The sequence below is a fragment of the Halorubrum shenae genome (assembly GCF_051194165.1).
Taxonomy (GTDB): Archaea; Halobacteriota; Halobacteria; order Halobacteriales; family Haloferacaceae; genus Halorubrum.
The window spans coordinates 1-53,734 of record NZ_JBLZNI010000002.1; the positions used below are offsets into that span (position 1 = coordinate 1).

61 protein-coding genes and 2 tRNA genes (1 of these 63 cut by a window edge) are annotated in these 53,734 nt (G+C 66.6%); 34 read left to right on the forward strand and 29 right to left on the reverse strand.

The genetic code is table 11. The annotated features are described in order from the left end of the window. Positions 1–204 precede the first annotated feature (204 nt). Positions 205–486 (forward strand): Sec-independent protein translocase subunit TatA/TatB, encoded by a 282-nt coding sequence (locus ACNS88_RS02690; protein ID WP_435093654.1) that lies wholly within the window; start codon positions 205–207, stop codon positions 484–486. A 60-nt stretch (positions 487–546) separates the two neighbouring features. Next, positions 547–619 (forward strand) — tRNA-Arg (locus ACNS88_RS02695). A gap of 205 nt (positions 620–824) precedes the next feature. Here the strand turns inward: ACNS88_RS02695 and ACNS88_RS02700 are convergent. Beyond that, on the reverse strand, positions 825–1,526 hold the full coding sequence (locus tag ACNS88_RS02700; RefSeq protein ID WP_435093656.1) for a DUF1405 domain-containing protein: 702 nt from the start codon (positions 1,524–1,526) through the stop codon (positions 825–827). A gap of 108 nt (positions 1,527–1,634) precedes the next feature. Between ACNS88_RS02700 and ACNS88_RS02705 the strand changes: the two genes are divergently transcribed. From ACNS88_RS02705 to ACNS88_RS02735, 7 genes are read left to right on the forward strand one after another with little or no spacing between them, the layout of a single operon-like run. After that, positions 1,635–5,294, forward strand: coding sequence for an ATPase, T2SS/T4P/T4SS family (locus ACNS88_RS02705; protein WP_435093658.1), 3,660 nt, complete (start codon positions 1,635–1,637; stop codon positions 5,292–5,294). Positions 5,295–5,321: 27 nt separating this feature from the next. Continuing rightward, positions 5,322–7,364, forward strand: coding sequence for a type II secretion system F family protein (locus tag ACNS88_RS02710; RefSeq protein ID WP_435093660.1), 2,043 nt, complete (start codon positions 5,322–5,324; stop codon positions 7,362–7,364). Next, positions 7,354–7,935, forward strand: coding sequence for a DUF7287 family protein (locus tag ACNS88_RS02715; protein ID WP_435093662.1), 582 nt, complete (start codon positions 7,354–7,356; stop codon positions 7,933–7,935). Before ACNS88_RS02710 ends, ACNS88_RS02715 begins: the two co-directional genes overlap by 11 nt. Positions 7,936–7,937: 2 nt before the next feature. After that, a complete protein-coding gene (locus ACNS88_RS02720) occupies positions 7,938–8,543 on the forward strand; it encodes a DUF7288 family protein (protein WP_435093664.1) in 606 nt (201 codons plus the stop codon). After that, the gene (locus ACNS88_RS02725; protein WP_435093666.1) at positions 8,531–9,556 is read left to right on the forward strand and encodes a DUF7261 family protein; all 1,026 of its coding nucleotides are present in this window, start codon (positions 8,531–8,533) and stop codon (positions 9,554–9,556) included. The genes ACNS88_RS02720 and ACNS88_RS02725 overlap by 13 nt, the downstream gene beginning before the upstream one ends. After that, the gene (locus ACNS88_RS02730) at positions 9,549–10,043 is read left to right on the forward strand and encodes a DUF7266 family protein (protein ID WP_435093668.1); all 495 of its coding nucleotides are present in this window, start codon (positions 9,549–9,551) and stop codon (positions 10,041–10,043) included. The genes ACNS88_RS02725 and ACNS88_RS02730 overlap by 8 nt, the downstream gene beginning before the upstream one ends. Continuing rightward, entirely contained in the window at positions 10,040–10,858 is an 819-nt protein-coding gene (locus ACNS88_RS02735; protein ID WP_435093670.1) for a DUF7289 family protein, read from the forward strand. Before ACNS88_RS02730 ends, ACNS88_RS02735 begins: the two co-directional genes overlap by 4 nt. A gap of 45 nt (positions 10,859–10,903) precedes the next feature. On the opposite strand, the gene ACNS88_RS02740 is transcribed toward ACNS88_RS02735, so the two are convergent. After that, on the reverse strand, positions 10,904–12,709 hold the full coding sequence (locus ACNS88_RS02740) for a DUF7289 family protein (protein WP_435093672.1): 1,806 nt from the start codon (positions 12,707–12,709) through the stop codon (positions 10,904–10,906). Positions 12,710–12,854: 145 nt separating this feature from the next. On the opposite strand from ACNS88_RS02740, the gene ACNS88_RS02745 reads away from it, so the two are divergent. Together ACNS88_RS02745 and ACNS88_RS02750 are read left to right on the forward strand one after the other, a co-directional pair. Beyond that, positions 12,855–13,175 (forward strand): transcription factor S, encoded by a 321-nt coding sequence (locus tag ACNS88_RS02745; RefSeq protein WP_435093674.1) that lies wholly within the window; start codon positions 12,855–12,857, stop codon positions 13,173–13,175. Positions 13,176–13,246: 71 nt separating this feature from the next. Then, positions 13,247–13,810, forward strand: a complete 564-nt coding sequence (locus ACNS88_RS02750; RefSeq protein ID WP_435093676.1) for a DUF6517 family protein — start codon at positions 13,247–13,249, stop codon at positions 13,808–13,810. A 14-nt stretch (positions 13,811–13,824) separates the two neighbouring features. Here ACNS88_RS02750 and ACNS88_RS02755 read toward each other — a convergent pair whose 3' ends face one another. The 3 genes from ACNS88_RS02755 to ACNS88_RS02765 all read right to left on the reverse strand — a co-directional run bounded on the left by ACNS88_RS02755 (position 13,825) and on the right by ACNS88_RS02765 (position 16,873). Continuing rightward, a complete protein-coding gene (locus tag ACNS88_RS02755; protein WP_435093678.1) occupies positions 13,825–14,352 on the reverse strand; it encodes a DUF7332 family protein in 528 nt (175 codons plus the stop codon). Positions 14,353–14,473: 121 nt separating this feature from the next. Then, positions 14,474–14,845, reverse strand: coding sequence for a methylglyoxal synthase (locus tag ACNS88_RS02760; RefSeq protein WP_435093680.1), 372 nt, complete (start codon positions 14,843–14,845; stop codon positions 14,474–14,476). A 102-nt stretch (positions 14,846–14,947) separates the two neighbouring features. After that, entirely contained in the window at positions 14,948–16,873 is a 1,926-nt protein-coding gene (locus ACNS88_RS02765) for a beta-CASP ribonuclease aCPSF1 (RefSeq protein ID WP_435093682.1), read from the reverse strand. Between the two features lie 227 nt (positions 16,874–17,100). On the opposite strand from ACNS88_RS02765, the gene ACNS88_RS02770 reads away from it, so the two are divergent. Continuing rightward, positions 17,101–17,610, forward strand: a complete 510-nt coding sequence (locus ACNS88_RS02770; protein WP_435093684.1) for a DUF7984 family protein — start codon at positions 17,101–17,103, stop codon at positions 17,608–17,610. A gap of 3 nt (positions 17,611–17,613) precedes the next feature. On the opposite strand, the gene ACNS88_RS02775 is transcribed toward ACNS88_RS02770, so the two are convergent. After that, positions 17,614–18,498 carry an SDR family oxidoreductase gene (locus ACNS88_RS02775; RefSeq protein WP_435093686.1) on the reverse strand — a complete coding sequence of 295 codons (885 nt, stop codon included), beginning with the start codon at positions 18,496–18,498 and terminating at the stop codon, positions 17,614–17,616. A 298-nt stretch (positions 18,499–18,796) separates the two neighbouring features. Between ACNS88_RS02775 and ACNS88_RS02780 the strand changes: the two genes are divergently transcribed. Continuing rightward, the gene (locus tag ACNS88_RS02780; protein ID WP_435093688.1) at positions 18,797–19,825 is read left to right on the forward strand and encodes a DUF7504 family protein; all 1,029 of its coding nucleotides are present in this window, start codon (positions 18,797–18,799) and stop codon (positions 19,823–19,825) included. 303 nt (positions 19,826–20,128) lie between these two features. On the opposite strand, the gene psmA is transcribed toward ACNS88_RS02780, so the two are convergent. From psmA to ACNS88_RS02800, 4 genes are read right to left on the reverse strand one after another with little or no spacing between them, the layout of a single operon-like run. Further along, complete coding sequence (gene psmA, locus ACNS88_RS02785) at positions 20,129–20,914, reverse strand: archaeal proteasome endopeptidase complex subunit alpha (protein WP_435093690.1); 786 nt, start codon at positions 20,912–20,914, stop codon at positions 20,129–20,131. Between the two features lie 4 nt (positions 20,915–20,918). Further along, positions 20,919–21,398, reverse strand: a complete 480-nt coding sequence (locus ACNS88_RS02790; protein WP_435093692.1) for an Rpp14/Pop5 family protein — start codon at positions 21,396–21,398, stop codon at positions 20,919–20,921. A 7-nt stretch (positions 21,399–21,405) separates the two neighbouring features. Next, entirely contained in the window at positions 21,406–22,044 is a 639-nt protein-coding gene (locus ACNS88_RS02795) for a class I SAM-dependent methyltransferase (RefSeq protein ID WP_435093694.1), read from the reverse strand. Then, complete coding sequence (locus tag ACNS88_RS02800) at positions 22,028–22,753, reverse strand: RNase P subunit p30 family protein (protein ID WP_435093696.1); 726 nt, start codon at positions 22,751–22,753, stop codon at positions 22,028–22,030. The genes ACNS88_RS02795 and ACNS88_RS02800 overlap by 17 nt, the downstream gene beginning before the upstream one ends. A gap of 79 nt (positions 22,754–22,832) precedes the next feature. On the opposite strand from ACNS88_RS02800, the gene ACNS88_RS02805 reads away from it, so the two are divergent. Together ACNS88_RS02805 and ACNS88_RS02810 are read left to right on the forward strand one after the other, a co-directional pair. Next, on the forward strand, positions 22,833–23,117 hold the full coding sequence (locus ACNS88_RS02805; RefSeq protein ID WP_435093698.1) for a DUF357 domain-containing protein: 285 nt from the start codon (positions 22,833–22,835) through the stop codon (positions 23,115–23,117). A gap of 101 nt (positions 23,118–23,218) precedes the next feature. Further along, entirely contained in the window at positions 23,219–23,896 is a 678-nt protein-coding gene (locus ACNS88_RS02810; protein ID WP_435093700.1) for a type 1 glutamine amidotransferase domain-containing protein, read from the forward strand. Between the two features lie 89 nt (positions 23,897–23,985). Here the strand turns inward: ACNS88_RS02810 and ACNS88_RS02815 are convergent, their stop codons facing one another. The 3 genes from ACNS88_RS02815 to ACNS88_RS02825 all read right to left on the reverse strand — a co-directional run bounded on the left by ACNS88_RS02815 (position 23,986) and on the right by ACNS88_RS02825 (position 25,303). Further along, positions 23,986–24,261, reverse strand: a complete 276-nt coding sequence (locus ACNS88_RS02815) for a transcriptional regulator (protein WP_435093702.1) — start codon at positions 24,259–24,261, stop codon at positions 23,986–23,988. 61 nt (positions 24,262–24,322) lie between these two features. Next, a complete protein-coding gene (locus ACNS88_RS02820; RefSeq protein ID WP_435093704.1) occupies positions 24,323–24,865 on the reverse strand; it encodes a DUF2249 domain-containing protein in 543 nt (180 codons plus the stop codon). 72 nt (positions 24,866–24,937) lie between these two features. Then, a complete protein-coding gene (locus tag ACNS88_RS02825) occupies positions 24,938–25,303 on the reverse strand; it encodes a DUF5658 family protein (RefSeq protein WP_435093706.1) in 366 nt (121 codons plus the stop codon). A gap of 111 nt (positions 25,304–25,414) precedes the next feature. Here ACNS88_RS02825 and nth point away from each other — a divergent pair, with 111 nt between their 5' ends. The 5 genes from nth (at position 25,415) to ACNS88_RS02850 (ending at position 29,139) form a co-directional block, all read left to right on the forward strand. Then, positions 25,415–26,098, forward strand: a complete 684-nt coding sequence (gene nth / locus ACNS88_RS02830; RefSeq protein ID WP_435093708.1) for an endonuclease III — start codon at positions 25,415–25,417, stop codon at positions 26,096–26,098. A 125-nt stretch (positions 26,099–26,223) separates the two neighbouring features. Beyond that, complete coding sequence (locus tag ACNS88_RS02835; RefSeq protein WP_435093710.1) at positions 26,224–27,303, forward strand: glutamate--cysteine ligase; 1,080 nt, start codon at positions 26,224–26,226, stop codon at positions 27,301–27,303. An 82-nt stretch (positions 27,304–27,385) separates the two neighbouring features. Then, positions 27,386–28,057: a helix-turn-helix domain-containing protein gene (locus ACNS88_RS02840; protein ID WP_435093712.1), complete on the forward strand. Its 672-nt coding sequence runs from the start codon at positions 27,386–27,388 to the stop codon at positions 28,055–28,057. Positions 28,058–28,117: 60 nt separating this feature from the next. After that, a complete protein-coding gene (locus ACNS88_RS02845; RefSeq protein WP_435093714.1) occupies positions 28,118–28,612 on the forward strand; it encodes a phosphopantetheine adenylyltransferase in 495 nt (164 codons plus the stop codon). Continuing rightward, positions 28,609–29,139 (forward strand): hypothetical protein, encoded by a 531-nt coding sequence (locus ACNS88_RS02850; protein ID WP_435093716.1) that lies wholly within the window; start codon positions 28,609–28,611, stop codon positions 29,137–29,139. The genes ACNS88_RS02845 and ACNS88_RS02850 overlap by 4 nt, the downstream gene beginning before the upstream one ends. A gap of 9 nt (positions 29,140–29,148) precedes the next feature. Here ACNS88_RS02850 and ACNS88_RS02855 read toward each other — a convergent pair whose 3' ends face one another. The 5 genes from ACNS88_RS02855 to ACNS88_RS02875 all read right to left on the reverse strand — a co-directional run bounded on the left by ACNS88_RS02855 (position 29,149) and on the right by ACNS88_RS02875 (position 32,289). Beyond that, the gene (locus tag ACNS88_RS02855; RefSeq protein ID WP_435093718.1) at positions 29,149–30,579 is read right to left on the reverse strand and encodes an FAD-dependent oxidoreductase; all 1,431 of its coding nucleotides are present in this window, start codon (positions 30,577–30,579) and stop codon (positions 29,149–29,151) included. Between the two features lie 81 nt (positions 30,580–30,660). Further along, a complete protein-coding gene (locus ACNS88_RS02860) occupies positions 30,661–31,119 on the reverse strand; it encodes an RNA-binding protein (protein ID WP_435093720.1) in 459 nt (152 codons plus the stop codon). A 21-nt stretch (positions 31,120–31,140) separates the two neighbouring features. Next, positions 31,141–31,329 carry a DUF1918 domain-containing protein gene (locus ACNS88_RS02865; protein ID WP_435093722.1) on the reverse strand — a complete coding sequence of 63 codons (189 nt, stop codon included), beginning with the start codon at positions 31,327–31,329 and terminating at the stop codon, positions 31,141–31,143. A gap of 100 nt (positions 31,330–31,429) precedes the next feature. Further along, a complete protein-coding gene (locus ACNS88_RS02870) occupies positions 31,430–32,011 on the reverse strand; it encodes a DUF7524 family protein (protein ID WP_435093724.1) in 582 nt (193 codons plus the stop codon). Between the two features lie 83 nt (positions 32,012–32,094). Further along, positions 32,095–32,289 (reverse strand): methytransferase partner Trm112, encoded by a 195-nt coding sequence (locus ACNS88_RS02875; protein WP_435093726.1) that lies wholly within the window; start codon positions 32,287–32,289, stop codon positions 32,095–32,097. Between the two features lie 136 nt (positions 32,290–32,425). Between ACNS88_RS02875 and ACNS88_RS02880 the strand changes: the two genes are divergently transcribed. The 7 genes from ACNS88_RS02880 (at position 32,426) to ACNS88_RS02910 (ending at position 36,563) form a co-directional block, all read left to right on the forward strand. Continuing rightward, positions 32,426–32,704 (forward strand): ribonuclease P protein component 4, encoded by a 279-nt coding sequence (locus ACNS88_RS02880; RefSeq protein WP_095636638.1) that lies wholly within the window; start codon positions 32,426–32,428, stop codon positions 32,702–32,704. A 48-nt stretch (positions 32,705–32,752) separates the two neighbouring features. Beyond that, a complete protein-coding gene (locus tag ACNS88_RS02885) occupies positions 32,753–33,742 on the forward strand; it encodes a class I SAM-dependent methyltransferase (RefSeq protein WP_435093728.1) in 990 nt (329 codons plus the stop codon). 138 nt (positions 33,743–33,880) lie between these two features. After that, complete coding sequence (locus ACNS88_RS02890) at positions 33,881–34,102, forward strand: hypothetical protein (protein WP_435093731.1); 222 nt, start codon at positions 33,881–33,883, stop codon at positions 34,100–34,102. Continuing rightward, positions 34,089–34,478, forward strand: coding sequence for a peptide ABC transporter ATP-binding protein (locus tag ACNS88_RS02895; RefSeq protein WP_435093733.1), 390 nt, complete (start codon positions 34,089–34,091; stop codon positions 34,476–34,478). The genes ACNS88_RS02890 and ACNS88_RS02895 overlap by 14 nt, the downstream gene beginning before the upstream one ends. A 605-nt stretch (positions 34,479–35,083) precedes the next feature. Continuing rightward, positions 35,084–35,156, forward strand: a tRNA-Thr gene (locus tag ACNS88_RS02900). Between the two features lie 302 nt (positions 35,157–35,458). Then, a complete protein-coding gene (locus tag ACNS88_RS02905; RefSeq protein ID WP_435093735.1) occupies positions 35,459–36,094 on the forward strand; it encodes an SDR family oxidoreductase in 636 nt (211 codons plus the stop codon). A 334-nt stretch (positions 36,095–36,428) separates the two neighbouring features. Then, positions 36,429–36,563, forward strand: a complete 135-nt coding sequence (locus ACNS88_RS02910; protein WP_435093737.1) for a rubrerythrin-like domain-containing protein — start codon at positions 36,429–36,431, stop codon at positions 36,561–36,563. 15 nt (positions 36,564–36,578) lie between these two features. Here the strand turns inward: ACNS88_RS02910 and ACNS88_RS02915 are convergent, their stop codons facing one another. The 3 genes from ACNS88_RS02915 to proS all read right to left on the reverse strand — a co-directional run bounded on the left by ACNS88_RS02915 (position 36,579) and on the right by proS (position 40,641). After that, complete coding sequence (locus ACNS88_RS02915; RefSeq protein WP_435093739.1) at positions 36,579–37,796, reverse strand: helix-turn-helix transcriptional regulator; 1,218 nt, start codon at positions 37,794–37,796, stop codon at positions 36,579–36,581. Between the two features lie 140 nt (positions 37,797–37,936). Next, positions 37,937–39,046, reverse strand: a complete 1,110-nt coding sequence (locus ACNS88_RS02920; protein WP_435093741.1) for a hypothetical protein — start codon at positions 39,044–39,046, stop codon at positions 37,937–37,939. 119 nt (positions 39,047–39,165) lie between these two features. After that, complete coding sequence (gene proS / locus ACNS88_RS02925) at positions 39,166–40,641, reverse strand: proline--tRNA ligase (protein ID WP_435093743.1); 1,476 nt, start codon at positions 40,639–40,641, stop codon at positions 39,166–39,168. A gap of 161 nt (positions 40,642–40,802) precedes the next feature. On the opposite strand from proS, the gene ACNS88_RS02930 reads away from it, so the two are divergent. Further along, positions 40,803–41,405: an NUDIX hydrolase gene (locus tag ACNS88_RS02930; RefSeq protein ID WP_435093745.1), complete on the forward strand. Its 603-nt coding sequence runs from the start codon at positions 40,803–40,805 to the stop codon at positions 41,403–41,405. Positions 41,406–41,469: 64 nt separating this feature from the next. Here ACNS88_RS02930 and ACNS88_RS02935 read toward each other — a convergent pair whose 3' ends face one another. The 4 genes from ACNS88_RS02935 to ACNS88_RS02950 form a co-directional block, all read right to left on the reverse strand. After that, positions 41,470–41,976 (reverse strand): DUF371 domain-containing protein, encoded by a 507-nt coding sequence (locus ACNS88_RS02935; RefSeq protein WP_435093747.1) that lies wholly within the window; start codon positions 41,974–41,976, stop codon positions 41,470–41,472. 40 nt (positions 41,977–42,016) lie between these two features. After that, positions 42,017–42,847: an amidohydrolase family protein gene (locus tag ACNS88_RS02940; protein ID WP_435094435.1), complete on the reverse strand. Its 831-nt coding sequence runs from the start codon at positions 42,845–42,847 to the stop codon at positions 42,017–42,019. Positions 42,848–42,938: 91 nt separating this feature from the next. Beyond that, positions 42,939–44,126 carry a redox-regulated ATPase YchF gene (locus ACNS88_RS02945; RefSeq protein WP_435093749.1) on the reverse strand — a complete coding sequence of 396 codons (1,188 nt, stop codon included), beginning with the start codon at positions 44,124–44,126 and terminating at the stop codon, positions 42,939–42,941. A gap of 520 nt (positions 44,127–44,646) precedes the next feature. Further along, positions 44,647–45,756, reverse strand: a complete 1,110-nt coding sequence (locus ACNS88_RS02950; RefSeq protein WP_435093751.1) for an OBG GTPase family GTP-binding protein — start codon at positions 45,754–45,756, stop codon at positions 44,647–44,649. Positions 45,757–45,957: 201 nt separating this feature from the next. On the opposite strand from ACNS88_RS02950, the gene ACNS88_RS02955 reads away from it, so the two are divergent. Further along, a complete protein-coding gene (locus ACNS88_RS02955) occupies positions 45,958–46,158 on the forward strand; it encodes a VNG_1110C family protein (protein WP_435093753.1) in 201 nt (66 codons plus the stop codon). A 164-nt stretch (positions 46,159–46,322) separates the two neighbouring features. Here ACNS88_RS02955 and ACNS88_RS02960 read toward each other — a convergent pair whose 3' ends face one another. Beyond that, positions 46,323–46,742: a hypothetical protein gene (locus ACNS88_RS02960; protein WP_435093755.1), complete on the reverse strand. Its 420-nt coding sequence runs from the start codon at positions 46,740–46,742 to the stop codon at positions 46,323–46,325. A gap of 317 nt (positions 46,743–47,059) precedes the next feature. Here ACNS88_RS02960 and coxB point away from each other — a divergent pair, with 317 nt between their 5' ends. Together coxB and ACNS88_RS02970 are read left to right on the forward strand one after the other, a co-directional pair. Then, positions 47,060–47,833, forward strand: coding sequence for a cytochrome c oxidase subunit II (gene coxB / locus ACNS88_RS02965; RefSeq protein ID WP_435093757.1), 774 nt, complete (start codon positions 47,060–47,062; stop codon positions 47,831–47,833). After that, a complete protein-coding gene (locus ACNS88_RS02970; protein ID WP_435093759.1) occupies positions 47,830–50,328 on the forward strand; it encodes a cbb3-type cytochrome c oxidase subunit I in 2,499 nt (832 codons plus the stop codon). The genes coxB and ACNS88_RS02970 overlap by 4 nt, the downstream gene beginning before the upstream one ends. A 45-nt stretch (positions 50,329–50,373) precedes the next feature. Here ACNS88_RS02970 and ACNS88_RS02975 read toward each other — a convergent pair whose 3' ends face one another. Further along, positions 50,374–50,901: a DUF7575 domain-containing protein gene (locus ACNS88_RS02975; RefSeq protein WP_435093760.1), complete on the reverse strand. Its 528-nt coding sequence runs from the start codon at positions 50,899–50,901 to the stop codon at positions 50,374–50,376. A gap of 79 nt (positions 50,902–50,980) precedes the next feature. On the opposite strand from ACNS88_RS02975, the gene ACNS88_RS02980 reads away from it, so the two are divergent. After that, the gene (locus ACNS88_RS02980; protein WP_435093762.1) at positions 50,981–51,169 is read left to right on the forward strand and encodes a hypothetical protein; all 189 of its coding nucleotides are present in this window, start codon (positions 50,981–50,983) and stop codon (positions 51,167–51,169) included. A 52-nt stretch (positions 51,170–51,221) separates the two neighbouring features. Continuing rightward, positions 51,222–52,214 carry an NAD-dependent epimerase/dehydratase family protein gene (locus tag ACNS88_RS02985; RefSeq protein WP_435093764.1) on the forward strand — a complete coding sequence of 331 codons (993 nt, stop codon included), beginning with the start codon at positions 51,222–51,224 and terminating at the stop codon, positions 52,212–52,214. 15 nt (positions 52,215–52,229) lie between these two features. Here the strand turns inward: ACNS88_RS02985 and ACNS88_RS02990 are convergent, their stop codons facing one another. Both ACNS88_RS02990 and ACNS88_RS02995 read right to left on the reverse strand, forming a co-directional pair. Next, entirely contained in the window at positions 52,230–52,979 is a 750-nt protein-coding gene (locus tag ACNS88_RS02990) for a GNAT family N-acetyltransferase (protein ID WP_435093766.1), read from the reverse strand. 115 nt (positions 52,980–53,094) lie between these two features. Further along, entirely contained in the window at positions 53,095–53,370 is a 276-nt protein-coding gene (locus ACNS88_RS02995) for a cytochrome C oxidase subunit IV family protein (RefSeq protein ID WP_435093768.1), read from the reverse strand. A 167-nt stretch (positions 53,371–53,537) separates the two neighbouring features. Here ACNS88_RS02995 and ACNS88_RS03000 point away from each other — a divergent pair, with 167 nt between their 5' ends. After that, positions 53,538–53,734, forward strand: partial view of a hypothetical protein gene (locus ACNS88_RS03000; RefSeq protein ID WP_435093770.1) — the start only. 322 nt of this gene lie beyond the right edge of the window; only the first 197 of its 519 coding nucleotides appear in the window; the start codon lies at positions 53,538–53,540; its stop codon lies off the right edge, out of view.

The window sequence follows — 53,734 nt, forward strand, 5'->3', positions numbered from 1 at the left end:
TTAATGGTTTGTATCACGATTTGTCGGCTTCATCCCCGAGGTCAAGCCTCGGGGTATTCGCCTTGTCCGCTGATAAATCCGATGCAATCTCCGTCAATGCGAAACCGGCACAACCGGAGGGGTCGGAAGCGCTCAGGCGCCACCTGTGGGTGTCTCAACGAGGCAAAAAGACTATAGTCGCCAGAGAGCTACGGTCGTGTAGAGATGGCAAGTGCGATACCACTGATCGGCGGCATTCCGGCGGGCCCGGAGCTCCTCATCATCCTGCTCGTGTTAGTCCTGTTGTTCGGGGCGAACAAGATTCCGAAGCTCGCTCGGTCCACCGGTCAGGCAATGGGCGAGTTCAAGAAGGGACGCGAAGAGGTCGAGGACGAACTACAGCAGATGCAGGGCGACGAGGACGAGGCGCCAATCGAGGCCGACTCGACGATCGACGACGAGGACGACGAGTTCGAAACCGAGACTGAAAAAGAAACCAGCGTATAGTCGACCCCGCGGCGCCGACCGATCCCCGTAGCGGCGTTTTCTTCGCTCTCTACCCGCCGTGGGCGCGTGGCCTAGCGGACAGGGCGAGAGGTTCCTAACCTCTCGATCGCGGGTTCGAATCCCGCCGTGCCCGCTATCTGCGAACGAAGTGAGCAGTAGCGGCACAAGCGGGATTCGAAGCAGGGAACGAAGCGAGCGCAGCGAGCGAAGTGACTGAGGTTCGAATCCCGTCGCGCCCGTTCCTTCGCTACTGCTCAGTCACCGGCGCGACTGGCTCCACGCTCGCTCACTCCGTTCGCTCGCGAGGATCCCGCCGTGCCTGCTTTCGCCTCTGCCCTTTATAGATCCTCATCGAGCCGCCGGAACGATCGGTTCGCGAGCCACACCGACCCGACGCCGATCGCGAGCGTCGCGCCCGCCAGCAAGAGGGTCGGCTCGTACAGGAGGGGCGGGTGGTAGCCGACGCCGTAGTCGACGGCGACGTTGACGACGACGAGCGTCAGCGCCAGCACGAGCGCCCCCCGCGTCGTCCGGCCGAACGCCGGGAACAGCAGCGCGAGTCCGACGAACAGCAGGTGCGTTCCGAGGACGCCCCAGTAGTAGATCCACGCGTCGGGAGCCGCGACGTAGGCGCCGAACGCGAGGTTCAGCGAGACGAGCGGCCAGAGCCCGAACTGGACCAGCCAGACGAACGCGACGGTCTGGAGGTAGGCGAGCCCGCGCGAGGTCGAGGCGTCGGTCACAGACTCCCCACGGCGGACCGTCGGAACGAGGCTTAAAAGGGCGATCCCGCCGAGCGCGACCGCGACGGCCGAGTCCGCGTACAGGGGCCACAGCGGGACCGGTACCTCGTCGGCGGTCGGCGCGTAGTACCCGGCGCCGACCGCGAGCATGAAGGCGGTGAAGCCGAACACGACGGCGAGGCTCTGCGGGGTGCCGAGCAGTTCCTCGGCGATCGCGTCGCGGACGCGTCGCCGGACCGGCGCGCGCCGGAGCCGACCGAGCGACCGGAGCCCGCCGGAGGCGTCGGAGCGAGTCACACGGTCTGTTTCGACCGCGATAACCTAAAAGCCGCCCTCTCCCCGGGGATTATCAGTCGCGGGTTTTTGCGAGACACCTTTTTCAACGACCGAACTGTTGCTGTAATCATGGCAACCGAGGACGCCGAGCGTTCGCCCCTCTCGCCCGACGAGACGGTGGGATCGCCGGCGTCCGATCCCCCGGTGTCGATGGGGCGGTACTCGTGGCGCTCGTTCCTCCGCGACCGCGGCCGTGATGACGCCGCGGGAGAGCTGTACGCCGACATCGGCGAGGAGCCGATCATCCCAGCAACCGCCGTCGATGCGCACTTCCAAGGGGGCGTCGATCGGGTCGTCCGAGCCTCCGGCGTCGACGACCCGTATGAGGCCGACGGCGACACCAACGTTCCGGGACACGGGACCCCCGAGGCGGGTACCGTCGTCATCGGCCCCGACCACGTCGTCCTCAGCGGCGCGGCCGTCGTCCCCGCCGGGACGTCGACCGCGGAGGGGGACGAGAGCGACGAGGAGGAGAACGGCGACGATGAAGATGGGGGCGAAGGCGACGAGGATGAAAGCGCTGGGGTCACCGGAGACGACAACCCGGTAGAAACGACCGACGAAGCAGCCGACGAACCGGCCGAAAGCGATCGCGAGGTACCGGACGAGCCGGAGGATCACCCCGGCATCGCGGTCGACGGCGCGGGCGTCACCGGCATCGTGGTCGCCGCGAGCGCCGACGTGGAGTTGGTACCGCGCCGCGCACCGACTGACGAGGAATGGTCGCAGGTCGACGTCGACCCGAGCGAGTTCCTCGGGTTCGATCCCTCGGAGACCGGGTTCCGAGTCGGCGCGGCCGCGGCGGTGGGAGACGTTCTCTGGGACCTGTGTTCGGCCCGGTACAACCTCTACGAGGTGCCGGTGCTCAAGGGGTACTACACGTGGGACGACTACCGCGACGAGTACTTCCTCGACGAGGAAGGGAACCCCCCGACCGAGGAGAACGAGGAGGGGGAAGCGAAGCCGCTGGAGTTCACGCACGACGACAAGGTCGAGGCGCTGGGGTTCGATCCCGATCGGACCGAGGAACTGCTCGGGGCGGGCGGAAGCGCCGCGGCCGACCTCGCCGAGCTGGTCGACGAGCGCACGGTCGACGTGAACCCGGAGGTCGACGAGGACGCGTTCTTCTCGACGGACGAAGGCGACACCACGCTCGCGAACCGGTACGACTTGGAGAAGGCGGTACCGATGCCGAAGAAGCGCCACTTCCGCGAGATCGAGCGGTACTGGGTGAACAAGCCGTACGCGTTCGTGATCGTCTTCCGGTCGACGAAGGAAAATGAGGTGAAGTACTACGCGGTCCAGCCGTACCGGACGGAGATCGAGACCGATCTCGTCGAGTTCCTCACCGGGAAGCTCCGGACTTCGATCAAGTACGCCGACGAGTCGATCGCGGGCGGCGACGAGGCGTTCCGCGAGGGCGTGATCGTCGACGAGACGCTGACGCTGCTCGATCGATACGACCTCTACAAGCGCGACGACGGGGACGACAGAAGCGCCGTCGACGACGTCGTGGACGATCTCGTCGACCGCTTCGGCTTCGATCTCACGGAGGGGATCGCCGGTCGGATCAGCGAATCGCTCGGGTACGAGCCGCCGACGGAGTCGGACGCAGAGTCGGCGCCGGCGAAGATACTCGCCCGCCCCGAGCCCGCGGTGCTCGCGGAGGACTCGGAGACGCTCTCGGAACATCAAGTCGAGAAGCTGCTGTACTACCTCAAGCGCGACTTCATCGGCTACGAGCGCATCGACCCGATCAAGTACGACATCAACGTCGAGGATATCTCCTGTGACGGGTACAACTCCCCCGTCTTCGTCTACCACTCCGACTACGAGCAGATCATCAGCAACGTCTACCACGAGACCGACGAGCTCGACGACTTCGTCGTGAAACTCGCCCAGCGCTCCGGAAAGGGGATCTCGAAGCGGCGCCCGCAGGTGGACGCGACCCTCCCGGACGGCTCCCGCGCCCAGCTCACGCTCGGTCGCGAGGTGTCGGATCACGGGACCAACTACACGATCCGGCAGTTCAACGAAATCCCGTTCACGCCGATCGATCTGATCAACTGGAAGACGTTCTCGCTCGACGAGATGGCCTTCCTCTGGCTCTCGATCGAGAACCACAAGAGCCTGATCTTCGCGGGCGGCACCGCCTCCGGAAAGACGACGAGCCTGAACGCCGTCTCCCTCTTTATCCCCTCGAACGCGAAAATCGTCTCGATCGAGGACACCCGCGAGGTCGAACTTCCCCAGCGCAACTGGATCGCCTCGGTCACGCGCCCCTCTTTCACCGACGACGACAAGGGCGATATCGACGAGTTCGACCTGCTGGAGGCCGCGCTCCGGCAGCGTCCCGACTACATCGTGATGGGCGAGATCCGCGGCGAGGAGGGCCGCACGGCTTTCCAGGTGATGTCGACCGGGCACACCACCTACACCACGTTCCACGCCGACACCGTCGGCGAGGTGCTCAAGCGGTTCACCACCGATCCGATCAACGTCTCGAAGACGATGTTCACCGCGCTCGATCTGGTCTCCGTCCAGACCTCGACGCGGGTGCAAGGCAAGAAGGTGCGCCGGAACAAGTCGCTGACCGAGATCAACCACTACGACGCCGAGAACGACGAAATCAACGTTCAAGACGTGTTCCAGTGGCAGGCGGAGACCGACGAGTTCCTCCAGATGGGTGACTCGAACACGTTAGAAGACATCATGTTCGACCGCGGCTGGGGCCGTGAGACCCTCGACGACGAGCTCCAGAAGCGTCGCGTCGTGTTGGCGTATCTCATCGACCGGGGCCTCAACAGCTACGCGCAGGTGGCGGCGACGTTCCAGGCGTTCATCAACGACCCGGAGACGGTACTCGCGCTGATGGCGAACGAGGAACTGGAGCGGTCGCTGGAGGACCTCCGCGAGATGGAATCGGTGCTGATCAACGTCGACCGCGACAAAGAGGAGATGGTACCGCGCCCCGACCCCGACGAGGCGGGCCGCGAGGAGGTGGAGCAAATCTTGGCGGAGGCCGATGACCTGTTCGCGGAGTACCGCGGTCGGATGCCCGACTCCGTCGCCGACGCCCTCCTCGACGTTGCGCCTGTCGCTGACGTGGAAGCGGAGTCCGGCACCGGCCGCGAGGCGCTCTCGCAGGTGGCCGACGAGGCGATCGAGATCGGCGAGATGAGAGAGAACGGAGACGGTCCCGACGACGAGAGACGCGATGATGAGACGACCGAGGCGCCGGACACGCCCGACACCACTGACAGAACCGAGACGCAGACACCGGTTTCCCACGACGCCTTCGAGGGCGTCGCCGACGCGACGCCGCCGAATCAAGGGTTCGGAGTGTCCCCGACTGACCCGCTTGACGGGGCCGAAGCTGACGACGGCTCCGAGTCCGGTCCCGATTCGGGAGCGACCGGGGACGGAGGCGACGCAACCGATGAGCGGGACGCAACCGATGGGATCGACTTCGACGAGCCGTTCGACGAGGGGATCGACGTACTGCAGTCGGACGCGGGCGCGTCCGACTCCGAAAACGGGGCCGAAGCGGCGGATATCGAGGCTCAGATCGGAGACGGAAAAGCCGATGACGGCAACGATCCCGGCGACACCGAAGCCGACGACGACAACGATCCCGGCGACAGTGATGAGGAATCGGACGCCAAGGAGGGCGTCGACGATATCGATGACTGGGGATTCGGGACCGTCGAGTCCCCGGAGGAGCGGTAGCCGCATGGTCCGAACGGGGTGGAGCGCGTGAGCCTCGACACGGGCGTCGGCGGCGGCTCCGTCGACGAGAACCTCCTCGCGGAGCTGTTCTACCCGGTGTTCGAGCTGCTCTTCGATCCGGACGGCGACTTCGTGGGCGACGTGGAGCGCAAGCTCGCGGAGGCGCGGATGCCGGATCAGGTGGAGATGTACGTCTCCAAGGCACTGGGCGTCGGCCTGCTCGTGGGCGGAACCCTCTGGGCGCTTGGGACGCTGATCGGCTACGGCGTGTTCTCGATCGGGCTGATCGATCCAGCCGCGCTCTCGCTCGGTGTGCCCGCTCCCACGCCGGCGGTTCAAGAGGTACTGCGGTCGCTCGTCGTGCCGGCTGCGGTCCTCGTCAGCGGCCTCGTGTTCGGATCCATCGGATTTGCGATCGGCTTCGGCGGCGTAGTGGCGATCCCCTACTCACAGGCGTCCTCGCGGAAACGCGAGATCAACCTCCTGCTCGCGGACTCCGTCTCGTTCATGTACGCGCTGTCGGTCGGCGGCCTCAACCAGCTCGAGATCCTACGCGCGATGGCGAAGGCAGAGGACACCTACGGCGAGGTGTCCCGAGAGTTCCAGAGCATCGTCAACGAGACCGAGTACTTCGGCACCGACTACCGGAATGCGATCCGCCAACAGTCGATCGAGACGCCCTCCGACGAGCTCTCGCAGTTCCTCGCGGATATGCTCTCGATCGTCAACTCCGGCGGCGATATGGAAAGCTTTCTGAAGGATAAAAAAGAGAAACACCTCCGCACCTCGAAACAGGAGCGCGAGATGACCTTGGAGACGCTGGAGCTGTTCGGCGAGATGTACATGACGCTCTCGCTTTTCCCCCTCCTTCTCATCATCATCCTCGTCATCATGGGGATGATGGGCGAGTCCGACGAGCGCCTGCTGTACGCGACCGTGTACGCCCTCATCCCGCTGACCGGTGTGGGCTTTCTCGTCCTCGTCTCCACCGTCAAGCAGGACGAGCCCGGCGACGGCTACCTCCACCCGGACGGGGGAAGCGAGCGGCTTCGACAGACCAGCCAAGAGGGACTGCTCCACTTCGGGCTGATCGAGGGGTTCGTCGGCCAATTCGGCGTCTTCGACCGAATCCGGAACCGCGAGGGGACGTACAAGACCAAACAGATCGTCTCCGCGCCGCACCTGTTCCTGCGTGACAACCCGCTGTACACGCTCGCGTTGACCGTCCCGACTGCGATGGTCATCGTCGGCGTCACGGTCGCCTCGGGGAGCGCGCCGACGACATTCGAGGGGTGGGTGGACCGCCCGGTGTGGTCGACGTTCGTCTGGGTGTACGTCCCCGCGTACCTCGTGATGGCGCCGCTCGCCGTGTTCCACGAGTGGAGCCAGCGGTCCAAGCGGGCGATCACGGGGAAGCTTTCGGAGAGCCTGCGGAAGCTCTCGTCGGCGAACGACACCGGACAGACGCTGCTCGAATCGGTGGAGACCGTCTCCGAGACGTCGACCGGGAAGCTCGCCGAGGAGTTCGAGGTGGTCCACGCGAAGGTGAACTACGGGATGAGCCTGCGGGACGCTCTGGTGGAGTTCAACAACAAGTATGCGGTTCCGCGGCTCTCCCGGACGGTGAAGCTCATCTCGGAGGCCCAGGAGGCCTCCTCACAGATCACGGACGTGCTGACCACGGCTGCACAGGCCTCCGAGAACCAGGACGACATCGAGCGCGACCGGATCTCCCAGACCCGGATGCAGGTGGCGATCATCGTGATGACGTACGTCACCCTGCTGGGCGTGATGGCGATCCTCCAGACGCAGTTCATCGACGTGATGGGCGGGCTCTCGTCGCAGGCGGACGGCGGGGCGGCCGGGGGCGCAGGCGGCGCCGGCTTCGGGGGCGGCGGCGGCGTCGATCCCGACGTGCTCTCGCTCCTGTTCTTTCACGCCGTGACGCTGCAGGCGATTCTCTCCGGGTTTATCAGCGGGTACATCCGCAACGCGGACATCATCTCCGGCGTCAAGTTCGCCGTGGTCCTGATGACGCTCGCGCTGGGAGTGTGGATCTATGTGGGGTAGACGCACCGCGTCGAGCGGCGGCCCGCCCTCGACGGGCGTCCGCGCCCAGACCCCGATCGACTTCGCGGTCGGCGCGGGCGTGTTCCTGTTGGCGCTCGCCTTTGTGATCGCCTTCGTCCCGACGCTGTTCGACCCCTTTTCAGCGGCGTCGACCGCCTCGCCGGTGGTGAGCGATCGGGTCGCCGCAGGGCTCGCCGGCGACCTGCTCGCGGCGTCGCCGACGGAGCCGGGCGTGTTGTCCCCGGCGTGTACGGTCGCCTACTTCGAGGGCGAGGAAGGGAACGCCACCCTCGCCGAGACGGCCAACTGTCCGGCCGGAACCGCAAACGACACGGCCGCGGAGTTCGGGCTCGACGACGACGTGCTCGTCGTCGTCCACGCGATAGGCGAGGCGGCCCCGGTCGGCAACGCGTCGACCGTCTCGGTAGACACGGAGTACGGTTCCCAGACCGTCGAACTGCGCCGCAGTACGACTGACCCGGTCCGCGTCGATCGCGGCGGCGTCAGCGTCTCGCAGCGACTCGTCTCGATCGAGGGGACGCAGTATCGGCTCACGGTGTGGGTGTGGTGACGATGTTCCGCGACGAGGACCGCGCGCAGGCGCACACGCTGGAGGCGTTCGCGGCGGCGATCCTGATCGTCGCCGGGCTCACCTTCGCACTGCAGGCGACGGCGGTGACCCCGCTGTCGGCCAGCACGTCGAACCAGCACCTAGAGAACCAGCAGCGGGCGGTCGCAAACGACTTGTTGGAGACGAGCGCGGCGAACGGCGACCTCGAGGCCGCCCTGCTCCGCTGGGATCCGGTGAACGAGACGTTCACCGACAGCCGGAGTCCGAGCTACTTTACGGGTGGTGGTCCGCCAAACGCGTTCGGCGAGACGCTGAACGCGACCTTCGGCGAGCGACGGACCGCGTTCAACGTTTATATCCGACACGGACCGGGCAACGAGGACCAGACGCTGCTGGTGAACATGGGTTCGCCGAGCGACAACGCCGTGACGGCGACGCGCACGATCGTCCTGACCGACGACGCGAACCTGACCGCGCCGGGACACGAGAACACGACGCTGCGGGCGCTCTCCGACGGATCAGCTTCCGGCGAGTTCTACGCGGTCGACGCCGGCAGCGGCGCGATTTACGACCGAATGGAGGTGCGCATCGTCGTATGGCAGCTATGATCCCCGGGGCGTCCGACGGCTCCCGCGACGAGCCCCGTCACGGCGGCGGTCCGTCCGGCGACGACGACTCCCGTGGCAGTCACCGGTTTCGCGACGCGGACCGCGGGCAGCTCCTGTTGGTTTCCGGGCTCGTCGTGGCCGTCTCGCTTGTGGCGCTCGTGGTGTTGTTGAACGCGAGCATCTACAGCGAGAACGTCGCGACTCGCGGGATCGAGGCGGCAGACGGGGAGGTGCTGGAGGTCCGCGCGGCCGCGGTCGAAGAGACCGGAAAGCTGATCGACGGGACGAATCGGAACCGGCCTGCGGACCACGACGCGGCGGTCACGGCGGTCGCCGACGGTATCGCCGAGCTCGACGCGCACGTTGCCCGTGCGTACGCCGATCGTGGCGGGGTGACTCACGTCACGGGCAACACCTCGTCGATGCGGAACGGAAGCTACGTGACGGGGAACCTCACCGCGAACGGTACCGGCGACTCGAATGCGACCCTCGCCGCCGATGTCGCCCAAACGCGGGGGTTCGTCGCCGAGGTCAACCGGGACTCCCTCGCGTCGACGGACGCGGGCGGGGCGGCGTCGGACGCCTTTTATATTGCGTTCGACGACGGTACCAATGAGACGCGGGAGGTGTACGTGTACAACGACACCGACAGCAACGTCACCGTCGCCGTCGGCGAAAACGGGAGCGATCCGACGGTCATCTGCTCGACGTCCGCCACCAGTCCCGTCGCCGTCGATCTGACCGGCGGGAGGCTCGGCAACGAGCGCTGTCCGGGGCTCTGGGCCTCGAGCGGCGGGGCACTGGGAACCCCCTACAACGTGACCCTCGAACGAACCGATGCGGCGAACGGCACAGTGACTGCAACCGCGCGCCCCACCACGGGAGACTCCGTCGACTCGGACCTGACGGCGACGCCGGCAGTGTACGACGCGCGGATCGACCTCCGCTACCGGACCGCTGAACTCCGATTCGAGACCACGATCCGGGTCGCCCCGGGTGAGCCCGATGCGTGAGCGCGCGGGCGGCGAGCGACCAAGGTTCGCCGGCGACGACCGCGCCGTCAGCGTCACCGTCGGCTACGTCCTGACGCTCGCGATCGGCGCGATGCTCCTCTCCGGAGTCGTCATCGGGATTGGCGGCGTCATCGACGGCCAGACGGACCGGGTCGTCAGGGGCGACCTCGCCGTGGTCGGACAGACCGCCGTCGCGAACCTCGAAAGCGCGGACCGGATCGCCCGCGCGGCGGAGGTCGACCGCCCCGACGGCACCGACGCCCCGACGGTCGCCGTCGCCGTCGACCTGCCCACCCGGATCGCCGGCCGGCCCTATCGGATCGCGGTCGACAATCAGAGTGTGACGCTTCGGACCGACAACCCGGACGCAATCGGCGAGATCACCCACACCGTGGCTCTCCCGGTCGAGGAGTCGAACGTCCGAGGCGGCCCGATCCGGATCCGATACGACGGCTCGACCGGACAGTTGGAGGTGACAGAGCGATGAGTCGGCGGCGGGACCGGACGGTCTCGGTCGGCGGCATCTCTCCGCTCGCTGATGACGACCGCGGAGTGAGCGACGTCGTCGGCTACATCCTCGTGTTCTCGCTGATCACGATATCCATCGGCACGGTGTTCGCAGTCGGGATCACGGGCGTGGAAGACCGGCAGGAGGCCGAGCGCGTCGCCAACGTCGAGCGCGCGTTCGACGTACTCGACGACAACCTCCGAGACGTTCAGCGGTACGGCGATCCCAACCGGGCGACGGAGATTCGGTTGGCCGGCGGTAGCCTCTCGATCGAGGGGAAGACGCGGTTCGCGCTCGCGAACACCAGCAATTCCAGCGACGTCGCGAACGGCACGCTCGCCGAGTGGACCTCGAGATCCGTCGCGTACCGAGAGGGAGAGACGACGGTCGCCTACGAGGCCGGCGCGCTGGTCCGCGGCGACGGCGGCGGCTCCGTGATGTTGTCCGAGCCCCGATTCGTCGCCGCGGGCGGTCGGACGACGCTGCCGATCGTCGCGCTGGTTCGCGGTGACGGAGACGAGCGCGTCGCTGGCGACGGAACCGTCCAGATCACGGTGGTCGAGAGCCCGAACGTCGACTCGGAGACGACGCGCTTCGGGGCCGCGAGCGGCGAGACGCTGTACCTCTGGGTCGAGACCGATCACCCGGACGCGTGGGCGCGCTACTTCGACCGCGCCGACGGAGTCTCCGATGCGACCCCCGCCGGCGCCGACGGCGTCGCCGTGGCGGAGCTGGCTCACGACGAGACGGTGTACGTTCGCGAGGTCGCTCGGCTCGTCAGGCTACACCGGTGATCTGGACGGGGCAACGCCGAGCGACGGTGCCGGCTCCATGCCCGGCTAGTCGCTCTCGACGGTCACCCGGTGTCGAGAGACGTGGAGGTGGCTCACCACCGGGACGGAAACCCCTTCGAACGGCTGGAGGTCGGCGAGCGACTCGTCGTAGTGGAGGCTGAGATCGGCCGTTTCGAATTCGAAGCTTCCAGAGGTGAACGACCCCTTAAACCGCATCTCGTCGTGGAGTTCGACGTCGCTCGTCGGCGTGAACATCACGCCCGTGAACTCGATCCCGGTTCCCTGATCACCCTCGAAGAAGATCTCGTCGCCGCTCGAGTACAGCCACATGTTTCCGGCCACGTCGTCGTCAGCGGTTATCTGTGCCTGATCTTCCACGTTGACGTTTCCGGTGTTGTACAGCTCGAACCGGGTGGTAACAGCGGTCGTGATCGCTGAGTCGCCTCGAACGCTGACCGCGCCGTCGACGAACAGCCTGTTTCGGTTCCCGCCCTTCGCGTGGAGGGTGGACTGGTCCTGCATCGAGAAGCTGCTCTCGACGAGAACCGCGATGTCGTCGGTGGTTCCGGTGTCGTTGTCGCCGATAAACTCGACGCTGCCGTCTCCGCTCGCGTCGAGTTTCCCGTTGACGTGAACTGTCGCTCCGTCCGTGAACTGAAGGGTACTGCCGTTCGACACCGAGATGTCGCCGTTCACGTAGGTGTCGTTGTCGATATTTTTGACCGACCCGTCGTTGAGGTTGAACCCCGAGACGGTGTTCGATTCGAGGTTCTGATCGCGGACCCGATTCATCCGCTCGGTTATCGCTCCGGAGATGGGATCCGCGCTTTCGAGTGAGTCGTCGGTCCGGTTGTCGCCGGTGATGGTCAGCTTGTCTTCCTGTCCGGGGGCGATGTTGTACGACTCCGCGACGACATCGCCGCGGATCTCGACCGACTTGGTGTTCCCGCCCCCGCCGGCCGTGAGCCGGAACTCACCGGTGGTCTGGACCGTCGCGCCATCGTTCGCGTCCGAGGCGTTGTACGGCCCGTCGGCGGAGTCGTAGCTGTCGGCGTACAGCGTTTTGATCCCACCCATGTCGATCCGAGACTTACCGACCGCGGAGACGCTCGCGCTGAGCGTGGGATGAATCGTCTTCGTCCGGAGCGCGACGCGGACCTCGGTCGGGGACAGCTGGGTGACGTTCGCCGCCGTACGCGACTCGAAGAACCGTCCCCACGCCTCCGCGTACTCGCTCTCGACCGTGATCGTCACGTTCCCGCCGAGCAGCGGGTTCGAGGTGTTCTCGGAGGGGAACAGCCCCTCCGGATGCGTCGACGTGCCCGTCACGACGGCCGCGTCGCCGAGCCGCCCGTTGGCCCCGTCGATCGTCACGAGCGGGAGCGTGAGCGTGTCGCCGCGGTAGTGGAACTCGGGCGGGGACACCATCCACGATCCGTCGCCGTTCGACCGCCAGACCCCGCCGCCCTGGTACGCGACCCGGTCGTCGCCCCGCTCGTAGACGATGGCTCCGAGCGTGACGTTCCTCCTCATCGTTTCCAGATCGCCGGTCGCGTTTTCGGCCTCCACCTCGATGCGCATGACTCCCGCGTCGTCGTCGACGCGCACGTCAGCGCGCTGACCGGGGTCGAGCCGGACGCGCTGGCTCGTCGACCCGCCGTGCGCGACGAGGCTGGTTTTCGAGTCGACCTGCGTCATCACCCCCTCGATCCGCTGGACGTCGGCCGACGACTGGACGTCGCCGAGCGCGGTCGAGCCGACTCCGACCGTTATCCCGACCGCGGTGATCGTGAGCCCTAAGAGGAGGACGACGCCGATCACCTCGCTCTGTGCGCGGTCGGGAGTGTTCATGCGACCCGCTACACCGGGAGGACGGATAAACGTCGACGCCCGAGTATCGGATCTGAGAGCGGTGGGCGCCGTGGGAGCAGATCGCGACACGGCGCCGTTCGTCCGCGATCCCGCCGTTTATATAGGATCCGCGGTTGGTTCCGCCATGAAGTTCTGCGACGAGTGCGGCTCGATGATGAAGTCCGGCGAGGGCGAGGACCACTGGGTGTGCGGCTCCTGCGGCCACGAGAGCGGCCGCGACGACGGTGACAACGAGTGGACCACCGAATCGCAGGTCGAATCGGAGGTCATCGACGTGAGCGACGCGGAGGACAAGGGACTCCCGAAGACGACGGCCCACTGTCCGGAATGCGGGAACGACCGGGCGTACTGGTACATGCAACAGATCCGGTCGGCCGACGAGTCCGAGACCCGCTTTTTCGTCTGTACCGAGTGCGAGCACAAGTGGCGCGAGGACGACCACTGAACGCACGGAGCCGTCAGATTTCGGCCGATCGCCACGTCCCTTTTAATTACTTCGGCGAAGAAACGCCGTCTATGGACCCGCCCGTCGTCCCCCGCGAGCGACTCGACGGCTGGCGGTACGTCGACGAGACCACGGAACGAGCGTTCGCCGCCGGTCCGGTCTCGGTCGACGCGAGTACGGTGCGGTACGAGCGCACCGGGACGGAGGCGCCACGCCCGTTCTGTTTCGCGAGTCGGCTACGAATTCGTCCGGCGACCGCGCCGAATCCCGCCCTCACCGCGCTCGTCGAGCGACACGCTCGGTCGGGGTTCCGCGACCGCCTCGCCGAGCGCGATATCGAGCAAATCGACCACCGCGGCGACCGAGAGATATCGGTCGACGACCCGAGCGCGTCGCGGGCGACGCTCTCGACGTTCCGCGGCGTGGCGCGCTTCGCGGGCGGCGGTCGAGGCGTTCCGGTCGAGGCGCTGATCGCGGTCTGGGTCGCGGGCGGATACCTGCTCGGCGGAGGTGCGTATCCCCTCGACGAGTCGGCGTATCCGTCCGGAGGGAATCCGACGGACGCGCGCCGAGAGCTGCTGGGGATCGTGCGAGGTATCGAGTCACCCCCGGACCGCGACGGGGGCGATTTATAAGGGATTTCGACGGCCTAACACGGCACTGAGCCCGCGCTCGAATCGATCGGCGAGCCGTCGTCGCGGTACTCCGGGTCGTCGATCGATCCGGCGAACATCGGGAACTGAAGCTCGTAGGCGTACAACACGTCGAACGCCGCGAACGGGTCGATACCGTTCGCGAGCGCCTCGCGAGCGGTCAGTCTCACGCCGGCGCCGAGCGTCACGATCGGATCGCCGGCGAGGGTCCCAGCCGCCTCGATCCCGAACTCGTTGCCGGCGGCCGGGTCAGTCAGCACGGAGAGATGGATGATCGCCTTGATCGCGGGCCCCTGATCACCGATCGAGATCGGGTACCCCTCACCCGCGAAACACTGTGTCGGGGGAACGACCCGAACGTCGGAGGAGCCCCCCGAGGCGACGCTCGCAGTCGGGTCACTACCGCCGGGTGTCGCTGCCGCACCGGCGACGAACAGTCCGCTTGCGACGGTCACCGAGACGAGCAGCAGCGCGACCGCTAGCGCGGCGAAGCCAGCACTGCTGGTCCCGGAGCGGTGTCTCATCAGCGATGGCTACGTGCCGGCGGATAAAAACGGCGCGGGGTCGGTTATCCGACCTGATACTCAACGCGATGGGACGCGACGCCGGCGCGCTCGCACCCGCCGAGCGATCGTCGCCCCGCGATCACGCGTCGCCGAGGAGTCCCTCGACGAGCAGCTCACCGCTCGCGACGTTCGTCGCGAGCGGGATGTCTTTCACGTCACAGACGCGCAAGAGCGCGGAGATGTCCGGCTCGTGGGCCTGCGCGGTCAGCGGATCGCGGAGGAAGACCACGCCGTCGATCACGTCGTCGGCGATCATCCCGCCGATCTGGAGGTCGCCGCCGTACGGCCCCGACGCCTGCCGGTCCACCGTTAGCCCCGTCTCGTCGGCGATACGCTTCCCCGTCGTCCCGGTCGTGACGAGTTCGCACTCGCCGAGCGCGTCGGCGTGAGCGGTGACGAACTCGACCATCTCGTCTTTCAACTCGTCGTGGGCGATGAGCGCAATGCGCATGAACGGACCGTCGCCACGGCGGCGCTTAAAAACTCTCTTCAACGCAACAGGTCAGGTGGCCGGGTGCCGTGACCGCGGGCGGCGCTCGGTTCGCTCGCCGCTCTACTTAAACCGGAAGGTCTCCAAGTTCTTCGGCGCGAACGTCCGCATGTTGTAATCGTGGTACAGCGCCGACGAGAGGTCTTGGACGGAGCTCTCGTCGCCGTGGACGCACAGCACCTTCTCGGGGCGCGGGTTCATCGTCTTCACGAAGTTCTCCAACCCCTGTCGGTCGGCGTGGCCGGAGAAGCCGTCGACGACCTCGGTCCCCATCTCCAGGGTGAGCGTGTCGCCGCGGCTACCGCCGCCCCAGCCGTCAACCGGGATCTCGTCCCAACCGTTCTGGATCCGACGACCGAGCGTTCCCTGCGCCTGGTACCCGACGAACACGAGGTTCGAGTCCGGGTCGGGGCCGATGTGGCGGAGCCACGACATGATCGGTCCGCCCTCGATCATCCCGGAGGTGGAGATGATAATGCACTCGTCGCCGTCGGCGACGTCCTGCCGCTCGTCTTCGCCGGCGTCGATGTGGTTGAACTGCTCCGCGAGGAACGGGTTCTCGTCGTCGTGGAAGATCCGGTCGCGGAGGTCGTCCCGGAGGTACTCGGGGTAGGTGGTGTGGATCGCGGTCGCCTCCCAGATCATCCCGTCGAGGTGGACGGGCATCTCCGGGATGTCGCCGTTCCGCATCGCCTCCTCCAAGACGAGCATGATCTCCTGAGACCGCCCCACGGCGAACGCGGGGATGACGACTTTTCCGCCCTGCTCGTACGTCTCGTTGATGACCTCCTTGAGCGCCTCCTCGGAGTCGGCCTGATCGGTCTGGTAGTCGTTACGGCCGCCGTAGGTGGACTCCAAGACGAGCGTCTCGACCCGCGGGAAGTCGTTGACCGCGCCGTTGAACAGGCGGGTGTCGTCGTAGTGGATGTCGCCCGAGAACGCGACGTTGTAGAGGCCGTCGCCGATGTGAAAGTGCGTGACCGCGCTGCCGAGGATGTGACCCGCGTTGTGGAAGGTGAGCTTCACGTCCGGCGCGATGTCGGTCACGTCGCCGTACTCCAGCGGGATGGTGTGTTTGATCGCGTCGCGGACCTGCGCCGACTCGTAGGGGGGCGTGCGCCCCTCCTTGGCGGCGACGTCGAGGTAGTCGAGAGTGAGCAGCCCCATCAGGTCGCGGGTGGGCTCCGTCGTGTAGATCGGGCCGTCGTAGCCGTATTTAAACAGGAGGGGAACCAGCGCCGAGTGGTCGAGGTGGGCGTGGGTGAGCACGACGGCGTCGAGGGTCGCCGCGCCCGCACCGAGCGCCTCGGGGACCTGCAGATAGGGCACCTCGCCTTCCGCACCGGGCTTGTCGCCGCAGTCGATCAGCACGCGCGTTTCGGGCGTCGAGAGGATGAAAGCAGCCCGGCCGACCTCGCGACAGCAGCCGAGCGTCGTGATCCGGACCCACTCGTCGTCGGACATCTCCTCGCGGTGGATCTGTCTGCCGACGCGTTCGAGGATGTCGCGGCGCTCCTCGCGTTCGTTTTTGAGGAAACCGCGCACGTTCGAGACGGTGGAGGACTCGATCGGGGGCGTCCGAACGACTTCTGGAGTCCAGCCGACCTCCTGGGTGATCTCGCGGAGCGTCGAGCCGCGACGACCGATCACCATGCCGGGCTTTTCGGCCTCGATGACGACCTCGCCGGTGTCCTCGTGGAAATCGAGGTCGGTCACGCCGGCCTCCTCCGGAATCACCGAGCGAACCTCCTCCTCGGCGCGTGCCGGTGGGGCGAGAGCGCTCGGGTCCGGACGGACGGTGATCCGCTTTCGAAGCTTGGAGGCGAGCCGACGGATCAGGTCGCCGTCGCCGGCGAAATCCTTGGGGTCGCGCGTGTACACGACCAGCTCCGGTCCCTCGTATTTGACGTCGGTGACCGTGATGTCGTTCGGAATTTCCTGTTCGATCTCTGATTTCAGGGTATCGAGTTGCTTATCGACTTGACTCATATCTCACTGCGGGTCGTCTGGGTGCCGTCGTCGTCGAGCAGCGTATCGGTACGCGACGCGGCTCGACGGTGAACGGTCGACCGTGACGGGGTAGGCATAGTGGTAGTACTGTCCGTAGGTGATACCGTGCGGGAACAGCCAGCGAAAACCCGCTTAGATGCTGTTTAGCCCGGTTGTTATAAAACCCTTCGCAAAGGGCAAACCCCCTGGGTGCGAACGGCGACCACATGCGTATCACGCCCGAGACGGTCCGAGACGAACGCGCGTGGGTCCGGGAGCGAGCCTCGGTCGTCGTCCCCGTCATCAACGAGACCCGCGATCGGCTGGGACGGCTCTTCGAGACGGATGTCGATCCGGTCACTACCGAGGCGTACCAACGCGAGGTCGACGCGGTGTTCGCCGACGGCGAGGTCGCGGTCAACGTCGCCGGCTGCGTCGGCCTGCTCCGTGACCTCGACGTGGCGAACGACTACCCCGGATTCGTCGTCGACGAGGTGCTGGGCCGCGAGCTGGCCGCGACGATCGCCGGCGGTCGCCCCCTCTCGCTGCTCGCGCAGGCGACGTTCCACTTCGTCGACGTGCACGTGAGCGAGGACGCGACCGCCGACGATGCGGGCACCGCCGGCGCCGACGACCTCGACGCCGCGCTCGCAGCCGGCTTTCAGACGCGCCTCCCCGGGTGGGACTGGCGGGAAGAAGAGAGCCCGTTCGCGGTCGGTTCGGGCGGTGACCGGTAGCGATCAGCTCGTGAACTTTCGGACGAAGTCGTACCCGGCGTCGAGGATCGCGTCCGGGAGCAACCGCGCGAGGACGCCGACTCGGGCAACGGTCCCGGGCTGGACCCGGGCGGGCGGCTGCGTCGCGCTGGCGGCGTTGACGATCGCGTCGGCGACGACCTCGGGTTCGACCGCGCCGGGACCGTCACCCCCGAGCAGCTGCGTGTCCTCGAAGAGCTCGTAGAACTCCTCGTAGGCGCCGGAGCGATCGAGGCCGGCGTCGGCGGAGTCGCTCTCGCCGTCACCGTTCCCCGCCTCCCGCTCCGCGCGCTTCGAGAAGTTCGTCCGGACGGGCCCGGGTTCGACGACGACCACGTCGATCCCGAACTCCGCGACCTCGTTGCGAAGCGCGTCCGAGAGCGCCTCGATCGCGAACTTCGAGCCACTGTAGACGCCGCCGCCGGGGAACGATATCCGCCCGGCGACCGACGAGACGTTGACGATCGTCCCGTCGCGCTCGCGACGCATCCCGGGGAGAACGGCCTTGATGAGCCGATGGGGGCCGTACACGTTCACGTCGAACTGCTCGTGGACCTTCGCGGTCGGGACGTCCTCTACGGGTCCGAACTGGCCGTAGCCGGCGTTGTTGATCAGCGCGTCGATGGCGCCCTCCTCGTCGAGGATCCGTTCGACGACGCGGTCGACGTCGGACTGGTCAGTGACGTCCAGCGTCGCCAGCTCGCAGCCCGCCTCGCCGAGCGTCTCGATGTCCGCGGGGTTCCGCGCTGTCGCGTACACGGTCCACCCCTCGTCAAGGAACGCGCGCGCAGCGGCGCGCCCGATGCCCGAGGAACAGCCGGTGATGAGTACCGTCTTCTGCACGCATCGTCGGTCGGCCCCCGACGGCATAACTCTCCCGACCGGCGGCGGACCAGCAGAACGGAACCGGCGCCGTCGGAATTCTCAGTATGGAGCAGGTTGTGACCCCACAGCGGTCAGTACGGACACAGCGCAGCGATCTGTTTGTGAGTTTCCTGTAGTGACTGCGACCGGTCAGACTGTGTTTCCTGTTGAGGATTCCGACAGAGTCGTGACGTTCTAATCACGTTTGGGACCGATAATACATAGTTCAAGTATGATTTATCATATACAAATACATGGAATATGATGAATAATTATTATCAGTCATAGGTGTTTAATGATGATAATGTCCTCTTCCTCTCACTCAATCAATGATTATGTTCGGAATTCGTCCTCCGTTCTTCTCCTTGCCCCTTCACACGAACCCCCCGACGACACTGCTTGTACCGATCTGTTGACGTGCAGTCCGCCCGCGGAGACCAACGTATTGGGCATCACACTCTCGGCGTCTCCCACGGAGCGGCTGTCGGTCTGGCAGCGCGAAGTCGGCAGCGAACTTCCAGCACGGGCAACGATCGTCGATGCAAGACAGAATATGACGAAATCCCAGCTCCCAGCCTCCGAAGCGGGGTCGATCACCGTCCGCGGGGTTCGTGAGAATCCGGATCTCTACGATATCGGTCTCGCTATTGCCAGTCAACTTGGTGTGTGGAAGAACACCGACGAAACGACGCTCGTGTGTCTCGACTCAGTAACGACGCTGCTTGCCGCCTACGACACCGAGCGAGTGATCAGTCTGATCACCTCACTCAACGACCTCTCTGAGCGTCTCGGCGTGACCGCCCACCATCACGTCGATCCGGCTGAACACGACGAAGAGACAGTGACGACGCTTCGACCGCTGTACGATGCGGTGATCGAGTACGCTCCGGACGAGGGCTGGATCCCAACGGAGCACGAGAGAACGACGACGACACCGACGTTCCGTTCGACGACGCCACCGCCAGGTGGAACAGGGAAGACGGATCCGAATCGCCCCGAGACGGTGCCGATGCGGTACTCCTTCGATACAGTACTGGAACTGGTGTCATCCCCGCGCCGGCGCTCACTGTTGTACAACCTGAAGAGCCAGCCGACCGAGGAAATTTCGCTCGATCAATTGGTTGAGGAAGTCCACAGTATCGATCGGTCACTGCCGCTCCGCGACGTGCCGTCACGCGAAAGAGTTCGGATCGAGTTTGTCCACGTTCATATCCCGATGCTCCGCGACGTCGGGGTTATCCAGTACGACGCCGACTCAGAGATGATTCGCTACACGGGAAATCAGGGGTTAGAGGCCTTCCTCCGGTACATCGAAACGATCGAAGTAGGGTGACTGACGGTCTCAACGCAGCCGGCGAGACCATCGCTCGACGACTTTTCTGTCCCTGTGTGGCCGCGACCGGGCAAAATATATCGGGGTCTCTGTGTGACAGAAGTATTTTGAGATATTTCTGTTAAATTTAATAGTACTACTAATTCAGTTATTTTGCAGGTCTCATGACGCTCTTGACTGACAGCGAGAAATCTGCTGAACGACTGACCTGTGAGATCTACGCACCGATCGACTCCAGCACCTCACGGGTTCGACAAGGACGAAAAATCGGAACGTGGGTCCCGCAGACCGCCGGCAAGTGGGTTACTCGTCGTCCACGTCAGCGGCCTCATCGTCGTCGTCCGCCTCCTCGTCGTCTTCCGCGAGCAGGTCGCGCTCGGCGAGGATCTCTTCGATCTCCTCGGCCGGTTGCTCAGCGTACTCCTCGTCCGCAACCGTGATCGTGGCGACGCCGACACCGTCCGGCGACAGCTCGCCGTCGTTCGACTGCGCGAGGGTGTCGAGCGCGAGTCCGACCGCCTCGTCGGTCGAGATGCCTTCCTCGTACTCCTCTTCGAGGTAGTCGCGGAGGTCGCTCCGGTCGGAGCCGATCGAGAGCGCCTGCCACTCGTAGGGGGTGCCAGACGGGTCGGTCTCGAACAGGCGCGGCTTGCCGTTCTCGATCCCGCCGACGATCAGCGCGACGCCGAAGGGGCGCGCGCCGCCGACCTGCGTGTACTGCTGGATGTGGTCGGTGATGTTCTTCGTGAGCGTCTCGATACCGATCGCCTCGCCGTAGCGGAGGCGGTTCACCTGCGCCTGCCGCCGGGCGAAGTCGATGAGCTGGCGGGCGTCGGCGACGTGGCCCGCGCTCGCGACGCCGACGTGGTCGTCGGCCTTGTGGAGCTTCTCGATGCTCTCCGGCTCCATCAGCGGGGACCGGGCGCGCTTGTCCGCCGCGAGGACGACGCCGTCCTCGGCGCGGATACCGACGCTCGCAGTCCCGCGTTTCACCGCCTCCCGGGCGTACTCGACCTGGTAGAGCCTGCCGTCGGGAGAGAAGATTGTGATTCCTCGGTCGTACGCCTGTTGTTGGGATTGTCCCTGCATGATATCACTCGGTGTCGAACGCCGCCGCGCCGACGTACCCCGACTCGGCCCGCACGTCGTACGCGTCCTCGCGCACGACCGCGGACCGCTCGGCGTCTTCGAACGCGACGTCTCGCTGTGTAGAAGTAGCGCCCGCGCGACCCATATATCTTTCTTCACAGGCACGTACCGTCCCCGAAATCCCGCGAACGCGGATCCCGACGGGGGCGCCGTCGACGTCGCTCACACAGCCGATCGCCGCGCGCGCCTCGTCGACGTGCCCGTGACGGGCCCGGACGATCGCTTCCCCCTCGCCGTCGTCGTGTGAGAACGCAAGGAGCGTGAGGTCGGCGTCGGCGCTGCCGGCGTCGCCGAGCAGGTTGCCCGCGGCGTACCACAGGGCGCGCTGGAACGCGCGACGTCCGATGCCGGCGTCGGGCCACGTCTCGATCCCGACCGCGAAGTACCGCCACCGCGGTCGGAGGTGTTTGGGGAGGTGTTTCACGGCGTGGTCACCCGGAGAGCGCGGGTTCGTCCCCGTCGTCGAGCCGCTCCGCGACGATCACGGCCACCTGATCGTGGACGCGCTCGACCGCAGTCACTGCGAACCCCTCCGCCGTGAACGCCTCGACGAGGGTACCGACCGTCGCCGGGTCGTCGACCTCGGGACCGTAAAAGGGCGCGTCGGGGTCCGGGTCCTCGAAGAAAGCCACGTCCCCGAGGACGATCCGGCGGGCGCCGGTGGCGGCCATCTCGCGGATCGCCTCACGCTTCTCGTCGTCCGCGAGATGGTGGAGCGCGAAGTTCGAGGCGACGATATCGACCCGTTGGTCGGGGTCCACCTCGGGCTCGCGGAACTCGCCGTACGCGAACTCGACGTTCGAGAGGCCGCGCTCGTCGCCCTTGCGGCGCCCCTCCTCGATCATCCCCTCGCTGATGTCGCGGGCGAGGACGCGCTCCGCGTCCGGCGCGAGCGCGAGCGCGATGGCCCCCGTACCGGCCCCGAGATCGAGGACGACGTCGTCGGCCGTCGGGGCGGCGTAGTCGACGACGAGGCTCGCGCAGGCGTGGTACTCGTCGCTCTTCGAGTCGTCGTACTCGGCGGCCTTCTCGGAGAAGCGCGCGGCGTGCTCCTCAACCGTCTTCTTCATACCTGCCCAGTCGGACCCCCGGCTCTATGAAGGCCTCGGAGCGGCGGTCCCGGTTGCGGGCCGCGATCTCGCCCCACGCCCGGAGCCCCTCTTCGACCCACTCGGCGTCGAACCCGACCGCCTCGGCGGCGGCGACGACCTCGCGCGGCGCGCGGAGCTGGAGGTGCGAGCGCGGGTTCGCGCTGACGACGTGGGGCGCGTCGTAGTAGGTCACGATCTCGCGGAGCTTCCGGAGGTCGGCCAGCGCGCGGACCCGTTTCCCGCCGGTCGCGTGGAACAGCGGGCCGAGGTCGAACTCCACGTGGACCCCGTTGTCGCGGGCGGCCTTCGCGAGGACGTGGTTGAAGTCGCCCGATCCGTCCATCGGTCGGACCAGCACGTCGACGCGAGGTTCCTCGACCGCGAAGCGGTTGAGGCCGTCGTCGCCCCCGACGAGACAGACCACGGTGCGCTCGGACCGGTAGTTACCCACTGCGCCAGAGGCGCTCGTGGCGTTGTCGGCGTCGATCTCGACCGCGTCGACGACGTCGATCCCGTACTCCTCGCGGAGCGCAGCCGCTTCGTCAGACGGGTCACCGTCTGCCCCGGCCGGGTCGAGCGCCTCCCGCGTCCGCACGACGACCCCGTCGTACCCGTACCGCGCCGCGGTGGCGACGTAGCGGGCGGGAGTCGCGTCGCCGTCGGGGTGAGCGTGGACGGCCTCGTACATGTCCGTCCGTTTCGACTCCGAGGGTATCGAGGTTGCGTTTCGCCGACGGCTTTTTGAGCCGCTCCCCGGAACGAGTCGCATGGCCGCGGAGTTAGAGGAGAAGACGGACCGCTACGGGCGGATGCTCGCCGACGCCTTGTCGGTCGCCGAACCGCGCCCGCCCGACGACACCCCGCTCGGCGAGGCCGCCGCCGACGTGCTGGAGATGGCCGAGTCGTATCTGGACGACGGGCGGCACTTCCGGGACGACGGCGACCCCGTCAACGCGCTGGCGTCGTACTCGTACGGCTACGGTTGGCTCGACGCCGGCGTCCGGATGGGGCTGTTCGCCGTCCCCGACGAGACGGAACTGTTCACGGTGTGAACACCCCCGCCGTGATCGACCCCTTATAAACTCTCGCGACGCCCGCCGTCGCTTCCGGGCGCGGATGTCTTTTCCGTCGTGCGCTCGAACACAGAGTTACCATGAGTAGCGCACTATTCGTCGTAAGCGAGGAAGGGTACTGGGCCGAAGAATGCATCGAGCCGCTGACGACCCTCGAAGCCGAGGGCGTCGACGTGACGGTCGCGACGCCGTCCGGATCCCCGCCGGTCGTCGACGAACGGTCGCTCGACCCCGAGGCCGCGGGCGGTGAGGAGCGGGTCGCGGAGCTCCGCGAGATCGACGAGGAACACCCGAAACTGAACGATCCCGAGCCGATCGCGCACGTCGCCGCTGACGGCTACGACGCGGTCGTGTTCCCCGGCGGGCACGGCACCGTCTGGGACGTGAATCAGGACCGACACGCGCGTCAGCTCCTGCTCGACGCGGTCGCGGGCGAGGCGGGCGTCGCGCTCGTCGTCTGCCACGCGGTCGGCCTCCTCGCGTTCACCCGTGAGGCCGACGGGACGCCCCTCGTCGAGGGCCGCTCCGTCACCGGCTTCCCGAATGCGTGGGAGGAGGACATCGTCGACGACGACGACGTGATGCCCGACGGCCGGAAGCTCCCGTACTGGGTGGAAGACGAGGTCGTCCTCGTCGGCGCCGACTGGGACGCCGAGCTCGACGCCGACACGAGCGTCACGGTCGACGGCGACCTGATCACCGGGCGCGGTCCGGGCTCGTCCGCCGACGCAGCAGCGACGCTGCTCGAGGAGCTGTAAGCGGACCTCCGAACACATTTATAAGTAGGAGCGAGAGTCGACGCTCGGACCGTTCTTCCCGCTCCTTTCGGTTTTTAAAAACCAAGACCCTACCGAATCACGAACGCCGGCTCGTCGATCCGCTCGCTCTTACACTTCGGGCACCGCGAGGGCTCGTTGATCGGGTCGTCGAAGCCGTCGAAGCCGCAGTCGCGGCACTCGGGCGGTGCGACCAGCAGTTCCGCGTCACCGTCGACCGACCGCGAGACGTGCTCGACGTGGTCGTACACGACGGGCGTCGGCAGCGACAGCGTCTCCCCGAGGTCGCTCGCGGTCGCCGGCCCCTCGCGAAGGGTGTCGGCGATGCGCTGGCGGGTCGTGTCCATGCGCCGACTTCGGCGGCGGTATATAAAACGTCGACGGCGCGGTCGGCTCCTCTTCTCTCCCTCACTCGTCCGATTTCGGCGCCAGCACCACGAGCGCGGCCGCGTCCTCGGTCGCGATCGGCTCGACCGCGGTCTTCCCGTCGAACCGGACCAGCTCGCCGGCCTCGACCGCGTGTGGCTCGCCGTCGAGCCGGACCTCGAACGCCCCCGTCAGCGCGTGGAACAGCACCGTCCGGTCGGGATGGGTGTGCTCGGGCACGCGTTGGCCGTCGTCCAGCGACAGCCGGACCGTCTTCGGCTCGCGTCCCGGGAACGCCGTCGCGTGTGGATCGCCGTCGAGGTCCGCGATCCGGACCGTCTCCACGCTCGACTCGGTGTCGACCTTCGGGAACTCGGCGACGAACCGGGAGGCTTCCTCGCGCTCGGCGGCGTAGCCGTCAGCGTCGAAGGCGGGCACCTCCGCCGCCAGCTCGTGGTAGAGCGGCGTCGGCTCGTGGTCGTTGACGATAGTGAGCGTCTCGCCGGAGTCGAGGTCTGCGAACGCGTCGCGTATCCGGTCGTGTCGCTCGCTCGGCGGGATCTGTCTGACGTCGAGTTCGGTCATCGGCTCTCTCTCGGTCGCCGAGGCGGATGGGCCGTGTCGCGAACACGTTCGGCACTGGGGCTGTCGGTCGACTCAGGAGAGCCACAGCAGACGAACGTTGCTCGCGGTGAGGTACGTGCCGACGAGCGTCAGGAGGACGGGCGGGAAGTAGTAGAGGAGCGCATCGCCGTCGCGGGCGCCCGAGACGCTGATCCAGAGCATTACGAGGTAGACGGCGATCTTCAGGAGCACGAGCCCGGAGAGGCCGAACGAGTCGAGCGCAAGCGTGACGATCGGGTTGGCCTCGGCAATCGTCGGGACGTACTCCAGAAAGGCGATCGTCGAGACGATGTCGCCGACGCCGTACGTCGCCGTCGCGGCGATCCACAGCCAGTAAAACTCCTGTGGCCGGCGGCTGTACGCCGGGCGTCGCCGCCGTCGGCCGCGGGACCGGGACACGATTCGACCTGTCGCAGAAGCGACGTGAATCTGCCGGTTCGGAACGCGGAGACGGAGCGGGGAGCGCTCCGCTTCCGGATCGTTCAATGGCGCCCGCGTGGAGGGATCGGCATGGGCACGCCACTGAAGCCACGGGAAGCGCAGGTCGAGGAGGTCATCGACCGGCTCTACGAGGAGTACCCCGATTCGACCATCTCGCTGAACTACTCGAACCGGCTGGAGCTGCTCATCGCCGTGATCCTCTCCGCGCAGTGTACGGACGTACGCGTGAACAAGGTCTGTGCGGATCTGTTCGAAACGTACGAGACGCCCGAGGAGTACGCGAACGCGCCCCAAGAAGAGCTCGCGGAGGCGATCAACTCGATCACCTACTACAACAACAAGGCGAAGTACATCCGGTCCGCCTGCGCCGACATCGCCGAGGAGCACGACGGCGAGGTACCCGACACGATGTCGGAGCTGACGGAGCTGGCGGGCGTCGGCCGAAAGACCGCCAACGTCGTCCTCCAGCACGGCCACGACGTGGTGGAGGGGATCGTCGTCGACACCCACGTCCAGCGGATCACCCGCCGGCTCGCGATCACAGAGGAGCAGAGCCCGACGAAGATCGAGCAGGACCTCCTCGACGTGGTCCCCGAAGCGGACTGGCAGCAGTTCACGCACCTCATGATCGACCACGGCCGCGCAACGTGTACCGCGATCAACCCGGACTGCGGCGACTGCGTGCTCGGGGAGATCTGCCCCTCCGAGAAGGGCGACGGCGACGTGGATCTGGCGAGCGGCGAGGCGTGGTGAGTTGACGGGGCGCGGATTTCGCGACCGACGAGACATGGTGAGTCGGCGCGGCGCCCCACGCGGTCCCCGGTCCTCCGTTTCGGCTTTCAATCCTTATAAGACCGCGCGGCCGGTACGGAGCGGTAATGGAACTCGGTTCGCGGGACGCGTTCGCCCGGATGGGGACCCTCGGCATCGAGGAGGAGTTCTACATCGTCGATGCCGACGGCCGCCCGACCTCGGGGATTGACGATCTCGTCTACGGTCGCGACCCGCCAGCGGCGGTGCCTGAGGGGTTCGACCACGAGCTGTTCAAATGCACTATCGAGGCGCAGACGAAGCTGATCGAGGACCCGTCGAACGCGGCCGACGCCCTCTCCACGGTGCGCGAGGCGCTCGTCGATCACGCCGCCGCCGACGGCTACCGCATCGCCGCTGCTGGCCTCCACCCGGCCGCGAAGTGGCGGGAGCTCGATCACGCCGAGAAGCCGCGGTATCGGGCGCAGCTGGATCGGATCCAGTATCCGCAACACCGCAACACCACCGCGGGGCTCCACGTCCACGTCGGCGTCGACGACGCGGACAAGGCCGTGTGGATCGCGAACCGGCTTCGGTGGCACGCTCCCGTGCTGCTCGCGCTGTCGGCGAACTCCCCGTTCTGGAACGGCTTTGACACCGGGCTCGCGTCGGCCCGCGCGAAGATCTTCGAGAACCTCCCGAACACGGGAATCCCCTCCGCGTTCGACGACTTCGACGCCTTCCAGCGGTACGAACGCAGGATGGTCGAGCAGGGGTCCATCGACGACCGCGGCGAGCTCTGGTTCGACGTGCGCCCGCACACCGGCCACGGCACGGTCGAGGTGCGCGCGCCGGACGCCCAGCGCGACCCGGAGGTCACCCTCGCGATGGTCGAGTACGTCCACGCCCTCGTCGTCGATTACGCCGAGCGCTACGCGGACGGCGAGTCCCAATCAGCCCTCCGCCGAGAGCTATTAGACGAGAACAAGTGGCGTGCGATCCGTCACGGCCACGACGCGTCGTTCATCACCCGCGACGGCGAGAACACGGTCTCGGTCGGAGAGGTCGTCGCCGACGAGTGCGACCGCCTCGGGATCGACGGGATCCGAGACGTGTACGACCGCGAGAGCGGGACCCAGCGTCAGCGCCGACTCCGCGAGGAGGCCGGCCTCGACGCGCTCTGTGAGGACCTGGTGTTGTCGCCGTAGGCGGAGGGCTCGCCCGGCCCCTCTTCCGTCGGAACCGAAACGACGAGAAACCCTTTTGGGCGCGCGGACCGCAGTTTCAGGTATGACCACGGACGATTCGGCCGACGACCTCGACGGCGACGACGACGACGACGCGTTCGACGTTGCAGACGATCTCGACGCCGACACGGAAATCGACCCCGGCGACGAATCGCCGACGGAACGGACGCGCGAGGAGCTCCGGAAGACCAAAGAACGGCTCGGCGAGAGCGCGGACAAGGCCGTCAAGGGGTTCGACGACAACATCGTCGACCTCCTGTCGTGGCTGCTCGACACCGAGACCCGCGCTCGCATCTACGTCTTCCTCCGCGACAACCCGAACAGCACCAGCGACGAGGTCGCCGACGGCACCGGGCTCTACCCGAGCACGGTCCGCGAGGCGCTCGCGGAGCTCCACGACGAGGACACCGTCGAGCGCGACAAGCGAGAGGCGAGCGGCGCCGGCAACAACCCCTACGAGTACGAGGCGATCGCGCCGAGCGAGCTGGTGCAAGGCGTCGTCGGTGACGTCCAACAGGAGCTCAACGCCGTGTTCAACCTCGACCGACGACTCGGCGGCGAGTCGCCCGACGGAGACGCGGAGCCGGTCCAGATCTCGGTCGACGACGACGAGGGGAAGGGAGTTGAAGTCGACGACGGCGACGACGACAGCGGCGAAAACGGCGGCGAAAACGGCGACGACGACGGCGGCGACGACAGCGACGACGACCGGTAGGCCGCGATCGTCCGCTCCCGGTTCAAGATCCTTTAAGGTCCGCCCGCGCAAGCGTTGGACATGAACGTCGCGCTGGGTGGTACGTTCGATCCCGTTCACGACGGCCACCGGAAGCTGTTCGAACGGGCGTTCGAGCTGGGTGACGTGACCGTCGGGCTCACGTCGGACGAGCTCGCGCCGAAGACCCGACACGTCGAGCGGTACGTCCGCCCGTACGACCGCCGGAAGCGTGACCTCGAAGCCGAACTGGCCGACCTCGCCGACGAACGCGACCGCGAGTTCGACGTCCGCGAGCTGACGGACCCGAGCGGCATCGCCGTCGAGCCCGAGTTCGGCGCGCTGATCGTCTCCCCGGAGACGAGAGAGGGCGGAGAGCAGATCAACGAGATCCGCCGCGAGCGCGGCCACGACCCCCTCGAGCTCGTCGTGGTCGACCACGTGTCGGCCGAGGACGGCGAGCGGATCTCCTCGACGCGGATCGTCGCGGGCGAGATCGACGAACACGGCAACCTCACCCCCGACCGGGAGGGGCGAGGCGCGACCCGCCCGGAATGACGGGGGACAACGACGAGTCCGGACGCCGCACCTCCCTTACCCACGTTGCCCTCGGCGAGACGGGGTTCGAGCGCGCCGCGGTCTGGAGCGCGGTCGGCTTCGCGGTCTCGTACGTCGCCTTCGACGCAGTCGGGATCGCGGCCGACGCCGCGGCGTTACTGGGTGGAGGTGCCGTCCCGGAGACTCTCGCCGCAGCCGTTGCCGGACTCCTCGCAATCTCGACCGCGGTCGGCGTCGTCGCCTTCGCCGCGGTCGGCGGCGGCGTGCTCCCCGCGGTCCTCCTCGCGTACGGCCCCTTCGCGGCAGTCCTCCTGCGGACGACCGGCCCGGAACCCTACAGCATCCCGGTCGTCGACCCCGTCCCCTTCCTCGCCGCGCTGCTCGAAGCCCTCGGTATCGCCGGCGCGGCCGCGGTCGCCGTCGGTGTCGCCGGCTACGCGGTCGGGCGCGTCATCGCCGGAATCGGGAGCAATGAGCGAGACCGCGAGTCGACCCCTCCGGACGAAAGCGCGGACGCGAGCGACTGACCCGACCCGCTACGCCTCGTCGAGCGTTCCATTCAGCACTTTTGCGGCCACGAGGATCGGGTCCCACACCGGCGAGAAGGGCGGGGCGTACGCGAGGTCGAGCCGCTCGACCTCCGGGACCGTCATGTCCGCCTCCAGCGCGGTCGCGAGCGTGTCGATCCGGATCGCCGCGCGGTCGGGACCGACGATGCTCCCGCCGATGAGCCGGTCCGTGTCGCGGTCGGCGACGAGCGTCACGTCGGTCGGCGCCGCGCCGGGATAGTAGCCGGAACGGGAGCCGGCGGTCACCGTCTCGCGGACCGGGTCGAAGCCGGCCTCGCGGGCCGCCTCGTCCTCGACGAGTCCCACTCGGGCGGCCTCCATGTCGAACGCCTTGACGGCCGCGGTGCCCGCGATCTCGCCGACGGGCGAGCGATCGCCGGCGATTGTGGCGCCGATCGCTCGCCCGGCCCGGTTCGCGGTGAGCCCGAGCGGCATCCACGCCTCCTCGCCGGTGACGGCGTGGACCGCGGTCGCGCAGTCGCCCGCGGCGTACACGTCGGGGAGGTTCGTCCGGCCGAACTCGTCCGTGCGGATCGCGCCGCCCTCGCCGGTCTCGATCCCGGTCCCGTCGAGGAGTTCGGTGTTCGGCCGGATCCCGACGCCGACGATCACAAGATCGGCGACGAGTTCGTCTCCGGCGAAGCGCACGCCCTCGATTCGGTCCTCGCCAACGAGGTCCGTGACGGGGGTGTTCGTGTGAACCGTCACGCCGTTCGCTTCCAGATCGGTCTCGACACGCTCGCCGACGGCCTCGCCGAAGTCCGAGAGGAGGTGCCCGGAGCGGTGGAACAGGTGTACGTCGAGTCCCCGCCCGACGAGCGCCTCGGCCATCTCGACGCCGACGTAGCCGCCGCCGACGATCGCCGCCGTCTCGGGGGCGGCCATCGCTGCGTTTCGCTCGACGCGCTCGCGGTCGACCCCGCTCACGTCGGCGCGCTCGGGGTCGTACGCGTCCGGCTCGGCAATGTACGCGTCGATCGCGGCCGCGGTGTCCATGTTGTGAAGGGTGAACGCGCCGTCCAGCCCGCGCACGTCGAAGGGGCCGGTGGCGGCGCGGCCGCCGGTGGCGACGAGGAGGTCGTCGTACGCCTGCTCGAAGGAGTCGCCCTCGGTGGTCTCGACGGCGACGGTCTTCGCGTCCGGGTCGACGGCGACGACCTCGTGGCCGCGCCGGAGGTCGATCCCGCGCTCGTCGACCTCGTCCGGCGACAGCGAGAGGAGGTTCGACATGCGCTCGATACGGCCCTCGATGAAGTACGGCATCCCGCAGTAGGCGTACGAGATCCACTGCCCCATCTCGAAGACGACGACCTCGCGGTCGGGCGCCTCGCGGCGGAACTTGCTGGCCGCGCTCAACCCTGCCGCGTCGGCACCGACGACGACGAACGGATCGCTCATGGACGATTCGACGGCAGGGGGTCGTAAAAAGGCACGCCGGAGGTGCGAGCGGGGCGTCCGTCCCCCCGCGCGCTCGGTGGGTTACGTCTCGTCGGCGGGAGCGTCATCGTCGTCCGCCAGCCGCCCGAGGGTCTCCCGAGCGTTCTCGACGGCGGCCTCCTTCTTCGCCGGGTACGCCTCGACTTTCGCCCGGACGGTGATCCCGGGGCCGAGCCGGACCTCGCCGCGGAACGCGGCCTGCTTGTCGACGCGGAGGAACAGCGCACAGTTGTCGTCGACCCGCTGGTCGAGCTCGTCGATCACGCGGTCGACCTCGTCGAGGCCGGAAAGTCGATCGAGGACGTGACGCATTCCGTCGGCGTTCTCGATCCGAGCCGAGAGCACGACGATCCGGTCGCCGTGGTGGCCGACGTTTTCGACGCGATCCAGCTCGGCGTCCTCGGGAAGGAACGTCCGGAGGGCGTCCGCGACCCGCTTTTCGTCCTCGGTGGCGTACGCGAACGCTCGAAGGTCGACGTAGTGGAACGGGACTTTGGCCATGCGGGTCGGAAAAGGGGGGAGTTACTCCTCGCTCTCGACGGCGTCGAGGTCATCCTCGGGGACGCCGGTCTCCTGACCGTCCTCGAAGCTGATCGTGTAGGTCGCGTCGCCGAACATCGTCTCCATGACCTGCGTGATCGTGCCTGCCTCGCCGTCGTACTCGCTGTGTTTGTCGTGGAGGACGACCTCGTCTTCCTTCTCAAAGCTCATGCCCGAATCTTCCGCTGGCACGCTTAAAAGCGCCCGGATTCGCGGCGGTCGGGAGGCGAAGTCGCCGTCGGAGAGAATGACACGACCGTCCTCGGGGTCGTCACCACGCCGCCAACAGCGCCGCCCCGAGCGATACGGTCAGGGCGACGGCGACGACCACCGAGACGACCGCGCTCTCGAGCGCGAGCGCGATGGCAACGCCGGCGGCGAGCGCGAGGAACGCCGCGATCGCTCCCGGGACGCCGCCACGCTCGATCAGCCGGTCGACCGCGTTCGCCACGCGCTGTGAGGGCGGGACCTCGGGCGGACGCTCCGGGGGCCTCGCGAACGACTCGTCGACGGCGACCGTCTCGGCGACGGGCTCCTCGGGAGCGTCGATGCGGACGTTCACGTACCGAGCGTTGGAGCCGTAGCCGGTGACGATCTTGAGCTTCCCCTGGATCGGCTCAGTCACGTCTCCGACCGAGACGTGGACGTGTCTCGTGGACTCGTCGTCGACGAAGTGGTTCGTCTCGTCGACTGAGACGACCCGATCGAGGTCGTCGTCGAAGTGCAGGTGGACGTGCGTGGACCGCCCCGCGTTCTCGAGCGCGACGGCGAACGGGCCGGTCGCCTCGAACCGGTCCGGCGCCCGGATCGAGTGAACCGCGTCCCCGTTCAGTTCGACGGAGAGTGTCGACACGTTCGAGTCGACGTACTCACACTAAAAAAAGATGCAGTACGGAACGGGGGTGATCAGTGCGGGATAGAAGCAGATGACGCGCTCTACGCCGTCGCCTCCTCGCGCATGTCCGGCGGGAGGAGGTTCGGGATGCCGTCCTCGATCGGGTAGGTCTCGTCGCACTCGGTGCACGTGAGCGTCCCCGCGAGGATCTCCTCGTCGTCCCGCTCGTCGACGTCGAGGTCGAGGTCGGCCTTGTCGAGCGGGCAGCAGACGACGTCCATCAGAGATTCCTTCATATCCCACCGTTCGCGCGGGCCGTTAAAAAAGCGTGCGGGTTAACGAACCGCCGCGAGCAGCAGCCGACAGGGCGTCGCGGGCTGGCGGCGACCGTCGATGACAACGACTTTGCCGGTCCGTCACCCCCGGCGAGGTATGGGGATCCCGTCGGAACGGATCGACCGGCTGTTCGCGCTCGCCCGCGAGGCAGTCGTCGACGACGAGTACGACCGCGCACGGGAGTACGTCGCGCTCGCGCGTCGGATCGCGGAGCGGAACCGCTGTGGCGTCCCCGCCGAGTTCTCCCGGAAGACGTGCGACGACTGCGGCGTCTACCTCCGACCGGGGAAGACGAGCCGCGTCCGGCTCCGGCCCGGGCGGGTCGTCGTCCGCTGTCGCGAGTGCGGGTCGACCGCGCGGTACCCGTTCGACTGACACCGCCGAAGCGTCAGCGTTTATGACTCGCCCCGCGTTCTCGTGACAATGAGCGTCCCCTGTGTCGCGGTCGAGCGCGAGCGCGGCGAGACGGTCCGCGAGCGGCTCGCCGACGCCGACGTCCTCGACGGCGACCACGAGATCGCGGTCGACGGCGACACGATCTACATCCCCGTTACAGACCCCGAAACGGTCCCCGGCGACCTCGAAGCGCCGATCGTCAAGCGCGACGCCGCCGAACGCGACCAACCCCAGACCCCCGCCGCGATCCTCGGCTACGAGCCCTCGCTGGAGCGGCTCGGCGACATCGTCATCATCGACGAGGACGACGACGAGCGCGCCCGCGAGATCGCCGACGCGGTGATGGCCTCGGACGTGCCCTGCGAGACGGTTCTCAACCGGGCCTCCCCGATCGAGGGCGAGCTACGCGTCCGGCGCTGGGACGTACTGGCGGGCGACGACACCGAGACGGTCCACCGCGAGTACGGCCACGAGTTCCTGGTAGACGTGGCCGAGGTGTACTTCTCCCCGCGGCTCGCCACCGAGCGCCACCGCGTGATCGAGCAGGTCAATCCCGGCGAGACGGTCGTCGACATGTTCGCCGGCGTCGGCCCGTATGCCGTCCCGATGGCCGCCCGCGGCGCCGACGTGGTCGCTTGCGATCTCAACGAGCGCGCGGTCGAGTACCTCCGGGAGAACGCCGAACGAAACGGGGTCTCCGACCGCGTGACCGCGATCGCCGGCGACGTGCGAGAGATCGGTGACGACTACGCCGATACCGCCGACCGACTCGTGATGAACCTCCCGCACTCCGCCGACGCGTTCCTCGACACGGCGGTTCGGCTGGCGGGCGACGACTGTGTCGTCCACTACTACGACATCCAACACGAGGACGACCCGTTCGGACCCGGGAAGCGGGCGATTCGTGCGGCCGCCGGCGATGCCTACGATCTGAGCGTCGAAACCGAACGGGTCGTTCGGTCGTACGCGCCACACGAGTACAACATCTGTCTGGACGTCAGGCTGACGCGGGTCTGAGGCACGGTACAACCGGTCCGCGTTCCTCCGTCACCCGCGACGGTCGGGGCTTTGTACCTCGGTAGCCCCTGACAAATCGTGCCGCCGTGGTGTCGCTGGTGTGGCGGTTTTATGCTGCTGTGGCTCGTTACGTGATGTATGAGCGATACAATCGATCCTGAAGAGCGCATCGACGAGACGACGACCTGGCCCGACCTCGCTATCGGGCTCTACGACAGATTGACCGGCCGCAACGCGGAGATCGTCTACGAGTTCGAAGAGATGAGCGTCGACGTCCCGAGCGGCACCGGCGACGACGTCGAACACGCCAACTGGCGGCTCGACGGGACCGTTCGAGTCACGACCCGTGAACGGGACTGACGCGAGGGCACCGCTTTCGGTCGCCACGGAGGACCTGACGCTCAGCGTCGAGGGTATCGACCTCGACGTTCGATCGACGGGCGATCGCCTGTTCGTCGAGGTGGCAACCGTTCGCGACGCCGTCCGGGTCGCTCGGAGCCTGCCGGAAGACACCGACGCCCGGGGCCCAGCCGCGCTGCTGACCGCGACGGACCTCACCACGGAGATACGGGTTCGGGGCCGAACGGTCGCCGTTATCGGCGCCGACGCCCGGCCGGGACCGCTCTCCCGCGAGCTCGGCGTCGCGCCGGCGGAAGTGCGGCTCGTGGGCGCCGTCGGAGCTGCGGTCGGCGGGCTCTCGGCGGCCGCGAGCGCGCCGCGGCGGCTGTTCGAATAACGCGACTGCGGGACGCCCGACGATTACCGCCACTTTTCCGACGTATCTCCCGTCAGCAGTTACTGGCGAGGATGAGGGAACAGCGTGACTGCCGTCTCACCCGGAACCGCCGACGGGTTGGGACGGCTGCGGGCCCGTCACATGACAAGAGTCCACGGCCGCGAGACGGTCGGGGCCAGAGGCGATTTCGCGCTTGGCACGTCAGAGACGTGGATCACACGCCGGCCGTGTTGGATCGCTGATAGGGTGACTGCCGCCGAGTCGCGGTGGGGGTCGCGACCGACGGGACGAGCGACGCCCGGTACGGGCTCCGACCGGGCAGACACCGTCGGGGGAGTCGATCCCCGCCATCGCGGCACACGATCGGCGCGATCACATCTTAATCGATGTTCAAACACCTATATATGCTTTTTCCTTATACTCCTGTGACGATCTTCAATTCTATACGTTGATCCAGACGATAGTAGATATATTTCCAAACAAACGCAACTGCCCATCCGTTTACGATCGACAGACTGGAACCGACCGGCGTCGCGTGATCTCGCAGAGTATGGCGTCGCGGTTTCGGAACCCTTATTTTTCCGTTCGGGAATTGTAGAGTGAGTGCCGGAGTAGCTCAGCTGGCAGAGCGATTCCTTCGTAAGGAATAGGTCGTGGGTTCAAATCCCTCCTCCGGCTTAGAACTGCAAGTTCAAAGCCGGTCAGTGAACTTGGTTGGGATTCTAAACGTCTAGCACCGACTGCAGCCTCGGTGAGCAGGGGTCTTCTCACGTGAATATGCATTGTCTAACACTTTTGCTTAAATATGCACCTTCTTCAACACTTGAGGCCGAGAATGAGAAATCCTGTCGTCACCAGGTTCAGCGTCGGTAGTTGCCGATTATACCAGGCTGGTGTATTTCGAGGTATGAGGCCCGAGGTATCCGACGAACTCTCCGACCGCCACCACCTTCTTCACGATGCCGACCGATTTCCCGCGTATGAACGTGCTCGTCGCCGGTTCACACGGACAAGTCGGCCGACACGCGACCCGCCTCCTCGCCGAGAGCGACCACGCCGTTCGGGGGATGGTTCGCGCGGAGTCGCAGGCGACGGACATCGACGACCTGGGCGCCGAGCCGGTCGTCGCGGATCTGACCGGGGACGTGTCACACGCCGTTGAGGGAATCGACGCGATCATTTTCGCCGCGGGTTCGGCCGGCGAGGACGTGTGGGGCGTCGACCGCGACGGCGCGATCAACCTCATCGACGAGGCCGAAGCGGAGAGCATCGACCGGTTCGTGATGCTCAGCTCGATCGGCGTCGATCGACCCGAGGACGGCCCGGAAGAGATGCACGAGTACCTCCGAGCGAAGGCCGAGGCCGACGAGTACCTCCGCGAAAGCGACCTGACGGACACGATCGTCCGACCCGGGCCGCTGACGGACGAGGACGGCACCGGACGGATCAGAACCGGCACCGACCTCGCCGAAGACGACGCCGAAATCCCCCGCGAGGACGTCTCCCGAACGCTCGTCGCAACGCTCGGAGCCGAGACCACGCGCGGCGAAACGTTCGAGATCGCGGCCGGCGACGAGCCGATCGAGGCGGCGTTACGGGAGTCGCTAGACGAGTAATCGCCTGAATCAGAGAGCGGAGCCCGGACGTCTGGCGCTCTACCAGCGGGTAGCGCACTACGCCAACGGGCCGTCGAGACTCCGCGAGCGGGTCGGTTCCCGGCGTGCAGGCGGCCGAGTACCGGACGGGCCAGCTCGTGTGGGCCGACCGCGCCGCGAGTGACACGGACCGTGGCGAAACGACCGCAGCTCACGTTATTCGCCGTCGATCCGTTCTTTCGCGTCGCGTCTTCAGAGAAACCGATCGTTCATCCATAAAAACTGGCGGATTTGATTATACTCTGTAAATAATATTAGGGCTGACGCTATACCTCTCGGTAACATTTGGCATGATATGCGACCAGAAACAGAGATTCACGGTCGAGAACTGTACGAGTGTTTCAAATGCGGCGCGCGATCTGAGACCGGCAGCAACACCTGCGAGTGCGGCGGCGAGCTTCAACACCTCGGACGGTCGCGGGACCTGTGACGGAGGGCGTCGAGCTCACTCGGCGTCGTTCTCGCTCTCGTTTTTGCCCCCATCCTCGTCCCCGTTCTCGCCCCCGTCCTCACCGCTGTTTTCCGACGAGGCGTCGTAGTCGGGCAGCGAGATGACGTTCTCGCGCCCGAGCCGGAACCCGTCGAGGTCGCCCTCGTCACGGAGCCCCGTCACGACCTGACTCGTCTTGGCAGCGGTCCAGTCGAGCTCCTCGGCGACCCGCTTTTGTTTCATCCGACCGCCGTTCGCCTCGACGAGCCGCAGCACCTGCTCTTCGTTACTCAAGAGGTCGTCGTCGACCGGGGGCGCCGAGCCGACGCCCTCGTCCGCGTCGCTTTCAGTCTCTTCCGAGTCGTCGTCGGATTCACCACCCTCATCAGTGTCGGCTGCGTCGGCCGCAGAGGTGTCGCTGGGGGTGTCCGAGGTGTCGTCGGTCGGCCCGCCAACGGTCGCCCCCGGCGCGTCTGACCGGCGGTCGGAGGCCGAACGCTCCCACGGACGACGCCGGTAGCCGATCACGGCGACGATCGCCACGAGTAGTCCGAGGGCGACGAAGAGGAGCGGCCCAACGCCGCGCCCCTCGGGCTCGATCGTCACACGCGGCTCGCCCTCGGTGAAGTCTTTCGGTCCCTCCCAGACGACCGCGCTGTCGCGGGTCTCCGTCGGCGACGGGGAGACATCGCCGAGCCTGTAGCCGTCCTCCCACGAAACGATGAGCGACGTGGCCTCGTCGAGGAACAGGGCGTCGACCGCGTCGCCGACGACGAGCCGGTCGCCGTCGGTCGCCGCGAAGTTGCGCCACTCGAACCGGTACGTGAGGACGCCGTACGACTGCGGGAGCTCGCGGCGCTCCGCGGTCACCGTGACGTTAGTGACGTTCATCTCGCGGCCCGTGGCGTTTTCAGCGGCGCCCGCGGTCGCGCGCATTCGCTCGGCAAATCGGCCCGTGTACGCGTTCGGGTCCGACTCTACGTCTGCGCGGAGGTCCTCGAAGGCCTGCTCTTCGTCGTCGTTCGCCAGCCGAACGCGGTACTGGGTCACCCAGACCGCGTCGCCGTCGGGTTCGACGGTGGCCTCGATCAAGACGTCGTCGGGGGCGACGTCCATCTGTTCGAACCCGCCGGCCGGGACGCCCGCGCCGCTCTGTGCGGCTCCGGTCGATGCGAGACCGGCGCCGGCAATGAACGCGGCAAGGACGACCAAGAGGACTACCGTTCGCTGCACGGACGGGTAGTTACGAGGCTCGGATAAATCGCTTCCCATCTTCTGAGGTGCAACGGGTCGGATTCGGGCTGTTCGCCGCCTGAGTGCAGACACGCCGACCGCTTTCGGTGACACCGGAGCGCGGCCGAGACAAGAGCGATCTACCGCTCGATGCCGACGACTCGCCGGACGAAGTCGGCACCGTCGGTTAATGGCCCGTCGAGACGCTCTGTAACTCCGTCTGCAGCGTTCACGACGGTTCGGGCTGAGCCGGGACCGTTCCCGTTCCCGGCTCTCGGCCCGTCACCGCTGTCGTCGCGCGGCAGTGTCGCGTTCGCTCCGTCAGAACCGTCTCCTTGGCCACCGTCGTCGCCTGCGTCCGTGGTGTTACCGGCGTCGTCGGCGGGGCCTCCGATCACGTTCGTCGAGCCGCGGGTCGCGTTCGTCGAGCCGCGGGTCGCGTTCGTCGAGTCGCGGGTCGCGTTCATCGAGTCGCCGTCGGTATCCATCCCGGTCGTGTGGTCCGACGGTCCGTCACCGTGGGATCCATCACCTCCTCCCGGGCGGTCAGCTTCCGTCCCGTTGCCGGTATGTGGGCCGGCGCCAGCACCGCCGCCGGTGCCTGCGCCTGCCGGCGGACCACGCCGGTCCGACGCCAGCGGGCCGCCGACATCGTTGCCGGCGACGCCGCGGGCGATAGCTGCGACCTCAGGGCCGCTCGCGTTCCCCGCGCGCTGACGGAGTTCTCCGAGTCGCTCCTCGGTCAGGCCGCGATCGGCTCTGACGGACTCGGGGAGGTCCCCGGCGACGTCGGCGCTCCGATTCGCTTCGCGTTTCACCGCCTCGGCTCGGGCGCTCGTCTCCGCCATCCGCGCGGCGAACGCGCCCTGGCTCAGCTCGCCGGCGTCGCGACGCTCGCGGAGCTCTCGCTGGCGTCGCTCGATCTCGGTCAGCCGGTCTTCAGTCCGGTTCAGCCGCTCTGCGACCAGATCGGCCCGCTGTTCCGGGGTCTCCGTCTGGTTGAGGCCAATCTCAAACGCCCGCGAGTCGACCTCGCCGGAGATCTCGGCCCGCTGGACCCCGATCACGCCGGAGAGGCGCTCTCCGGGGCTGATGTCGGTCTCGTGTACCGTCTCGTTGCCCGCGTCCGTCTCGTTCGTCGCTACTGGGTCGTCCTGTGCGACAGCCGTCCCGATGGGACTGGCCGCGGCGATGCCGGCGACGCCGACCAGTGCGACCGCGACAGCGATGAGCGCGATGCGTCGATTCATTACCTGACGGTACGCGACGTATCCGTATATAAACCGATCTCCGTTAAGCCGGATCAACGCGGATTAAACGGGTGATAGCGTCGGGGGCGGGAGTGAACGGAGAGAACGACCGCGACGGCTCAGTACGACTTCGCGAAGTACGCCGTTCGCTCGGCGTCGTCGTCGCAGATCGCGCAGGTCTCGTCGTGGTCGCCGTCGGCGAGGGGGTCATCCTCTTCGAACGGGACCATCACGATCTCGGCCGCCATCGGCTCCTTGATCGGCTCCTCGCATTCCTCGTCACCGCACCACGGGGTCTTCACGTAGCCGCCGTGCTGGCCGAGCGTGCCGAGAATGTCGGCGCGGTCGTCGGCCTCGCGGACCTCGCCGTCGAGGGTCTCCTCGGCCGCGGCGTACAGCTTCGCGTAGATCTCGTCGAAGTGGTCGCGGACCGTCTCGACGACCTCGTCGCGCCCTTCGACGACACTCTCGCCGTCGGGACGGTGAACGAGGGTGAGTTCGTCGTCCTCGACCTCGTGAGGCCCGATCTCGACCCGGAGAGGCACGCCGTTGAGCTCGTGTTCGTTGAACTTGAAGCCGGGATTTCGCTCGTCGCGGTCGTCGAGTTCGACTCGGATCCCCGCGTCGTCGAGGTCGTCGACGACGCCCTCGGCGTAGTCGAGTACCTCATCTTTCGTGTCCTCCTGCCAGATGGGGACGACGACGACCTGCTCGGGGGCGACGCCGGGCGGGAGCACGAGCCCCTGCTCGTCGGAGTGGGTCATAATCAACGCGCCGAGCGCGCGCCACGAGAGCCCCCACGAGGTGGTGTGTGCGAGCCGCTCTTCCTCGTCCGCGTCGGAGAACGTGATGTCGAACGCCCGGGCGAACGACTGACCGAGATGGTGAGAGGTGCCCGCCTGGACCGACTTGCCATCGGGCATTAGCGCCTCGACGGTCGTGGTCGTCTCCGCGCCCGGGAACGTGTCGTGGTCGGGCTTTTGGCCTTTTAAGACGGGCATCGCCAGCAGGTCCTCGTAGACGGACGCGTACTGGTCGAGCCGCGTCATCGTCTCGTCCCACGCGCCCTCGCTCGTCGCGTGCGCGGTGTGCCCCTCCTGCCAGAGGAACTCCTTCGTGCGGAAGAACGGCTTCGTCTCCGTCGCCTCCCAGCGCACGACCGAACACCACTGGTTCACGCGCAGCGGGAGGTCGCGGTGGCTCCGCACCCACTGGCTGATGTACGGCGTGATGATCGACTCGGAGGTGGGTCGGACCGCGAGCCGTTCTTCGAGCTCCTTGTTGCCCGCCTCGGTCACCCACGCGACCTCGGGATCGAACCCGTCGACGATGTCCTTCTCGCGTTCGAGGTACGACTCGGGGATGAAGAGGGGGAAATACGCATTCTGGACGTCGGTATCCTTGAACTTCGCGTCGAGGAATCCCTGCAGGCGCTCCCACACGGCGTACGCGCGCGGTCGGGTGACGATGAACCCGCTCATCCCCTCGGGACCGTAGTCCGCTAGCCCCGCTTTCTGTACGACCTCGGCGTACCACTCGCCGGTGTTGTGTGACTTTGACTCGGTGATGCCGAGTTCTTGGTCGTCGTCGCTCATTGTCCAGTGAAGCGTTAGTCGCGGGCTTAAAACGTCCGAAGCCGCACGGACGCTTCCGACTGGGTCGAGCGCGAGCGTCGACGCCATCGGCCGGAACGGCCTTGTTTCAGATAGTCGGAACGCAGAGAAACGTTAACCCCGTCCGGACGCCTACGCCCGGTATGGACCTGACGGGGCTGCGTCGGCACACGCCTGAGGAGGTGACGCTGACGCGCCGCGAGGCGGCCGTGCTGGCGCCCGTCATCGAGCGAGGCGGCGAGGCCCACCTGCTGTTCACCAAACGCGCGGCCCACCTCGGCGAACACCCCGGACAGATGAGCTTCCCCGGCGGCGGCCGCGAGCCGATCGACCGGACCCTGACCGATACCGCGCTCCGCGAGGCCGACGAAGAGGTCGGGATGCGCCCGAACGAGGTCGACGTCCTCGGTCGACTCGACGACACGCAGACGGCCTCCGCGTACCGGGTTCGGCCGTTCGTCGGCGTCGCACCCGACCGTGAGTACGTCCCCGACGAGTCCGAGGTCGCGGAGGTGGCCGTGCTCCCCGTCAGCGGACTGAGGGACCTCGCGAACTACGAGTCGGAGCGTCGGGTCGGCCACCCGGAGTACGGCGACCACCGGGTCCACTTCTTCCACGTCGAGGGCTACACCGTCTGGGGCGTGACAGGCCGGATGGTCGTACAGCTGCTGGAGCGGACGACCGACTGGTGCGCGCCGGAGGAAGTCGATCGGGTGGTCGGGGCCAACGCCGAACTGCCTATTTAAGCGGGTTTCGGCGCGGTGACCGCTTTTGCGGACCTCGGCGTTCGCCTATAAATGGCTGACGCACTCACTCCGCGGGTTCGACTTCCAGCCGCAGCGTCAGCTTCGCTCCCTCTCCAAGCGCGGCCACGAGATCTCGGTCGAGGTCCGCGGCGGCCCCGTCGCCGCCGACGAAGATCGTCCGCTCGTCGTCGGTGTACTCGCTGGTCCGGCCGACCATCGATCGGTCGTCGAGGAGCGCGAGGTCGGGGTCGCCACGGCCGACAATCTCGTGAACGTGAGCGGGGTCGTCGATGTCGACCGCGTCCGCGTCCGGCTCGGCGACCGCGAACGTCGCCGTGATCGCCGCGCCTGCATCTTGACACGCCTCGCGGAACGCGGCGGAGAAGTCGCGGGGCCCGCGGTCGGCCTCGACACCGACGATGCAGTCCCCGGCAGGCGTGAGCCAGTCGTCGGTCGTGAGCTCGACGGTGCTCGCGTGTTCTGCGGTGACGTGCTCGTGCCCGACGGCGTGGACGACCTCGACGAGGGCGTCGTCGCCGACATCGTCGAGGCTGCTCTCGGTATCGCTCATGGGAATCCGGTCCGCGACGCCTCGACAAGTGCCCGTCGCTTCACACGTCGGCGCCCTCGGCCAGGACGGGGATCAACCGGGCTGGGTTCTTCGCGAACACGCGACGCATCAGGTCCTCGGAGACGTCGAGGGTGAGCACCTCCATCACGCCGACGTTGGGGTGCACGTTGGGTGCCCCGGAGCCGAAGAGGACGCGGTCGGGGTGTTCCAGGATACCGCGTTCGAGTACCTCGCGGTACCGCACGGCGCTCGTCTCGACGTACAGCCGATCGTACTCGTCCAACAGGTCGAGCGTCTCGTTCATCAGATCGGCGTCGAGGGGGTACCCGCCGAAGCTGGCGAGCACGATCGGCACGTCGTAGCCGAGCAGTTCGCGCTCGACCGCCTCCGGGGGAAACGCCTTGCCGGCGTGGACGATCACGGGGAGGTCTGCGGCCTCCAGCCGGGTGAGCACGTCCTCGTTCGGGAGACCGTCAGCGTGCGGGACGAGGGTGAAGCCGTGGAACCGGTCGTCGTAGGAGTACTGCTCGACGTCATCGGGGCGGGCGTGGTGGTCATCGCGTTCGGCGCGGAGGTTTTTGACCGTAGAGAGGGGACCGTTCCCCGGATCGCGGGGGCCGTTGAGCCGGGCGAACGCGACGAACGGGCGGTCGATCGAGAGTCTCGCGACCGCGTTGTTCGCACGGAGGTAACTCCGTCCCGTCGCGCGCTGTCCCGGGCTCGCGACCGCGCGGACGACGCCGGCCTGTAGCATCTCTCGTTCCAGCCGCTCGGGGGAGATGTCCCGCCCGTGCGTCGCGACCGACGACTCGTCGGGGTCGAGCGTCGCGCGAGTGTCGACGATCCGGAAGTCGTGTTCGAGCCCGAGCATAGCGCTGTCTACCACCCCGTCTCGGGCGATCCGCATGTGCCTGTCGGTCGTCCTCGTCTCGCGCGGTCGGTCGGGCCTTCGCTCACCGCCCTCACGGCCCCGCGGTCGAGACGATCTTCACCACGTCGCCCTCCGAGAGCTCGTGACTCTCACCGATCCGACGCGAGGACCGCGCGTCGACCGCGTGGAGGTACCCCTCGCCGATGTCGGTGTGGACCGCGTACGCCAGGTCCGGGGGAGTCGCTCCCGGGGAGAGAAGAAACGCGTCCGGGAGGACGTTCCCGGTCCCGTCCGTCCACTTCGAGGCGTCCTGCACAGGATACACCGTGATCCGGTCGAGCAGGTCGTACACCGCCGCGTTCAGCGCGGTCTGGACCCCCGTCCCGCCGTGTTCGTCCATCGCGCCACGGATGGCCTCTAATCCCTCCCGTTGGCCCTCCGAGACGTCGCCGACCACGTCGAACGTCTCGTCGCCCGGGTCGTAGTCGACGATCCCGGCCTCAGCGGCGCGGCGGAGACCGAGCTCCCCGTCAGCGGTCGCCGGAATCACCGGCTTGTCCGTCCCCTCGCGGAGCCGGTCGATCGCGCCTTCGGGCGCGGCGTCGACCTTGTTAGCGACGACGACGATCGGCTTGGTCCGGCGGCGGATCGCCCGCGCGAGCGCCTCGCGGTCGTCGCCGGTCCAGACCTTCGGATCGTCGGGGTACTCCAACTCGCGGAGGACCGCCGTCACGTCGTGTTCGGTCGCGCCGAACCCGGTCAGCAGGTCGGTGACCGCAGCCTCCAGGTCGAAGTCGGGCGAGCGCGACTGCCGCTCGACGCCCTCCCAGTTGCGGTCGACGATCCCCGCGAGCCACAGGTCCATCTCCTCCTCGATGAAATCCACGTCGTCGAGCGGGTCGTGTGCGCCCACCTCGACCGGCTCGCCCTCCGCGTTCGTCGCGCCCGAGGCGTCGACGACGTTTAACACCACGTCCGCGTTCGTCAGTTCGTCGAGGAACTGGTTACCGAGCCCCTTCCCCTCGTGGGCGCCCGGGACCAACCCCGCCACGTCGAGGAGTTCGACCGGGACGTATCGCTTGCCCTCGTGGCAGTTCTCGTTGCCACACCGCTCGTCGCGAGCGAGGCAGGGACACTCCGTACGGACGTGTGTCACCCCCCGGTTGGCGTCGATCGTCGTGAACGGGTAGTTGGCCACGTCGACGTCGGCCATCGTGGCAGCGGTATAAAAGGTGGACTTGCCGGCGTTCGGCTTGCCCGCGAGCGCGACCGTGATCATACGCGAGGGTCACACCCCGCCGAAAAGCGCCTTTCGGTCGGACTCGGTGAGGGAACGGACCGACGGCCACAGCGGATCCACTATCCACATCCAGTCGCAGCGGCGCGCGCCTCCGAGCGGCCGTTTAAAAACGGCCGCGAGGAGCGCGTGCGAGGGACGCGGCGAGCGCTGATAAGCGCGAGCCGCGAGGCTGGGGAGGTGTGAGGCTGCGGTTGCGGGACGGGCGGGACTCAAAGGGGCAGCCGTGGGGCCGGCGTAGGGGACGCAAGCACCGCAGGGAGCGAGCATCGCGAGCGACTGAGGAGCGCAGCGAGCGACTGAGGAGCGCAGCGAGCGTACGCCGGCCCCACGGCTGGGGCTTTGGCGGTGTTCTCCGCGGAGTCACCGATAACCACTTATAAGCGAGCGGCTGGGGCTTTAGCGGTGTTCACCGTCGATCCACTGCCAGCAACCACTTATGAGCGAGTCGCTGGGAGCCTGATAGCAGCGACGACCGATCTGCCACCATCCGTTTAAAAAATCACTTCCGAGCGACGATTCGGAGCACGTCCTCGTCGGCCAGTTCGTGGCCCTTCCCGACCTGCTGGTCGTCGTGTTTTGCGCTCGCCCCGGACACGCGCGCGAACTTGAACCGCTCCTCGAACTCGCCGCCGATCTTCGTGCAGGCGTCGCCGACCGTGTCGCCCTCGAAGAGGATGAGCGGCTCCTCGTAGTCGACGCCGCGACCCGGCTTGTCCATATAAATGCGGATGACCCCTAGCTCCGCCCAGAGCCGCTCTCTGAGGCCGTCGAGCCCGAGCTCCTCCTCGGCGGAGATGAAGAGTACGTCGTCGGGGTCGAGGTCGCGCTCGCGGAGCTCCTCCTTGACGGTCGGGAGGTAGCTCTTGTCGATGAGGTCCGCCTTGTTCACGGTGACCATCGAGGGGAGGTACTCGCGGTTGTCCATCACGGCGTCGACCAACTCGTCGATGGTGAGATCGTGTGGGATCGTCACCTTCGCGTTGACGTAGCCGTACTCGCGGAGGACCTGCTTGATCGTCTCCTCGCCGAGACTCACCTCGTCGCTCATCGTCACGCCGAGCCCGTCTTTGTGGGTCTTCCGGATGTTGATGTTGGGCGGATCGGTGTCGAGCCGGATGTTGGTGTTGTACAGCTCCTCGCGGAGGCGGTCGTACTGCTCGATCTCGAAGACGGAGAGCATGAACACGACCAAGTCGGCGGTCCGAACCACGGAGAGCACCTCCTTTCCGCCCCCGCGACCGCCCGCGGCGCCCTCGATCAGTCCCGGCACGTCGAGGATCTGGATGTTCGCACCGCGGTACTGCAGCATGCCGGGGTTGACATCGAGCGTCGTGAACTCGTAGGAGCCCACCTCGCTGTCGGCGTTGGTGAGGGCGTTGATGAGGGTGGACTTCCCCACGCTCGGGAACCCGACGAGCGCGACCGTGGCGTCCCCGTGCTTCTCGACGGCGTACCCGTGGCCGCCGCCGGCGGAGGACTGGTTCTCCAGCTTCTCCTTTTTCTCCGCGAGCTTCGCCTTCAGCCGCCCGATGTGGGCCTCGGTGGCCTTGTTGTAGGGCGTGTTGGCGATCTCCTCGCGGAGGTCCTCAATCTCCTCTTCCAGTCCCATTGGCGTACAGTCGGCCGCTCGTCTCGTTAAAGGTGTTCCTTCCGCGTCGGAGCCGACGCATCCGTTTCGCGATCCGATCGTCCACGGACGCGACGACCGCTCGGAGCGCGGAAGCGGTACGACTTGACCGGGAACGCCGAGTTCGATTCGGCAATCTTTCGACACGATTATGACGGGCTACAGCGATGATCGATACGTCGAATGCCCGATCCGTCGAGCCTCCGTGACAGCACACAGATCGTCCTCCCGCGTTGCGCGCTCGACGGGCTGCGGGACGGCGTCTGCGAACGATTCACCGTGACGGTGGTCGAGGGAGACGATCACTACCGGATCATCGGGAGCCCCGTGGAGATCAAGGCGGCAAGCGACTTCCTCGCCCGGAACGGCGTCGCAGTCGCCTGATCGAGACATCGCGGAGGGCCTCAGGGCGTATCGGTCTCGCGAAACGAATTCTCACGAAGCGATTGCTCTCACGGAGCGGTTGCTCTCACAAAAAAGCGGTACACCCTCGGGCGGAGATGGTTGCCGAATGAAGCGGGGTCTGTTGGCCCGCCCGCTCGATCGAGTTATCCGATAACGCCGATGAGCAGCTGGGTCACGATGAGCACGAGGAACACGAGTCCGGACGCAAACGTGCCGGCCGCGACGCCGTGGGCGTTGCCGAGTCCCCGTCCCCGCGCACCGAAGTAGGCACCGAGGAAGACGAAGCCGGTTACCAGCAGCCCGACCGCGACGTACACGGCCGTGAGGAGACTCCCGGAGAGCCCCTCCGGCAGACCGAAGCTGCCGACCGCGAGGAGCGAGACCGCGCCGATGCCGACTGTAATGGCGACGAAGGCGATCGCCCAGACGGCCGGTTTCCGGACGATATCGCCGAGTGTCTCGGTTATCGCGTCGTACCTGCTGACCGATCCGGTGCCGGGGGCGGTGCGCTTCGCACCGACCTGCGCGATCGCGACGAAGGTCGCCACGACGAGCAGTCCCATCAGTACCGTGCTCAAGAGCGTGAGAGAGACCATTGTGAGTTCGTTGTTAGCAGGTCCGTTGCCGCGTACAAATAGCCTTCGTATATTTCGCCGATCAGATTCGTCCGTTCTGGTGATCGGGCCCGCGCTGTTCCGTCGTAGACCGTTGCGAGCGACGGGTCCCGCCTCGGAAGACCGGCTCGTTCCGACTCCCGAATATTAGTTCTCGCTTGCCTACATGTGACTAAGGCGAGTGCTTCGAGGCATAATTCCGAGGTGATTCACACAAGAGCTAAGTGCGCCTTCGCCAAGGGGAGTACAAGAGCAGTGAAACGAATATGTTAGACACACTTATCCTGCAACAAGGGAGCGGCTGGCGCGCGCAGGCGGAGGTCTTCGACGAGATCTTCTTCGTGTTCCTCGCGTTGGGAACCCTCGTCGGCACCATCGTCGTCGCGTACACGCTGTGGAACGTGTACAAGTACCGCGACGACGGGAGCGAACCGAAGGAAGACTTCGACGCGCCGGTAGTCGGCGAGCTCCCGACGGGACAGGGCGGTCCGAAAGCAAAGAAGCTCTTCCTGTCGTTCGGGTTGAGCGCGATCGTCGTGATCAGTCTCGTCGTGTACGCGTACGGGATCCTCCTCTACGTCGAGGACGGTCCGGACAGCGACGGAGACAACATCGAGATCCTCGTCGAGGGGTACCAGTACGGCTGGGACTACACGTACTCGAACGGTCACACCGAGACCCGTGAGATGATCGTTCCCGCCGACACTCGGATCGACCTCACGGTGACATCACGGGACGTCTGGCACAATTTCGGCTCGTCGGATTTACGGATAAAGTCCGACGCCATCCCCGGAGACACCAACACCAACTGGTTCTCCGTGAGTTCCGAGAAAGTCCAAGCGCAGGGTGGCGAAGCGACGTTCAGGGTCGAGTGCTTCGAGCTCTGCGGTGCCGGGCACTCCGCGATGGAGAGCAAGATAACCGTTATCCCGCAGGACGAGTGGGAGACGTGGTACGAGGGGACAGAAGGTGAGAACGCGTCCAACGTCGAGGGCGCGACCACGGTCAACAACGCGGTCGCCGGAGGTGTGGCCGCATGAGCGAACTTCCGCCGACGACGTCCGTCAAGCGCTGGTTCGTCACCACGAATCACAAGGACATCGGAATCCTGTACACCATCACCGCGCTGTTCTTCCTGCTGTTCGGCGGCGTGCTGGCCCTGCTCATCCGCATGCAGCTGTGGGACCCGACGAGTCAGATCCTCTCCGGGCTGGCGTACAACGAGGCCGTCACCGCCCACGGGCTGATCATGGTGTTCTGGTTCCTCTCGCCGTTCGGATTCGGGTTCGCGAACTACTTCGTGCCGCTGCAGATCGGCGCCGACGACCTCGCGTTCCCCCGCCTGAACGCGTTATCGTACTGGATGTACCTGCTCTCGGGGATGCTCCTGGGGATCAGCTTCTTCCAGGGTGGAACCCTCAGCGCCGGGTGGACGATGTACGCTCCGCTCAACATCCCGATGTACACACCGAGCATCGGGTCGACCGGGGCGGTGCTCGCGCTCGCGATGTTCACCATCGGTATCACGGCGTCGACGGTGAACTTCCTCACGTCCATCCATCACTCCAGAGCCGAGGGGATGGGGATCATGGACATGCCGATGTTCACCTGGTCGATCCTCGCGACGGCGTGGATGATGTTGTTCGCGTTCGCTGCGCTGCTCGCCGTCGGACTCATCCTCGCGTCCGACCGCGTGCTCGGGAGCGTCTACTTCTCGGCCACCGAGGGCGGCTCCCTGCTGTGGGGCCACCTCTTCTGGTTCTTCGGCCACCCGGAGGTGTACATCGTCTTCTTCCCGGCGCTCGGTGTGATGTTGGAGCTGTTCCAGACGTTCTCCGGGCGGCGCCTTGTCGGCCGAAAGTGGGTGATTATCGCCATCTGTCTGATCTCGGTGCAGTCGTTCCTCGTGTGGATGCACCACATGTTCCTGACGACGATCAACCTGGAGATCAAGACGCTGATGATGGCGACCACCATCGGAATTTCGTTGCCCTTCGACCTGATCGTGTTCTCGCTGATCTACACGCTGATGAAGGGGCGGATCCAGTTCACGACGCCGTTCCTCTTCGCGTTCGGGGCGCTGCTGTTGTTCATCCTCGGCGGCATCACCGGGGTGTTCCTCGGTGCGATCGTGCTCGACTACGAGTTCCGCGGCACCTACTTCGTGGTCGCGCACTTCCACTACGTCATGTTCGGCGGCGCGACGGCGCTGTTCGGCGGGGCCTACTACTGGTTCCCGAAGGTGACCGGGAAGATGTACGACGAGCTGCTCGGGAAGATCCACTTCGCCGTCTTCTTCGTCAGCTTCAACATGGTGTACTTCTCGATGTTCCTCGGCTGGGAGACCCCCCGCCGCGTGTTCGAATACAACCCCGAGTTCCAGATATTCCACCAGTTCGGGACGATCGGCGCGTTCATCCTCGGGTTTTCATTCTTCATCATGTTCTACAACTTCGCGAAGTCCTACGTCTCCGGCGAGCCCGCCGGCGACAACCCGTGGGACTACTCGCGGACCGCGGAGTGGGCGATCTCCTCGCCGCCGCCGCTTGAGAACTGGCCGAACCGCCCCTCGTACGCCTCCGGCAAGCTGGAGTTCGTGAAAGACTACGTGCCGGACGGCGGCCCGGCAGTCAGAGCCGACGGCGACGGCAACGCCGCGACCGACGGCGGTGACACGCACGAAGAGCACATCTCGAAGTACCCGTACTGGGACAAACACCCGAGCCACGCGAGCATCTGGCCGTTCGCCATCTCGCTGGCGCTCGGGACGATGCTGCTCGGCCTCTCCGGGTTCAACGAGTCGCTGTCGTTCGCAATCGGCGAGACGCTCGCGACGACGACGCTCACGGTTGCCAATCCCGTGTACCCGATACTCGTCGTCGTCGGGATGATCGGAGTGGTCTGGTCCGGCGTGAAGTGGGGGCTCGAAGACTTCTACGCGCCGCCCAGCGAGTTCGCCGAACGATGGCCCTTCGAGGGCGTCGAGAAGGTGAAGCTGGGGATGTGGTTCTTCCTCGCGTCGGACGTGATCGTCTTCGGCGCGTTCCTCTCCGCGGCCATCTTCGTCCGGTACAACGCCGGCTGGATGACGTGGGGGCCGCTGACGGAGTCGCTACCGGGACTCATCAACACGTTCGTGCTGATCACCTCGTCGTTCACCGTGATCTTGGCGCTGGTGGCCGCTCACCGAAAGAGTCGCCAGGGGGTACTCGCCTCGCTCGGCGCGACGATCGGGCTCGGCTTCACCTTCCTCGCGATCAAGCTGTGGGAGTGGCACCACGAGGTGTTCGACGTGGGCGTTACCCTCTCACAGAACCCGCACGGTGACCCGATTCAAGCGTCGATCTACTACGTGACGACGGGGCTCCACGGAGTCCACGTGGTCATCGGTCTCCTGATCGCCATCTTCCTGTTCGTTCGGACGTACCAGGGGCACTACCTGGACGACGAGCGGCCGATCGAGTACTTCGGCCTCTACTGGCACTTCGTGGACATCGTCTGGGTGTTCATCTTCCCGCTGTTCTACCTCTTCTGAGGAGGCAGCGGGCGCCCCAACGCCGCCGTCGATACCGATTCGTCCTCACTCCTCGAGCGGTTCGGCACACCACTGACAGAAGTCCAGCGCCGCGTCCGTCTCACGGCCGCAGTGCGGACACGAGACGCGGTCGGCGACTGAGCCGTCGACCGATTCGGACGATCCGGTCTCGACATCGCTCCCGGACGTGGTTTCGGCGGTCTCGACGGGGTCACTTCGGGTTTCTCCCCGATCGTCGGACGGTTGTGACGCCTGCGCTGCGGTTTCAGTCGCCGACGACAAACTCCGCTCGTGGGCTCGGTTGTTTCTGACGGCGAGGACGTACGCGTCGACGACGCTGGCAGCCACGGCGACGAGTGCCGGAGCGATGTCGACGACCGGTGGGCGGGTACCACCCAGTATCCCGTCAACCGCCGCGTCGGGAACGACGAACACGAGCGTCGCCGTGATCACCGCGTACCATCCGAAGGCTCGCGCCCACCGACGGAGGTAGGCGTGGCCGAGTCCGGACACGGCAAGCGCCAGCGCGGCCGCGAGCCACGGCCGTCGTCGACTGGTCTCGGAATCGCTCATGCCGTGGGCAACGAACGCGAGCGCCGAGAAACTACCCCTTCCTCGGAGCGTTTATGTGGCCGAGACGCCGAGCGGGAGTATGTTCGGCGTGCCGACCGGAGAATTCCTGATTGGAGTCGGCTTCGCGATTGCCGGGGTCGGGACCTGGTTCGTCGGGCTCGGCATCGCGTACCTCCTGTACCGGTACTGGCGCGGTGACGGGCCTCGCGCTGACGGGGTGGATAGTCCCGACAGTGCCGATGGTGACGAGTCTGAGACCGAGAACTGACCGCCCGTTCCGGTTCGGCCACGCTTTTGGGGCCGGTTCCCGGATGACGAGTATGACCGACACGGCTCTCGTCATCGGTGGCACCCGATTTATCGGCCGACACACCGTCTCCGACCTGCTCGCGAACGACTACGAGGTCGGAATGTTGAACCGAGGCTCCCACGAGAACCCCTTTTCGGACGACGATCGGGTGACCCACGTCGAGGGCGACCGGAAGAACGAACGGGACCTCCAGACTGCGAAACTCTCGATCGAACCCGATATCGTGATCGACTGCGTCGCCTATCAGCCGAGCGACGTGGAGACGGCCACGGACGTGTTCGCTGACGTCGATGGATACGTGTACGTTTCTTCGGGCGACAGCTACGCCGCCGAGGAGATTCCCAAACGCGAGGGCGAGACGCCGCTTCGACCCTGCACGCCCGAGCAGGCCACCGACGATGGGGCAGAGACCTACGGGAACCGGAAGGCCGAGGGCGACCGCGCCGTCTTCGCGGCCGCCGAGGAAGGAGTTCGAGCGATGGCGGTTCGCCCCTGTATCGTCTACGGACCGTACGACTACACGGAGCGGCTCGACTACTGGATCGACCGCGTACTCGCTCACGACCGCGTCGTGGTCCCCGGCGACGGACAGAACCTGTGGCACCGCACGTACGTCGAAGACGCGGCGAGTGCGCTCCGTATCGTCGCCGAGCGCGGCGAGGCGGGGCGGGCGTACAACGTGGGCGACCGCCGGGCGCTCACCCTCGAAGAGACCCTGGAGGTGATCGCCGACGCGGCCGGAACCGACTGCGAGGCCGTCACGGCGAGCGCCGACGCGCTGGCGGCCGGCGGCCTCGAACCGGACGACTTCGTGTTGTATCGGGAGTACCCGCACTTACTCGACACGTGCGCGCTCGCCGACCTCGGGTGGGAGTCGACACCCGTCGACGAGGCGATGGTGCGGACCGTCGCCGAACATCGGGACGCCGACCGCGACGGAAGCGAGTGGGACCCGGGTCGGGCGGCCGAGGAGCGCGTAGTTGGAGTCAAAGAGACCCTATAGACCGCTGCGCGCGACTCAGTACGCCGCGTCCCACCGGGTCGGCTTGCGTCGGTTCCCACAGTCGCGGCACTCCATCCGGTCCATCGTGTCGATAGCGACGTTCGTTCCCTCGCAGTTCCCGCAGAGGAAGCCGTACCGCTGCGTCAGGTTTTCGTCGGCGTACGCGACGTAAAAGGGCGCGTGAGAGCCCCGATCGCTCTCGTCGAAGGCGACGTGGACGGTCTCGCCGTCGTCCGTCTCGTAGATGCCCTCCGAGATACCGGTCAGTCGTCCGGTCTGCTTCCGATACTCCCGCTCGTCGAATATCTCGTCGCCGATTTCGACCGAGCGCTCGCCGTCGAGCTCGTATCCCTCGCGGTCGTAGAAGGCAGAGCCGGCCTCGTTGTCGATCAGAACACGCGCCTCGATGCGGTCGACATCGGCCGCGCGGAGCTCCGACTCCACCCGCTCTAAGAGCGCCGATCCGATCCCCGACTCTCGGTGGTCCGGGTGAACGTGCAGCCAGTCGATCTCGCCGACGCGCTCGCGCCGACCGACGACGTAGCTCTCGGCGAAGCCGACGACGGCCTCGTCGACGACGGCGACCGGAAAGACCGTGTCGTCGTCACCGATGTCCGCGCCGAGTTCGTCAGGGTCGTACCACTCGTCGACGGCCTCCGAAAGCAACGCCTCGTCGACAGCGTGACCGTAGGAAGCGAGCAGCGATTGGCGCGCGATCGTCCGGATCGTGTCGATGTCGTCGAGCGTGGCGGATCGAAGTTCCATAGCGGATTATTCACCCGTGGCTACAAAAAACACGCAGACGAAACGCGTCTGCGACGGAGAGAGCAGAGAAAGCGGAAGCAAAAACGGAACGCGAGTAGAGGGCGTCGCAGAGCAGCTACGAGATGGAGTACGTCGCGGCGGCCATCAGGAGCATGGTGAGCGCGAGCGCGAGCGACATCACGTAGGTGAGCGAGCGGTTCTCCCACCGGAGGTGCTGGAAGTAGGCGACGATGAGCAGCGTCTTGACCGTCGCGATCACCAGCGTGCCGCCGAGCGCCTGAGCGTACGTGAAGTTGAGGAACTCGGCCTCGAAAAGAACGAAGTTTAGCGTCGCCGCGACGAGGAGCGCGACGTATATCGCCGAGTACAGTTTGAGCGAGTCGTGCGACATTGCTTGCCACTTCCTTCGTCCGTACGCTTAAAGAATTAACCATCCGGGGGGCGTGATGTGTCCGAGCAGACTGCAGACGCGCTGACCGAGCCGACCGCAGATCCCGAAACCCCTATCTGCGCGACGGACCCACCTCACACCGGTCGCAGTCGCCGACCGATGTCACCGTGGATCCGCTCGAACCAACGGACGATCTACTCGAATCGCTGTACGTCGTCAACAAGGCCGCCAAGCAGTTCGCCGACGAGGCGACCGCAGCCTACGAGCGCGGCGATCTCACCGAAAGCAACGTTCGGTCGGCTCGCAAGGACGCGCTGTATCGGACGAAGACGGCCGTCCTCTCCCGGGTCGTCGCTCACGACCC

Excerpts from the sequence above, each read along its gene's own strand:
- ACNS88_RS02985 (WP_435093764.1), top strand. The coding sequence starts at position 51,222 with ATGACCGACACGGCTCTCGTCATCGGTGGCACCCGATTTATCGGCCGA.
- ACNS88_RS02840 (WP_435093712.1), top strand. The coding sequence starts at position 27,386 with ATGACCACGGACGATTCGGCCGACGACCTCGACGGCGACGACGACGAC.
- ACNS88_RS02860 (WP_435093720.1), bottom strand. The coding sequence starts at position 31,119 with ATGGCCAAAGTCCCGTTCCACTACGTCGACCTTCGAGCGTTCGCGTAC.
- ACNS88_RS02990 (WP_435093766.1), bottom strand. The coding sequence starts at position 52,979 with ATGGAACTTCGATCCGCCACGCTCGACGACATCGACACGATCCGGACG.
- ACNS88_RS02945 (WP_435093749.1), bottom strand. The coding sequence starts at position 44,126 with ATGATCACGGTCGCGCTCGCGGGCAAGCCGAACGCCGGCAAGTCCACC.
- ACNS88_RS02705 (WP_435093658.1), top strand. The coding sequence starts at position 1,635 with ATGGCAACCGAGGACGCCGAGCGTTCGCCCCTCTCGCCCGACGAGACG.
- ACNS88_RS02770 (WP_435093684.1), top strand. The coding sequence starts at position 17,101 with ATGCGTATCACGCCCGAGACGGTCCGAGACGAACGCGCGTGGGTCCGG.
- ACNS88_RS02810 (WP_435093700.1), top strand. The coding sequence starts at position 23,219 with ATGAGTAGCGCACTATTCGTCGTAAGCGAGGAAGGGTACTGGGCCGAA.
- ACNS88_RS02930 (WP_435093745.1), top strand. The coding sequence starts at position 40,803 with ATGGACCTGACGGGGCTGCGTCGGCACACGCCTGAGGAGGTGACGCTG.
- ACNS88_RS02890 (WP_435093731.1), top strand. The coding sequence starts at position 33,881 with ATGAGCGATACAATCGATCCTGAAGAGCGCATCGACGAGACGACGACC.
- ACNS88_RS02795 (WP_435093694.1), bottom strand. The coding sequence starts at position 22,044 with ATGAAGAAGACGGTTGAGGAGCACGCCGCGCGCTTCTCCGAGAAGGCC.
- ACNS88_RS02690 (WP_435093654.1), top strand. The coding sequence starts at position 205 with ATGGCAAGTGCGATACCACTGATCGGCGGCATTCCGGCGGGCCCGGAG.
- ACNS88_RS02735 (WP_435093670.1), top strand. The coding sequence starts at position 10,040 with ATGAGTCGGCGGCGGGACCGGACGGTCTCGGTCGGCGGCATCTCTCCG.
- ACNS88_RS02740 (WP_435093672.1), bottom strand. The coding sequence starts at position 12,709 with ATGAACACTCCCGACCGCGCACAGAGCGAGGTGATCGGCGTCGTCCTC.
- ACNS88_RS02885 (WP_435093728.1), top strand. The coding sequence starts at position 32,753 with ATGAGCGTCCCCTGTGTCGCGGTCGAGCGCGAGCGCGGCGAGACGGTC.
- proS (WP_435093743.1), bottom strand. The coding sequence starts at position 40,641 with ATGAGCGACGACGACCAAGAACTCGGCATCACCGAGTCAAAGTCACAC.
- psmA (WP_435093690.1), bottom strand. The coding sequence starts at position 20,914 with ATGCAGGGACAATCCCAACAACAGGCGTACGACCGAGGAATCACAATC.
- ACNS88_RS02745 (WP_435093674.1), top strand. The coding sequence starts at position 12,855 with ATGAAGTTCTGCGACGAGTGCGGCTCGATGATGAAGTCCGGCGAGGGC.
- ACNS88_RS02940 (WP_435094435.1), bottom strand. The coding sequence starts at position 42,847 with ATGCTCGGGCTCGAACACGACTTCCGGATCGTCGACACTCGCGCGACG.
- ACNS88_RS02815 (WP_435093702.1), bottom strand. The coding sequence starts at position 24,261 with ATGGACACGACCCGCCAGCGCATCGCCGACACCCTTCGCGAGGGGCCG.
- ACNS88_RS02935 (WP_435093747.1), bottom strand. The coding sequence starts at position 41,976 with ATGAGCGATACCGAGAGCAGCCTCGACGATGTCGGCGACGACGCCCTC.
- ACNS88_RS02760 (WP_435093680.1), bottom strand. The coding sequence starts at position 14,845 with ATGCGCATTGCGCTCATCGCCCACGACGAGTTGAAAGACGAGATGGTC.
- ACNS88_RS02835 (WP_435093710.1), top strand. The coding sequence starts at position 26,224 with ATGGAACTCGGTTCGCGGGACGCGTTCGCCCGGATGGGGACCCTCGGC.
- ACNS88_RS02800 (WP_435093696.1), bottom strand. The coding sequence starts at position 22,753 with ATGTACGAGGCCGTCCACGCTCACCCCGACGGCGACGCGACTCCCGCC.
- nth (WP_435093708.1), top strand. The coding sequence starts at position 25,415 with ATGGGCACGCCACTGAAGCCACGGGAAGCGCAGGTCGAGGAGGTCATC.
- ACNS88_RS02975 (WP_435093760.1), bottom strand. The coding sequence starts at position 50,901 with ATGAGCGATTCCGAGACCAGTCGACGACGGCCGTGGCTCGCGGCCGCG.
- ACNS88_RS02750 (WP_435093676.1), top strand. The coding sequence starts at position 13,247 with ATGGACCCGCCCGTCGTCCCCCGCGAGCGACTCGACGGCTGGCGGTAC.
- ACNS88_RS02950 (WP_435093751.1), bottom strand. The coding sequence starts at position 45,756 with ATGGGACTGGAAGAGGAGATTGAGGACCTCCGCGAGGAGATCGCCAAC.
- ACNS88_RS02845 (WP_435093714.1), top strand. The coding sequence starts at position 28,118 with ATGAACGTCGCGCTGGGTGGTACGTTCGATCCCGTTCACGACGGCCAC.
- ACNS88_RS02850 (WP_435093716.1), top strand. The coding sequence starts at position 28,609 with ATGACGGGGGACAACGACGAGTCCGGACGCCGCACCTCCCTTACCCAC.
- coxB (WP_435093757.1), top strand. The coding sequence starts at position 47,060 with ATGTTAGACACACTTATCCTGCAACAAGGGAGCGGCTGGCGCGCGCAG.
- ACNS88_RS02780 (WP_435093688.1), top strand. The coding sequence starts at position 18,797 with ATGTCCTCTTCCTCTCACTCAATCAATGATTATGTTCGGAATTCGTCC.
- ACNS88_RS02765 (WP_435093682.1), bottom strand. The coding sequence starts at position 16,873 with ATGAGTCAAGTCGATAAGCAACTCGATACCCTGAAATCAGAGATCGAA.
- ACNS88_RS02730 (WP_435093668.1), top strand. The coding sequence starts at position 9,549 with ATGCGTGAGCGCGCGGGCGGCGAGCGACCAAGGTTCGCCGGCGACGAC.
- ACNS88_RS02715 (WP_435093662.1), top strand. The coding sequence starts at position 7,354 with ATGTGGGGTAGACGCACCGCGTCGAGCGGCGGCCCGCCCTCGACGGGC.
- ACNS88_RS02855 (WP_435093718.1), bottom strand. The coding sequence starts at position 30,579 with ATGAGCGATCCGTTCGTCGTCGTCGGTGCCGACGCGGCAGGGTTGAGC.
- ACNS88_RS02820 (WP_435093704.1), bottom strand. The coding sequence starts at position 24,865 with ATGACCGAACTCGACGTCAGACAGATCCCGCCGAGCGAGCGACACGAC.
- ACNS88_RS02995 (WP_435093768.1), bottom strand. The coding sequence starts at position 53,370 with ATGTCGCACGACTCGCTCAAACTGTACTCGGCGATATACGTCGCGCTC.
- ACNS88_RS02875 (WP_435093726.1), bottom strand. The coding sequence starts at position 32,289 with ATGAAGGAATCTCTGATGGACGTCGTCTGCTGCCCGCTCGACAAGGCC.
- ACNS88_RS02720 (WP_435093664.1), top strand. The coding sequence starts at position 7,938 with ATGTTCCGCGACGAGGACCGCGCGCAGGCGCACACGCTGGAGGCGTTC.
- ACNS88_RS02775 (WP_435093686.1), bottom strand. The coding sequence starts at position 18,498 with ATGCCGTCGGGGGCCGACCGACGATGCGTGCAGAAGACGGTACTCATC.
- ACNS88_RS02970 (WP_435093759.1), top strand. The coding sequence starts at position 47,830 with ATGAGCGAACTTCCGCCGACGACGTCCGTCAAGCGCTGGTTCGTCACC.
- ACNS88_RS02755 (WP_435093678.1), bottom strand. The coding sequence starts at position 14,352 with ATGAGACACCGCTCCGGGACCAGCAGTGCTGGCTTCGCCGCGCTAGCG.
- ACNS88_RS02805 (WP_435093698.1), top strand. The coding sequence starts at position 22,833 with ATGGCCGCGGAGTTAGAGGAGAAGACGGACCGCTACGGGCGGATGCTC.
- ACNS88_RS02960 (WP_435093755.1), bottom strand. The coding sequence starts at position 46,742 with ATGGGACTGCTCGTCGTGGCGACCTTCGTCGCGATCGCGCAGGTCGGT.
- ACNS88_RS02865 (WP_435093722.1), bottom strand. The coding sequence starts at position 31,329 with ATGAGCTTTGAGAAGGAAGACGAGGTCGTCCTCCACGACAAACACAGC.
- ACNS88_RS02880 (WP_095636638.1), top strand. The coding sequence starts at position 32,426 with ATGGGGATCCCGTCGGAACGGATCGACCGGCTGTTCGCGCTCGCCCGC.
- ACNS88_RS02980 (WP_435093762.1), top strand. The coding sequence starts at position 50,981 with ATGTTCGGCGTGCCGACCGGAGAATTCCTGATTGGAGTCGGCTTCGCG.
- ACNS88_RS02905 (WP_435093735.1), top strand. The coding sequence starts at position 35,459 with ATGAACGTGCTCGTCGCCGGTTCACACGGACAAGTCGGCCGACACGCG.
- ACNS88_RS02920 (WP_435093741.1), bottom strand. The coding sequence starts at position 39,046 with ATGAATCGACGCATCGCGCTCATCGCTGTCGCGGTCGCACTGGTCGGC.
- ACNS88_RS02955 (WP_435093753.1), top strand. The coding sequence starts at position 45,958 with ATGCCCGATCCGTCGAGCCTCCGTGACAGCACACAGATCGTCCTCCCG.
- ACNS88_RS02725 (WP_435093666.1), top strand. The coding sequence starts at position 8,531 with ATGGCAGCTATGATCCCCGGGGCGTCCGACGGCTCCCGCGACGAGCCC.
- ACNS88_RS02910 (WP_435093737.1), top strand. The coding sequence starts at position 36,429 with ATGCGACCAGAAACAGAGATTCACGGTCGAGAACTGTACGAGTGTTTC.